Genomic DNA, 57,671 nt, shown 5'->3' with positions numbered 1-57,671 from the left:
GATCCAGCCTTGCGAGAAGGCGATTTCTTCCGGGCAGCACACTTGCAACCCTTGCCGCGCCTGAATGGTCTCGATGAAGTTGGACGCTTCGTGCAGGGATTGATGGGTTCCGGTATCCAGCCAAGCATAGCCGCGACCCAGCGCTTCCAGATGTAGTTGCCCCGCATCCAGATAGCACCGATTGAGGTCGGTGATCTCGAGCTCTCCGCGTGGCGAAGGCCTCAATTCGGCTGCGTAGTCACTGGCCTGGCCGTCGTAGAAGTACAACCCGGTGACCGCATAGTTGGAGCGCGGCTGGGCCGGCTTTTCGGCGATGTCGATGACCTTGCCGGCCTGGTCGAACTCGGCCACGCCATAGCGCTCCGGGTCGTTGACCCAATAGCCGAACACGGTGGCGCCCTGCTGCCGCGCGTCGGCGCGGCGCAGGGTCTCGGTCAAACCATGGCCATGGAAGATGTTGTCGCCCAGCACCAGGCAGCTCGGCTTGCCGCCGATGAACTCGCGACCGATCAGGTAGGCCTGCGCCAGTCCGTCCGGGCTCGGCTGCACCGCGTATTCCAGGCGCATGCCCCACTGCGAGCCGTCGCCCAGCAGCGCGCGGAACAAGGCCTGCTCGTGCGGCGTATTGATGATCAGCACTTCGCGAATGCCGGCCAGCATCAGCACGCTGAGCGGGTAATAGATCATCGGCTTGTCGTACACCGGCAGCAGCTGCTTGCTGACGCCCTTGGTGATCGGATACAGCCGCGTGCCGGAGCCGCCGGCCAGGATGATGCCCTTGCGTTGTGTCATCGGTTACTTCCTTTGGAAGTCCGCACATGGACGTGCGGGCTCTTGCGAGGGACTCGCGTTATGCCGCCGTGCCGATCCGTTCCAGCCGATAGCTGCCGTCGAGCACGCCCTGCACCCAGGCCTGGTTGGCCAGGTACCAGTCCACCGTGGTGGCGATGCCCTGCTCGAAGCTGTACTGCGGCTCCCAGCCCAGCTCGTTCTTCAGCTTGGACGCGTCGATCGCATAGCGCCGGTCGTGGCCGGGGCGGTCGGCGACATGGGTGATCTGGCTGCTGCGCGGCTTGCCGTCGGCACGCGGGCGGCGCGCATCGAGCAGCGCGCAGATCGCCTGCACCACCTCGATGTTCTGCTTCTCGGAATTGCCGCCGACGTTGTAGGTCTCGCCGACCCGGCCCTTCTCCAGCACGGTGCGGATCGCCTCGCAGTGGTCGCCGACGAACAGCCAGTCGCGCACCTGCTTGCCGTCGCCGTAGACCGGCAGCGGCTCGCCCGCCAGCGCCTTGGCGATCACCAGCGGGATCAGCTTCTCGGGAAAATGGTACGGGCCGTAGTTGTTGGAGCAGTTGGTGGTCAACACCGGCAGGCCGTAGGTGTGGTGGAACGCGCGCACCAGGTGGTCGGAGGCGGCCTTGGAGGCCGAGTACGGCGAATTGGGCGCGTACGGCGTGGTCTCGCTGAACTTGCCGGTCTCGCCGAGCGTGCCGTAGACCTCGTCGGTGGACACGTGCAGGAACCGGAACGCGGCGCGCGGCCCTTCCGGCAGCGCCTTCCAGTGATCGCGCACCGCTTCCAGCAGGCCGAGCGTGCCGACCACGTTGGTCTGGATGAACGCGCCCGGGCCGTCGATCGAACGGTCGACATGGCTCTCGGCGGCGAAGTTCAGCACCGCGTCGGGCTGGTGCTCGCGCAGCAGTTGCGCGACCAGCGCGCGGTCGCCGATATCGCCCTGCACGAAGACGTGGTCGGGATGGCCGTCCAGCGACGCCAGCGTGTTCAGGTTGCCGGCGTAGGTCAATGCGTCCAGGTTGATCACGCGGACGCCGCGCGACACCGCTTCCAGCACGAAATTGCCGCCGATGAACCCGGCGCCGCCGGTGACGAGCCATGTTGCCAATGCCTATCTCCTGAAGTGTTGCTTGGTCGGTTGGCCGAGGCGATGGCCGGCGCATGGCCGCAGAGCATAACGCCAGCAAGCGAACATTAAACTCGCGACCGGATTCCGTTCAGCGCGAAGCCCCAACATCCACCATACGCCCTCGCATGGTCCATCGCCGGCGGTTAGAATCCACCGACTGCCCCGCGCCAGCCGCCGCGGCCGGGCCTTCCCGCACTGCTGAAGGATCTCGTACAAGATGAAAATCCTCGTCGCCTACAAGCGCGTGGTGGACTACAACGTCCGCATCCAGGTCAAGCCGGACGGCTCCGGCGTCGTGACCGAGGGCGTCAAGCTTTCCCCCAATCCGTTCGACGAAATCGCCCTGGAAGAAGCGTTGCGCCTGCGCGACGCCGGCATCGCCAGCGAGGTCGTGGTGGTCACCCTGGCCCCGGCCGATGCCGCCGCGCACCTGCGCAACGGCCTGGCGATGGGCGCCAACCGCGCCATCCACGTGGTCACCGACGCCGCGATCCAACCGCTGACCGCGGCCCGCGCCCTGCTCAAGCTGGTCGAGCAGGAGCAGCCGGACCTGGTGATCCTGGGCAAGCAGGCGATCGACGACGACGCCAACCAGACCGGGCAGATGCTGGCCACGCTGTGGGGCCGCCCGCAGGCCACCTTCGCCGGCAAGCTGGTCGTCGCCGACGGCAAGGCCACGGTGACCCGCGAGGTCGACGCCGGCCTGGAGACGCTGGAAGTGGATCTGCCGGCCGTGGTCACCACCGACCTGCGCCTGAACGAGCCGCGCTTCATCAAGCTGCCCGACATCATGAAGGCCAAGAGCAAGCCGCTGCAGACCCTGGCATTCGCCGAGCTGGGCGTGGAGTCCAACGACAGCCTCGCCACCACCCACTACGCCCCGCCGCCCAAGCGCAGCCGTGGGGTGATGGTCAAGGACGCCGCCGAACTGGTGGCCGCACTCAAGCAGAAGGGGTTGCTGTAATGGCCAAGATCCTCGTCGTCGCCGAACACCTGAACGGCCAGCTCAACGCGGCCACCGCCAAGACCGTCAGCGCCGCGCAGGCGCTGTCGCCGGACGCCATCGACATCGTGGTGCTGGCCGCCGACCCGGCCGCCGTCGCCGCGCAGGCCGCGCAGATCGCCGGCGTGGGCCGCGTGCTTACCGTCGCCAATCCGGCCAACGAACACGCCATCGCACAGGTGCTGGGGCCGCAGATCGCGCAGCTGGCACAGGGCTACAGCCACCTGTTCGGCCCCTCCACCACCTTCGGCAAGGACCTGATGCCGGTGGTCGCCGCGCTGCTCGGGGTCAACCAGATCTCCGACCTGATGGCGGTCGATGGCGAATATGCCTTCAAGCGCCCGATCTACGCCGGCAACGCGATCATCAGCGTGCAGGCGCCCGCCGACCAGACCGTGGTCGCCACCGTGCGCAGCGCCTCGTGGCCGGAAGCGGCCAAGGGCGGCAGCGCGGCGATCGAGGCGGCCAGCGTCAGCGCGACGCTGCCCAGCCACACCCGCTTCGTCGGCCTGGCTGCCGGCAAGTCCGACCGCCCCGACCTACAGAGCGCCAAGCGCGTGGTCTCCGGCGGCCGCGGCGTGGGCTCGGCGGAGAACTTCCAGATCATCTACAAGCTGGCCGACAAGCTCGGCGCCGCGGTCGGCGCCTCGCGCGCGGCGGTGGATGCCGGCTACGTGCCCAACGAACTGCAGGTCGGCCAGACCGGCAAGATCATCGCCCCGGACCTGTACGTGGCGGTCGGCATCTCCGGCGCGATCCAGCACCTGACCGGGATCAAGGACGCCGGCACCATCGTCGCGATCAACAAGGACCCGGAATCGCCGATCTTCGAGATCGCCGATATCGGGCTGGTGGGTGACTTGTTCACCTTGTTGCCGGAGTTGGAAAAGACACTTGGTTGAACGATACGCACCGCAAAGTGGATGGCAGTTGGCGTCCGCTGAAGGAAAATCTTTGAACGCTGAAACGCCGGCCCATCCTCGGGCGCTCTGTGTTGACCTGGACGGCACGCTCCTGCTCAGCGACCTGCTTTACGAGTCGTTCCTGAGCATGCTGTCCTCCCGCCCTTGGTTGCTGGTGTGCATCCCGCTATGGTTGTTTCGTGGCAAAGCACATCTGAAGCGCAAGCTGGCTGCATTCGGAGCGGGGAGCGCTGCGGCGCTTCCCTACGATCCGCGTGTTTTGCAACTGCTACGCGAAACCACGGACCGTCCGCGCGTGCTGTGCACGGCGTCGGATGCGCAGCTGGTATACCCGATTGCTGAACACCTCAATCTTTTTGATGAAGTACATTGTAGCGACGGACGAATAAATCTCGCGGGAAGCCGCAAGGCGCGGCTACTGCTTGAGCGTTTTGGCGAAAAGGGCTTTGATTACGTCGCCAACGATATGGTCGATCTCCGCATCTGGAAACACGCCCATAGCGCGTGGGTGGTGAATGCAGGCCCGACCGTCTCGAAAGCTGCCGCTAAGGTTTGTTCCGTCGAGGCATATTGGCCACGCAGCGGCAGCAGCCCGTTGACTTGGCTGAAGGCCCTCCGCGTGCACCAGTGGCTGAAGAATTTGCTTGTCTTCGTTCCACTGCTGGCCAGCCACAGCTTTTCCCAGCTGAATGGCCTCTTGACTTCCGCATCGGCCTTCCTCGCATTCGGCCTTTGCGCCTCCGGCGTTTACCTGCTGAATGATTTGTTAGACCTTGAATCGGATCGTGGACATCCACGCAAGCGACGTCGCCCCTTTGCAGCAGGAACCCTGGATTTGCGCGCAGGACTTGTTGCAGCACCACTGCTAACGATTGCCGGACTGGCGACCGCGTGGCTGGCATCACCAGCGTTCTTGGCCGTACTCGCAACGTATTACTTGCTGACGCTTGCCTATTCGCTGAAACTGAAACAGATCGTCATCATAGATGTGGTGACGCTCGCTGCGCTGTATACGATCCGCATCATCGGCGGCGCAGCCGCCATCGGTGTGACGCCCTCATTCTGGCTGCTGGCGCTGTCGCTCTTCTTGTTCCTGAGTCTGGCCATGCTCAAGCGCTTTACCGAACTCCAGATGACCCTAGGAGCGGGGAAGTTCATCCCCAGCGGCCGTGGCTATCACGTGGAGGATCTCTCGCTCGTTCAATCCCTGGGAACGGCATCCGGATTGATGGCCGTGTTGGTCCTCTGCTTGTACATCAACACGCCCGACAGTCAGGCGTTATATAGCCACCCATTCTTCCTGTGGCTTCTGTGCCCGATTCTTCTCTACTGGATCAGCCGAACCTGGATGCTCGCGCACCGAGGGCTGATGCATGATGACCCCGTCGTTTTTGCAGTCAAGGATCGGGGCAGCCTGATCACAGTGTTGCTGGGGGCGGCCGCTGTCTTGGCAGCGATGTGATGTGTGGGATATCCAGCGCCATGATCGCCCAGACCTGTGTCCCCGCATGTCACCTACGGAATCTGGAGTTACTGTCCCGAGAGGACCGATTGCCTGGAGCAAAAACGACCCGAGCGCCTAAAGATCTTAGAGAGGCTTTTCCAGCACGAGGATCGTTGACTCTCCGCTCCCGGGGGGAAGCACGAGCCTTGCAAATATAAATTGGAACAACGTCGGCCATCCCAACAAAAGCACTTCAGCGCGACCAAGCCCTTTCAGGATATAGGGAAAATCCCAAAGCCCGTCAGCAGCCTCCGCGATGCAGGAGAAGCCTGCTCTTTTGAATACTTCGCGCCACTGCTGATGCGTTTTGAGATTGATATGGGTCGGATCCGTCAGGGCGATCCAATCTGCGCCTTTTCGCCTTGCTGCAACGCCTCCGGCATCCGGGGTTACCACCAGTGCCCGCCCGCCAGGTCGCAAAACGCGGAACCATTCGGCAAGTACCTCTTCAAGGGACACGTCCTCGATGTGTTCAACCACATGAATAGAAACGATCCCAGAGAGGCTCTTGTCCCCAATCTCGCGAATGGAAGCATGTATTGGAACCCCTGTACGGCGGGCAGCCTCCGCACGCGCCCAATCGCTAGCCTCGACGCCGGCCACCTCGAAGTGTCTGCGAAGATGATTCAGCAGAAACCCAGGTCCGCAGCCAAAGTCCAACACGCTTCCGGAAGAGATGTACCTACGCGCAAGCCGTGTGAAGAGCCGCAAAGCGGGCCTGTCCCCGTTCTGTCCATTGCCGTCGTAGTAAGACTGCTGAAACAGCTCCGAACTGTCATCCATAGCCCCTCCGCAAGAACTCTCTCAGGTCAAATCTATCTTGAGCCGCCAGGCTTTATCGCCACGACCATCTCAATTCGCACCGCTTCGAGCAATTTCCTGACGCGACCGCGGCTCATGCGCCGCGGCTTTAATCGTGCCGAAAGGCAGCATCGCCCGCCCGCAACTCAGCTCACATGGCATCACTAGCCCCGAATGATGCTTCGAACCAAGGCATGACAGCACAAGCAGAAGATCACAAAGCCACCATATGAGCCCCATGAAAGAATCTGAAGCAGAGGCATTTCAACGTAAAACGGCGCGTCACTATAAATTCGCTTCTTCGAAGCACGCTTTATGCATCGCCTCATCGCCAAGCACGCCTTCTCTGCCACATGGGCTTCATCGCAAAGCGACACAGCACATGCCGGCAATAACACGCGATACAGCAATCGCTACTTGCTTCAGGAAGCCCCCCCCAACTGAGCCCCGTCTTAGGATTCAAGTGCGTCGCGCCGACAGCCTCCAGCGTCATTACAAAGAGATGACTGCGCTGACTCGATACCCATAAGCTCAAGGTAATCGGGAAGCGGTGTACAAGCAAGTCAAAGCTCGCTTCCTTTGCTTACCCAATAGGGAACAGCACTCAAAGCATCGTTCATGCGCTACAACCACACCGAATATGCGTCCGCGCAGGCATTGTCCAGACCAGCCAATGGCAGATCGCTTTACCCCCTTCAACAGATGGGATCGCCAGCGACATTAATCGCTCAGCTACAGAGGGACGCTACAGCGCTCCCCACACGCAATCGCGCACCCAGCACATACAACGAAGTGATCAAGCGACGCCGGCTCTCACCCATGCATAGCGGACAACAGCATATCTTCTTGCAGCTCGAAAAACCGCCGCAATGGGTATGCACGCAACGTCTGATCGCGCACTTGAGCACGCGTACGGCTGCCGTGCTGAGCAATCATGCGCTCCATCGCGTCGGCCAGCGCTCGTGCGTCCGAACGCGGCACCACTTCTCCATTTCCCGTATTTTGCACAATTGTGCGCACACCCGGCAGATCCGACGAAATAACTTGCGCTCCACTGAGCATCGCTTCCAACTGCACCATGCCAAACGCCTCGTAGCGGTTAACACTTGGCAGCACAAGAACATCCAGTTCAGCGTAAAAGCGACGCAACTCATCCTCGCTTACGCGGCCACGCACCTCGGCAGCAGAACCCAGCGCCATGATGTTGCCATGGATGGAGTCCATGACACTCCCGCCCGCAACATTATGCGTGTCGCCCACGAGCACCAACCGCACCCTGTCACCATAGCGCCGATGCACATCAGCGAACGCTTCCAACAGTACTGGAAGTCCCTTTTCCGCGACAAATCGACCAACAAAGCCGAACCTGAAGACACCGTCCGCAGCCGCTTCTGTATCCAGCAGCGGCATATCCTTCATTGGCGCCAAGACTTCATGTTGCTTGTAGCGCACTGCCTTTAGCCAATCCGATGATGCCGCATAGTCGTGGGTGATAACTCCTACGTCTCGGGCCCGACGGGTTGCAAGCCAGCAAGAGAGCCGCGTCACCGTCACAGCCAGCTTATCCACTAGCCCGCCAACGACCGCCATATCGCACTGGTAATTCACTACAAGCTTACGTGACGGGACAAGAAGCGATAACGCACCGGATTCAAGCATCGGCATATGCAGGTTGACTACATCATGATGCCGAGAAAGCCTGATGAAATCAGCAATAAAACGCCAACTGAGCACTCCTTTATGCAGGCGAGCAAACACGGGAGAGCGAATGACACGCACCCCACCCACAATCTGCTCATTGGGCAGCGACGAATCGTGCTGCGTAGTAAGCACCGTCACGTCGTGACGTCCTGCAAGGTCTTCCGCAAGCATACGCGCATACTCTGTCACGCCACTCATGTAGGGCGTGTAGTACGTCAGCACAATCAGTATCTTCATAGGCTCAGCTCGCACTGACCAGTACTACACCCAGAACGATCAGCGCAATGCCGCTTGCGCGCAAGGGGCCAATATGCTCGCCCAAGAACAGTACTGCCATGACCGGCGTGACGACGTACGTGAGCGCAATCATTGGCTGCAACTTTGTCAAGGGCATGAACTTCAGCAGCACAACCCAAGATACAAGCGGAATCATCTGCATGATCATGCCCGCGACCAGCGAAGGATTCTTCAGAGCAGTGGCTAGGAGAATGACCATACCGTCCGAATACACCACACGCTCTGCTCCAACCTTGAGCAATATCGTGCCGCACGCACCCAAGCCAACGAGAAAGAATACGAGAAGAAAAATCATGGCTCTCTACCGACGACTGCCGAAGAATGATCGACGCCAGCGACAGTAGGCCCTGAAGAAACGCGGCACTCTACCGCCGCCCTTGTCACCTGCCAAAGGGCACCTGGTGTATTGGCAGCGTCATCGAATCGGAAGCGCTGCCAACCCCGCGAAAGGGGCAACAGTACCCCCTCAGGTTTCCATTGCATTTCACGCGTAAAGATCACTTGCGCTCCCTCAGCACTGAGCTTAAAGGTTGCCTTGGGCCATGTAGGGAGCGGGTGACCGGAAACACGTAGCGCGCAAACCTCACCCTGCCTTGCCCAAGACAGCGCTTCGATCTCGAAACCGCTTGCCACGGGACAGCCCTGAGCATTACAAGACAACCATCCCCACCCCGAGACAGCGAGCGCAGGCGAAGTCTTTTCGAGGTCGACGACTGAATACTCCGTGGACTGCATCGTGGCCTGGGGCGGATATACAAAAGGAGAAACAACACCATCAAATGACTTCAGCTGTACCAACCAGCGAGCACGTTGCAGTCTAGCGAGCGTGTTGCCCAAGACCTTACGCGCATACCCCCCCCGCATTCCCTCCTGATCAAGCTTGGGCAGATATGCATGCCCCTTTCCGGCATGAATAAGATACGCAATGTAGTGAGACTTCTGGAAGCGCTCCACACTACCAGTACCTGTGTCATCAATGACCCAATCAGCATCCGCACCACGCACTTGCAAATCGCGCTGGAAATCGGCAGACAAACCATGCAGCGTCTTCCAACTAGAAATTACCTGCAACGATGGGCGGAGCTGAAGCCAAATTGCGAAAAGCATCAGAAGTAGAATTAGACCACCAACCAGACCGCTAGCGTTAGTCCAAGGTGTACGATTAACAGTAACCGCTCGGCGCACTGACATAATCGCGACACCCGCAGCGAGCACGCACGCCAAAGTGCCGATCATTTGTACGACCTTGTGTTCTCCATACGCATACTGGCGCATTTCTACAAAAGAAATGAGCAGCACCCCCACAACCAGAACCGCCAAAAGAGCCCCACGAGTTCGCTTCGCGAACAAGCTTGCCGTTATCACCAGCGCTGCGAGCGCCAATCCATTCACCAGCATGCCTTTAGTGACATAGGGCGACCCATTCACGACCATGCCAGCGAATGGGGAAGCCAGCCATGTCCATGGACTGGCGTGCAGATACATTCCCTCCCATTGCCCGCCCACGGCGATCGCATTGACATCGCGCGCAGACCTGAGCAACTGCGCAATCACGACATTAGCGCCAATAAAGAAAGCTGACGCACATACCGCACCATCGCGAACAAAGCCCTTTAGCGATCTCTCACTCAAGGCAAAGTGAATGACGCCAATCGCAGCTACGATAACAGCAGGCCCGGCGGCCTCTCCGTATACGTGCGAGGCAAACGCAGCACCAAACCCTGTCATCAAAGGACGACGCCACCAGACTTGATCCTCGTGCAACGAAAGAGCTAGCACCATTCCCGCGGCAACGGCGCCAAACGTCGTTGCAACATTGCTATTGATAGCTGCAGCCATCAACGTCGGCGAGAAATAAACGATCGCTAAAATGACAAAGCACACCGGAGTCCATAGAATTGACCGCCCTTTCTCGGCAAAGCTGTTCTGAATGATCAACGGCAGAAATCCAGCACCCAGCAAAAGGACACCTAACGATGCAGAGACGAGCATATCGTTAGCGGAGGTACCACCTCCGTATGCCAACGCCTGAGCAAGCATCGAGAAGGTTCCTGCTCGATAGACAGGGCAATCATTACCGACATAGACCGCGCCTAAGCGGCAGCTGCCCAGACCCAACTTATCCGCTACTACTGAGGGGTCTGCGTGCACGGCATTCTGAGCAGCCCAACGTGCACCTTCATAATAGAAAAGCGTATCGTGGTTCGATGTTTCCACCAGCCAATAATGCTCTGCATCCACACGCAGCGCAGTCATCCAGCCCGCAAAGACGACCAGAACAATTAGGCAGGCAATCCAATAAAGTACGCGCCAGCCGCCCTGTGAACGAAAGTTCCACAACCTCGGTACCGCCATCGCCGCGGTGGCGATCAGCGCAAGATGAATAAGTCTTCCAGGGATCCACAAGCTTAGGTTCACGGTTAACACCAGAACCAAGATGATGCCAAGCGATAGGTGAATCGCTTGTTCCTGCACCGACACCCCTACCACCGCTTCATTGCCTAGACGAAAGCGAACCAACCACGATGCGGTCAGCAGCACAAATAGCGCGGAGATACCTAAGCTCACTAAAGTGAGCACATACATTGGCATGTATCAAACTCCCGATCGGGCGCAGTCCCTGCGACCGCTTTGACATGAGATCATTATCGCCAATCGGCGCAGCGGCTACCGGGTTCATGGCCCATGCTGTGGCAGCATAGTCCTGCCATCCGCCACGGGATTGGCAGTTAATCAACCCGCCCTGAGCATCCACTCCAGCGTACTGCGGAGTGGCGGCTGCTCGATCGAACCAATTAGAGATTGCAACAACGCGTTACTACCCTTGAGAACAATCACTTCGTTTGCACGTACGAAGGCAGGGTTGACCTGAATCTCGATATTCTGTCCGGTTAACTCGCTACACATCGTCACTATGTCGCGCAGGGAATGCGCAGTACCCGAGCAAACGTTCACCTTTTGACCGCGGGCTTCTGGGCATTGCAGCAACCGGCGATAGCACTCCACCACAGATCGAACATCACCAAAATCCCGCCACACATCGATATTTCCGAGCTCGATGACGGTCCTACCCTGTCGAAAGTGGGACACGATCTTGGGAATAAGGAAGTTCAACGCCTGGCCAACCCCCGTATAGTTGAACGGGCGGGTCACTACGAGCGGCAGCCTGCCACGCCACAGGTCAGCCACATACTCCATCGCCAGCTTGCTCACCGCATAGTCATTTGCCGGAGCAGGAGTCACGGACTCGTCGATCACGCCTTCCGTCGAGTTACCATAAACATTGGCGCTACTGGCGAGCAGCACGCATTCAGGCATATGAGGCGACTCAGATAACGCGTGCAAGAGAGCGCGTGTACCCAGCAGATTCACGTTGTAGAAGTCTTCAACGTTGCCGTGGGCAACATATGCCATAGCAGCCAGGTGAACCACCTGGTCTGCCCTAGCTTCCTCAATTACCCGTCTCACGCCTTCCGCATCGCGCAGGTCAAGCAAGCGAAACTCGTCTGCAGCCGATGCGCCAGATGCTTCCGGTGCGCGCGCACCGGTCGCAATGACATAGCACCCCTGGGCCTTCAGCTCCGCAACCATGTACGTACCGGTGAACCCGGACGCTCCGGTGACCAGAACTCGCTTGCCTGTCAGATCAGAAGGAGAAGCCACGCTCGTTCCTCTTCAGATCGGCTTCGACCATCATCTGGCACAGTTGCTCCAGCGTGGTCTGCGGCTTCCAGCCGAGCACCGCCTCGGCCTTGGCAGGATCGCCGATGAGGAGATCGACCTCTGCAGGGCGATGGAATTTGGGATTGATACGAACCACCGTCTTCCCGGTCGCGACATCCACCGCCGTCTCCTGAATGTCCTGGCCGCGGAACTCGACCTCGATGCCGGCGCCCTTGAATGCCATTCGCACGAAGTCGCGCACGGTTTCCGTCCGGTTGGTGGCCAGCACGAAGGTGTCAGGCTGCTCGGCTTGCAGCATGCGCCACATCCCCTCTACGTATTCCTTGGCGAAGCCCCAGTCACGCTTGGCGTCGAGATTGCCGAGTTCGAGCACATCCAACAGGCCCAATTTGATCTTGGCGACCGAATCGGTGATCTTGCGGGTGACGAACTCGCGTCCACGCAGCGGGCTCTCATGGTTGAAGAGAATGCCGCTGGACCCGAAGATGTCGTAGCTTTCGCGGTAATTCACCGTGATCCAGTGCGCGTACAGCTTGGCCACGCCATATGGGCTGCGCGGATAGAACGGGGTGTCTTCCTTTTGCGGAATGGCCTGCACCTTGCCGAACATCTCCGACGTGGAGGCCTGGTAGAAACGGATCTTCGGATTCAGCAGGCGGATCGCCTCAAGCAAGTGCAACGCCCCCACGCCGGTGATCTGGGCCGTGGTTGTGGGCTGCTCGAAGCTGACACCGACGAAGCTCTGCGCGGCAAGATTGTAGATCTCGTCGGGCTGAATCTTCTGCACCATCGCGATTGTGGTGCCGAGATCGGTCAGATCGTACTCGACCAGGTGCAGTTTCGGATGACCGGAGACGCCGAGTTCGTCCAGACGCCAGAAATTGACCGAACTGGTCCGGCGATAGGTTCCGAAGACCTCATAGCCCTTGGAGAGCAGGAGCTCGGTCAGGTACGCGCCGTCCTGACCGGTAATACCAGTGATGATTGCCTTCTTGTTGCTCATGTTCTCTCTCTGCTCTGCATTTTGTCTATTGCGCGTCACGCAAGCACTTACCCTAGCTCCAGCCTTGGAAGGCGGCCGCAGGGATTCGTACTTGGCGCTCAGGAAGTATAGTTCATCTGGCGCGGCGCCTCGGCGGGAGGCTCACTCGCCTCCGGCAAAGCGCCAGTGAGTACCGCCCCCAGTTGGCTGGCGCTTTGGCTCCAGGTCAGCCACGGCATCGCATCTGGCCGCGGATGCCGATCCTCGCGGTAGAGGGCGGTCCAACGCAGCAGGGCGTTGGCGATGTTCACGGCGCTGCGCCCATCGAAATAGAATGCATGCGAACCGGCCACTTCGCGAAACACCGGGATATCGCGCGCGATCATCGGCTTTCCCCGCTGCGCCGCTTCGATCAGCGGCAACCCGAAGCCTTCGCCCTCGGAAGCTGCGATCAGACAGGTGCTGTTGGCATAGAGCTGATCCAGATATTCGTCGCTGGCACCCTGCAGCCAGAACAGGTTGTGGCTGGACTGAGGATGCTGCGACAAGCGCTCGCTCAGCTCGTCCACCAGCCAGCCCTTCTTGCCGACGATGACCAGCACATGGTCATAGCCCTGCTCCCATAGCTTCTCGAAGGCGTCCAGAATCTGCGCATGGCCTTTTCGCGGCTCCAGCGTTCCTACCATCAGGAAACTGGTGTTGCGCTTGATCCGCGCCAGCACCTGCTCCGCATTCTGCGGCATGCCCCTGGACGGTTGGCTGCCATCGATATCGGCGCCAAGATGGAACCATTCGATCTGCGCGTCCGTTGCGACGTCGTTCTCGCCGATCCAGGCCGCGACATCGTCCGCCACCGCGCGCGAGATGCAGACCAACTGGTCCGACACGCGCAAGATGTCGCGCAGCCAGCGCTCGTGCATCTGTCCGCCAGGCTGCGGCCACCATTCGGGATTGCGGATCGGCAGGATGTCATAGACGACGAAGCTGATCTTGACACCGCTGTTGCGAAAGTAATCGAACCAGTCGGGCAGCAACGACACGCAGTCGCCAACCAGATCCAGGCCGAAATAGATGTCGCCGGCATGGCAGACCAGTGTCTCGTCGGCTCCCATCTCCTCGCCCAGCAGCGCACCTGCGTATTCGTTCGCACACACGTAACGTCTGCCGGCACGATCGATCCGGATCAGTTGCACCCGGTACCCTGGAGGCGCGCGCCGAGTCCACTCGGACACGATCGCGCGGGTCACGCGCTGGATGCCCGTTCGATGATCGTGCGCCGCGAGCTCGGAGACGTCGATCATGATCTTCGGCTGCACGGGGCCGATCGAGCGGTCGATCGCATCCGCCAGCGCCATCAGCTCCGCGTCGTTGGCCCGTCCCGCCTTCGCCAGCCTCCCAGGCAGTAGCCCGAGCGCGTCGTCGCGATAGGCATGGCCACCCGCACGTTGCGCATGCAGCTGTTCGCACGCGGCAATGAAGCTCGCGCCGACACGCTCCCACGCATAGTCCTTGGCGCGCGATGCGGAATACCGGCGCAGCTGCGCCATGAGGTCGGTCGAACCCAGCACCGCCGCCATGCGCTCGCGAATCGACTCCACGCTCATCGGATCGAACAGTGCGGCAGGTTCCAGCACGATCTCCTTCACGCTCGAGGCGTCGGATGCGATCACGGCGGCGCCGCAGGCCATCGCCTCGACGACCGGAAGGCCGAAACCCTCGTGCCAGGACGGAAACGCAAACAGGCTGCACTCGTTGTACAGGCCGACGAGTTCCTCGTCGGTCACATAGCCGGTGAAGCGCAATTCGCCCTCCGCCAGGCCCAATTCCGCGGCCGCGCGGTTGAGTTCTTCCACATGCGGTGCATGCATGCGACCGGCGAGTACGAGCTTGTGCTGCAGGCGCAGGTCAGGCGCCAGCCCGGCATAGGCCTGCAGCAGGCGCATGAGGTTCTTGCGGTAATCGGAGCCGCCCGTATACAGGACGAAACCACCTCTCAAGCCGAAGCTGCGACGCACCGCAAGACGGGCCGGATCGTCCCTCTCCAGTACGCGGAACACCGGATCGCACGCAGCGGAAATGTTGTACAAACGCTCCGGATCGCAGCCGACCACCTCGACCGCCTCCCGCGAGGAACTCTCGGAGATGGAGAACAATGCGTGCGCTGCTTTGAGCTCCGCGATCTTTTCCTCGTAGAACGCCCGGTAGACCGGGTCAGGATCTAGATAGACCTCAGGATTCAGATAGGGAATCAGGTCGTAGAGCGTCACGATCGTGGGCACACCGGCAAGACGCCCGACGCTGACCACCGAGTTGTCCACAAAACCTTCGAACAGGCTGGACACGAACACGAAGTCCGGCTCCAGCGCGGCAAGGGCGGCTTCGCGGATCAGGCAAGCCCGCTCCCGCCGCACGAGATTTTCCTGGTCCTTGGCGATGACCGGCATCGGTGCATGCCAGACATGAATGTTCGCCGCAGGCAGAATCCCGGCGAATGCCGCACGGATCTCCCTGACCGAGTCCGCGAAAATTCCGTTGAGCGCCAGATGGATGTCGTGCCCGCCTGCCTGCCGCGCCACGGATTGGGCCAGGGAAAGGCTGTAACGGCCAATGCCGCGGTAACGGCTCTCCGACTGTGCTCCTTGCAGGTCCATCACGATGCGCATCAATTCCCCCCCGATTGCTCGGCCTTGAGCCTGTCAAACCATTCTCGTCCATGCCCTGTCAGCCTCGACAGCGCGCTATCGCGGTCCGCATCGGAGAACGAACCCACCTGCCCCAGCGGCACCGGCGGTGGCGGAACGTCAACGACGATATGTTCCTGGACCGCGACCCGGCGGAGCCTGGAATGCAACGACGGCACGCGTCGGAGCAACGCATTCATCGAGCGCGCCAGCAGCGGCCGCTGCATGACCCGGCGGATACTGGCGGCGGCGAGACGCCGCGTCGCCGCCGCGGGCGTTCGCACCAGGCGGGCAGCGAAGCGGATCGGCTTGGTGACACGCCACGAGCGACTGGCCAGGACGATGGCGAGCTGCCGCTCCGCGTCGACCGCGCGCAGGTACCAATGATGCGCGTTGGACAGCGAGGCTTCGAGCGCCGCCTTGGCCTGCTCCGCCTCGTGGCGATAGTCGGCATTGCGTGCGTGCAGCAGTTCCATGCGGTGCCGGATGGCAGAAATGCGTTCCCCTTCCGATTCGTGCTGCCAGCTCCACTCCGAGATGGTTTTCTGCTTTTCCTCGAGCAATTCGGCGATCGCGGACTCGTGCCGCTGGAGCAGTTCTTCCACGGCACGCTGCCCCTGGGCAACCGCTTCGGCCACTGCCTGGTCCTTTTCCTGGACCAGGCGCGCGATCAGGTGCTCCTTTTCCTCGCCGAGCAGAGTGACCGCCCGCGTCCGCTCTTCCTCCAACCCGGCAAGCGCCTGTTCGCGCTCGTTGGCGCGCAGGAACCAGTGGTGCGCATTCGCGAGCGACTCTTCGAGTTCCTTCGCCAGTCTTTCGCGCTCCCGTCCAAGCGTCGCGTAAGCGCGCTCAAAGATCAGCAGCCCGCGCTCGTAGGCGGACGCCAACGCCGTCCACGATGGAAGTGGCTCGGCGCCAGCCTGCGCAATGAACTCCTGCAGCAACCGGTAGCGCCATTGCGGACGTGGCAACGCGAACAGCTTCAGGAACGCAGTCTGATAGCGGAGCGGCAGCATCGACACGTCGAGCAACGGCCGACGCAACGGATCGGGCTTCTTGACGTGGCCTTGGATCACCTCCCGAAAGGTGATCAACAAGGACAGGAACAGGTCGTCCGGCCATGCGCAATCGGTCGCGTCCGCGGAGATCGCGCCATAGTCGATCAGTGTAACGCTGCTCTCCGGCGACACGAGAATGTTCCAGCAACGCACGTCGTTGTGATAGAGGCCGGCATCCTCCAGAACAACCAGCTGAGCCAGCAAGTCGTCGAATAGGCGTTCGTAGGCATAGGGCTCGTGGGCCGACATGACCTCCGAGAGCAGTCTGCCAGGAAGCATTTCGCGAACGATCCAGGCGCAACGTTCGTCACGAAGGGCGCGTACCAGGCGCGGCGCGACAAATCCAGGCGGAACATTGGACAGGAACGCCACCTCGCGCTCGTACTCGAGCAGGTTGAGCGCGCCCCGCGCCTCGTCGTCCAGCGCCAGTTGCTTGAGGATCGTGCCCTCGCCGAAGAAGTAGCGGCGCGTTCCACGATGGCTGCCCATGGCATCGGAATGCGACTCGAAGCGCATGGCGATGATCTTCGAGAGTTCATCACCGAGAAACCAATAGCGGGCGCTGGCGAAATAGATCGGCCGCTCGATCCCGGACAGATGGGTGGGCTGGAAGCCAAGCACCCGCCGGAATGCATAAGGCTGCAACAGATCCTCGGGCCGCTCGGGTTGGGACGGCCCCCAATAGAGCGGCTCTTCGCGCAGCGCCAATTCGTAGATTGCCGCCATGGTGCTGTCCGCCAGCTTCCCGAACAGCTCACGCACCTTGTCCGCGCCGTGCGCATGGACCAGATGATGGAACACGCTGAGCCCAAACACCAGGTCGTACTGGCCCGGCTGCAGCCCGGCCAGGAAATCCTCGATGCTCGCGCATTCGAATGTCGCACCGGTGAGCCCGCTATCGCTCGCCAGCGCCTGGCACACGGCCACGTTGCGATCCAGGAAATCCACGCCGTGCACGCTGTGGCCGTCCGCGGCCATGTTCAACGAGAAATAACCTTGCGCGCAGCCAAGATCGAGCACGCGAAGCCGGCGTCCCAGTGCAGCTTCGAGACGCTTGGCGCAATCGCGGATCAGGACGAGGCGATCCTCGCAGCCACGCGACGCGTCGCTGGACAGCTCGGGATGCCCATAGATCGGCTGGTACTTTTCCGGCAGCGCCGCCACCAGGTCGGCCAGGGGGAGATTGTCGATCATCGACCGAGCTCCCGCGAAGAAAGCGTGGTTGCCCGCGTAATCATGCCGACGCCTCGACGACGCCGAACCCGGCCTTCATATCCACGATCCCCCAGAACTGCATGGTGCGGCCGATGTCCAGCAACAGCGCGTCGTAGCGGCGGTCCAATGGCACCAGTTCGGCCAGCGGATCGCCGCTGGAGACGCCGAGCGAAACCATGTAATGCCCCTGGTTGAGATCGAGGGGAAGGGTGAACTTGCACACCACCACCTCGCCGGCCTTGGCCGAGATCCGATCGCGACCTTCGCTGGAAAGGAAGGAGTTGGTACCGTAGAGGAACAGGCCCTCGAGCGTCTTCAGCAGAAACCCGGGGACCACGTTCTCGATGTCGGTATCGAAGGCGATCTTCATGTAGAACTCGGTCCTGGCGCCGCTGTCCAGGCGCGCGGGGAACTGCTGTCCGCCACTGACCACCATGTAGTCGACGATCCTTGCACCGCCCTGGCCCCAGCGGTGCTCGCTGCGATTGTAGTAGGGGCGCGTGTGGAACACGTCCTCGCTGCCGACTCCCATGTCCGCTGCCGCCGCGACGGTTTCGACCGGATGGGCGGCGACGGCCGACTTCCTGCCGAACAGCTCGTCCAGGTACAGGTTGGAGACCTCGCGGGCAGGCCCGTCGGCGTGCACGCCACCGTCCTTGATGAAGATCACCCGGTCGCAATGCTTGACGATGTCGCCCACCGCATGGCTGACCAGGATCAACGTGGTCCCCTGGTCCTTGAACTCCTGGATCCGGCGGAAGCACTTGGCCTGGAAATAGGCATCGCCGACGGACAGTGCCTCGTCGACGATCAGGATGTCGGGGCGGAAAGCGGTCGCGACGGCGAACGCGACGCGCACCTGCATGCCGCTGGAGTAGGTCCGTACAGGCTCGTCGAAGTACTCGCCTATCTCCGCAAATTCCTGGATTGCCGGAATCACTTCGTCGATCTGCTGCAAGGTGTAGCCCATCAAGCCCGCCGAATGCCTGGCGTTCTCGCGGCCGCTCAAATCGGGATTGAAGCCCATGCCCAGTTCCAGGATCGCGGCGATGCGCCCCCCGCGGACGATGCGGCCCTCGGTCGGCTGCACCGTGCCGGTGATCAGCTTGAGCAGCGTGCTCTTGCCCGCGCCATTGCGTCCCACCACGCCCACGGATTCACCAGGGCTGATCGAGAACGAGACGTTTCGCAGCACCCAGTGCTCTTGTTGCGGCTGCACCGGCAATCCGAACCAGTTGGCGGCACGCAGCCACTCGCTGCCCCACACCCGATAGGATTTGCCGACACCCTCGACATGCATCACGCCACTCATAGCGCATCCACCATTTCCTGGCTCGCCCGACGGAACACCACCAGCGAAGCGAAGGCGAGCACGATGGTGCTCACCGCCATCGGCCACAGGTCGCGCCAGACGGGCGCCTGGTCGTACAGCAGTACACGCTGGTAGCTGGTCACCAGCGGATACAGCGGATTGAGCCTGAACACTTCCTGCACGCTCTGGGGAAGGATATTGATGCTGTAGACAATAGGCGTCAGCCAGAACAGAGCCTGCAGGACCACCGGGACAACCTGCCCGATGTCGCGGACGAATACATTGAAGACACCCAGCAGCAAGCCGATCGCCATCGCGAATCCGAGCGTAAGTAGCATCAGGACAGGCAACCACAGGGTCTGCACGCCGGGGAAATGGCCGAGCAACGCAAATACAGCGAAGATCGCCACCAATAGCAAAAGGTTGTTCACCAGCATCGCCCCACCCGCAATCATCGGCAGGCAAATACGGGGAAACGCCAGCTTCTTCATCAGGTTGCCGTTTTCAACGAACAAACCCACACCGCGACTGATGGTCTCAGCGAACATGCTCCAGCACAGCGTGCCGGACATCAGATACAGGGCATAGGCGTACTTGTTGTTCACGCCCGGCAGCTTGGCAGCCAGCACCTCGGACAGGATCGTGGCGAAGATCAGCACCTGCATCAGCGGGTGGATGATCATCCACAGCGCACCCAGCTTGCTCCTGACAAAACGCATCCTGAGGTCGTTCCTGATCGACGACAGGATGAAATAGCGATAGGCCCATATGGACCGCATCATGTCCAAAATCTATACCTCTCTCTGTCTTTGCTGCCGAGGCGAACGATCACGTCCTCCCCATAAAGTTTCGGTGCACTGCAAAACGCGATAGTGCATGCCATATTCAATTCGTGGCCCTGGCGTCCAATTCCGCCAATCTCTGGAGCAGGCGTTGCGCTGCCCGTTCCGGAGAAAGATGGCTGCACACATGCGCTTTCGCGGCCGCGCCAAGGGCGCGAGCACGCACCGGGTCATCCGCGAGACGACGCATGGCCGCGGCCGCATCCGCGACATCGGCCTCGGCCCAGCGTGCACCGCTGGACTCCGGATAGTCTCCTGCGACGACCGGCACCAGTTCGTAATCGACCAGGCAGGCGGTCTCCGGACCCATGAACTCCATGTTGCCCGACCAACCGGTGGCGACCACCGGCTTGCCCAACGCCATGCACTCGGCCAACCCCAGACCGAATCCCTCGGCGCGGTGCAACGACACATAGGCATCGCAGCAACGCTGCAATGCCTGGACATGGGCCCGATCGATGACTTCGTCGCGTACCAAGATGCGCGGATCGCCGGCGATCAGATTCAATAGGTCGCGCATGCTGTCGGGATGCTGCTGGCCGTTGCTCGATTTCACCAGCAGGCGCACGTCGTCACGGCCGGGCGGGAATGCTGCGCGAAACGCACGCACCGCAGCCTGCGGGTTCTTGCGCGCGATGAACGAGTGGAAGTCGAAGGAACACAGAAAGACGAACTTATCGGGCTCGAGCCCGAAATCGCCGCGCTGCAGGCCGCTGTCGTACACCTCGGACAAGGGCATCGGCACCCGCACGATGGGTTTGTCCGTAATCCTGCGGAACGCGTCTTCGATGAACGCCGAAGCGACCATGATCTCGTCGACGAGATGGATCGCGCCCTGCCAGCTGTCCGGGATCTTTTCCAGCTCCCAGAACCAGCAGGCGATCACATACCGGCCCTTCATTCGTGCCTGGCCTACGTACTCGAGTGCAGGCTCCAGGTAGTCCGGGTTGACGAACACGATGCTGACCGCATGCGGCAACGACTCATCGATGTAGTCGTCCATGCTGTGATCGCCCCACCCGTGTGGCATGCCCAGATCGATGTCGTACAAGGCCACGGGCACGCCCGCGTCGATCAGGGCACGCGCGTACATCCGCGCGCTCTCGGCCAGGCCGAATTCGCCGCGGATGTAGCCAAGAATGTTGACTCCTGGCGCTTGCGGAGCGGGACGCCGGTCCGGCCGCGCGTGCCAGCGCGCCGCCCTGCTTTGCGTAGCATCCCAGGCTTGGGTCCGCTGGAAACGGGTTTGCGCGATCGACCGCGCAGCGAGTGCCGCCGCCAGCCGGCTGCGCATCGCCTGAGGGAACAGGCGGTAGGCGCGCTGCAGATACGGCTGGCGGCGGATCCACGCCTGAACATTCAATCCGAGCAGTCCGGTGCGCAAGCTGGACCAGACACCCGGACGCGGCTGCGCCTCCTTCATGCCTACGGCTGCGCCTCCAGCGCCCGCTGCAGATCCACCCGCAAATCGCCCACATCCTCCACCCCCACACTCAACCGCACCAGCGCATCGCTGATGCCGAGCTGCTCGCGCCGTGCGACCGGCACCGAGGCGTGGGTCATCACCGCCGGATGGTTGACCAGGCTCTCCACGCCGCCCAGCGATTCGGCCAGGGTGAACAGTTCGGTGCGTTCGCAGAAGCGCTTGGCGGCGTCGAAGCCGCCCTTGAGCACGATGGAGACGATGCCGCCGTAGCCGGACATCTGCCGCTGCGCCAGGGCATGCTGCGGATGCGAGGCCAGGCCGGGGTAGATCACCTTGTCCACGGCCGGGTGGCTTTCCAGCCATTGCGCCAGCGCCAGGGCGTTGTCGCAGTGCGCGCGCATCCGCAGCGGCAGGGTCTTGAGCCCGCGCAGCGCCAGGAAGCTGTCGAACGGGCCCTGCACGCCGCCCACCGAGTTCTGCAGGAACGCCAGTTGCTCGGCCAGTTCGGCGTTGGCGCCGACCACGGCGATGCCGCCGACCATGTCGGAGTGGCCGTTGAGGTACTTGGTCGCCGAGTGCACCACGATGTCCGCGCCCAGCTGCAGCGGACGCTGCAGCATCGGCGAGGCGAAGGTGTTGTCGACCACCACCAGCAGGCCGTGCTGGCGCGCGATCGCGGCGATCGCGGCGATGTCGACGATCTTCAGCATCGGGTTGGTGGGGGTTTCGATCCACACCATCTTGGTCTTGGGCCTGATCGCCGCGGCGAACGCGGCCGGATCGGTCAGGTCGACGAAGCTGAACTCCAGTGCGGCGGTGCGCCGGCGCACGCGCTCGAACAGGCGGTAGCTGCCGCCGTACAGGTCGTCCATCGCCACCACGTGGCTGCCGCTGTCCAGCAGTTCCATCACCGTGGAGGTGGCGGCCATGCCCGAGGCGAAGGCGAAGCCGCGGGTGCCGCCTTCCAGCGCGGCGACGCAGCGCTCGTAGGCGAAACGGGTCGGATTGTGGGTACGCGAGTACTCGAAGCCCTGGTGTTCGCCGGGGCTGGACTGGGCGTAGGTGGAGGTCGCATAGATCGGCGGCATCACCGCGCCCGTGGACGGGTCCGGATGCTGGCCGCCATGGATCGCCAGGGTCGCCAGCGACAGCGCATGGCCGTCGCCATTGGGGTTGGACGTGTGGTCCGTCATGTGGGGTTCCCGGAGAAGGGGCGTGATTCTAGCAGCGAGGTCTGAACGGCCCCATGCAGCGGGGCCGTTCATTCAAGGCGTTACTGAACGCGGCGGCGCAGGTAGTTGAGCAGGTCGATGCGGGTGATCAGGCCGAGGAAGGCGCCGTCGTTCATGACGATGGCGACCTGGCCGCGGTCGAACACCGGCAGCAGCGCTTCGATCGGCGATTTGACGTCGAGCCGGTCCAGCTTGCTGACCATGGCCGTGGAGACCGGGTCGCGGAACCGCGCCTCGTCGCCATAAACGTGCAACAAGACGTCGCTTTCGTCGACGATGCCGACCAGTTGGTCGCCTTCCATCACCGGCAGCTGCGACACGTCGTACAGCTTCATGCGCTGGTAGGCGGTGGTCAGCAGGTCGTTGGGGCCGACCACCACGGTGTCGCGCTGGCTGTACGGGCGCAGGATCAGATCGCGCAGGTCGCCGTGCTGCGGGCGCTCCAGGAAGCCGTTGTCCAGCATCCAGTAGTCGTTGTACATCTTCGACAGGTACTTGTTGCCGGTGTCGCAGACGAACACCAGCACGCGCTTGGGCTCGGTCTGCGCGCGGCAGTACTTGAGCGCGGCGGCCAGCAGGGTGCCGGTCGAGGAGCCGCCGAGGATGCCCTCCTTGGCCAGCAGTTCGCGCGCGGTATGGAAGCTCTCGGCGTCGCTGATCGAATAGGCTTTCTTGACCCGCGAGAAATCGGAGATGTCGGGCAGGAAGTCTTCGCCGATGCCCTCGACCAGCCAGCTGCCGGACTTCTCGCTGACCGTGCCCTGCTCGATGTACTCGGTCAGGATCGAGCCGACCGGGTCGGCCAGCACCAGTTCGGTGTGCGGCGAGGCGGCGGCGAACGCGCGCGACAGGCCGGTCATGGTGCCGGAACTGCCGCAGCCGAACACGATCGCGTCCAGCTTGCCGTCCATCTGCCGCAGGATCTCCGGACCGGTGCCGAACTCGTGCGCGGCCGGGTTGTCGGGGTTGCCGAACTGGTTGACGAAATAGGCCCCCGGCGTCTCGGCGGCGAGGCGCGCGGCCAGGTCCTGGTAGTACTCGGGATGGCCCTTGGCCACGTCCGAGCGGGTCAGCACCACTTCGGCGCCCATCGCCTTGAGGTTGAAGATCTTCTCCCGGCTCATCTTGTCCGGCACCACCAGGATCAGCTTGTAGCCCTTCTGCTGGGCGACCAGGGCCAGGCCGATACCGGTGTTGCCGGCAGTGCCCTCGACCAGTACCGCGCCGGGCTTCAGCTCGCCGCGGCGCTCGGCCGCCTCGATCATCGACAGGCCGATGCGGTCCTTGATCGAGCCGCCGGGATTGGCGCTTTCCAGCTTCAGGTACAGCTCGCACACGCCAGTGTCGAGCTTGCTGGCCTTGACGATGGGGGTGTCGCCGATCAGGTCGAGTACGGAAGAGTGAATGGCCATCGCGTCCGGATGCATCGCGCCGTCATAGCGGCTGGACCGGTGATTATCCGCGGTATGCGCCGGAATGTCAGACAAAGCGCCGAACCGGCACGAAAAAAGCCGCGATCGCGGCTTCGGAGGAGATGACGCGGACGGTGGCAAGCCGACGAGGAGGCCGGCCACCGCCCGCGACAATTGAACGCTTGTCGTGGGAGGGAGGAATCAGTGAGGCTTTTGCTGCTCGTCGTAGAGCCGCAACAGCTTTTCCTTGGCCGCGAGCTTTTCCCGCTTCATCTGCGACAGGGTGAGATCGTCGATCGGCAGCACGCCGAGCTCGGCGTCCATGCACTTCTTGTCCAGGGTCTTGTGGCGTTGGTAGAGCTGCTTGAACTCCGGATCGGACTTGATCAACGCGTCGATTTCGGTCTGCGGTTGCCCTTCGAACATAGGAATAGCCTCCTTCAGCTGGAAACAAGAACGCCCCGGCCGGAACGGCACGGGGCGTTGCCTGGGAGCGGAGTCGCGCGGGTCGCCAGCCACTCCACCGCAACGCCCGGGCCTGTTGCCCTTGGAACGTCTCGCTGCGGTGCGTGCCACTGCTTCATCGGCCCGGAGTCTCCGTGGAACCAGGCGACGGTGTGTCGCCTGGGAGTTCGACCCTACGCCTCCCCACCAGTTCCGGCAAGGGCAGCAGCGCGCGCTTTCCGCATTCAGTTGCTCGCCGCTCAGGCCCAGAGAAAAACCGCGTTAAACGGGCTCCAGGGTCTGCACCGGCCAACCCCGCTCAGGGCGCGATCACCACCTCGGCGGCACGCGCCTTGGTCGCCGGCGCCTTCTTGCCGACCGCCTGCAACCGGCTCGCCGTCACGCCGCCGGCGACCAGCGCCTCGCGCAACGCGTCGGCGCGCTTCTGCGCCACGCCGGCATCGGCGTCGTAGGCCTCGATCCGCACCCGGCCCTTGGCGCCGATCTGCAGATACTGCGCCAGCGCCTTGGCCTGGCCGGCGGCATCGGCCGACAGCGCCGCCTTGCCTGCCGCGAAGGCGCCACCAGTGACGGTGAAGACCTCCCCGCGCGGCTCGAAACGCGACGCCGGCAGCTTGGCCCCGGCGACCAGCTCGGCCTCCTCGCGCGCCAGCTTGGCCGACTTCTGCTGCGCGGCGCTGAGCTTGGCGGTCTGCTGCCCGGCCACGTTGGTCAGCGCCTGCTCGGCATCCTGCCGCGCCAGTTGCTCGGCCTCGGCGGCCTGGCGCAGGCTTTCGGCCTCTTCGGCCTGGATCTGCGCCTGCACCCGCAGCCGCTCGGCTTCCTGGCGCGCGCGCGCGGCTTCGCGCCGGCTGGCCTCGACCAGCAAGTCGCTGCGGGTCTTCTCCAACTGGTCGACCTGGCGCCGCGCCAGGGCGGCGCGCGCGGCGGTCTCGGCGATCTCGACGCGGCGCTCGGCGAGATAGCGCGCGTCGTCCTGCTCCTTGCGCTTGGCCGCGGCGAACGCGGCGACCGCCTGCTGCGCCTGTAGCCGCTCGTAGGCGGCCACGTCGGCACTCAGCGGATCGGCCTGCAGCGCGACCAGGCGCTGGTTCAGGACCGCCAGCTCCGGATCGTCGGCGGCGAACGCGGCCAGCGGCGCGACCAGCAACAGCAGCGCGGCCAGGCGGCCGGCCATTCCCAGGCGGCGGCTCATGGACGCGCCTCCCCGGTGTTCAAGCTGCGCTGCAGGTCGGCCACCTCGGCCTTGCGCTGCTTGAGTTGCGCATTCGCCACCGCCTCCTCGCTGCGCACCCGCGCCAGGTCGGCATCGGCCGCCACGCGCAGCGCCAGCTGCGGTGCGATCTTGCGTTGGCGGCGGTCCAGCGCCGCCTGTTGCGCCTGCTCCAGGCCCTGGCGGGCAGTGGCGATCAGGTCCGGGGCGTATTGGTCGGCGTCGGCCTGGATCGCGCGCTGCACCGCCTGCTGCGCGGCCTGCAGTTCCGGCGAGGCGACCTGGGCAAAGGCGGCGGGCGTGGCAAACAGCGCCAATGCGCACGCCATCACGTACTGCGGGCAACGGATTTGTGCGAAGCTAGTTTTCATCAAGGGGGGCCGTAGGCGGAGACGTCGAGCACGGCCATTGTCGGAAGCCTGTGGCGCGCTTGCAACGGGCGGCCGCGGATTGTTGGGGAACCATTGCGCATGGATATCGGCTACTTCCTGAAGCTGATGACCGAAAAGAACGCCTCGGACATGTTCCTGACCACGGGAGCACCGGTCTATATCAAGATCGAAGGCAAGCTGTACCCGCTCGGCGCCACCGGCCTGCCGCCGGGCATGGTCAAGAAGATCGCCTATTCGCTGATGGACGAGGGCCAGGTGCCGCAGTTCGAGCGCGAGCTGGAGCTGAACATGGCCATCGCGCTGCAGGACGCCGGCCGCTTCCGGGTCAACGTGTTCAAGCAGCGCGGCGAGGTCGGCATGGTGATCCGCGCGATCCGCAGCAAGATCCCCAGCATCGAGGAACTGCACCTGCCGCAGGTGCTGAAGGACGTGATCATGACCCCGCGCGGGCTGGTGCTGGTGGTCGGCTCCACCGGCTCCGGCAAGTCCACCTCGCTGGCGTCGATGATCGACCACCGCAACAGCACCACCACCGGGCACATCCTCACCATCGAGGATCCGATCGAATACCTGCACAAGCACAAGATGTCGATCGTCAACCAGCGCGAGGTCGGCCTGGACACCCACGCCTTCCACAACGCGCTGAAGAACGCGATGCGCGAGGCGCCGGACGTGATCCTGATCGGCGAGATCCTGGACGCGACGACGATGGAGGCGGCGATCGCCTTCGCCGAGACCGGGCATCTGTGCCTGGCCACGCTGCATTCCAACAACGCCGACCAGACCATCGAGCGCATCCTCAACTTCTTCCCGGAAAGCGCGCACAAGAACGTGCTGATGAACCTGGCGCTGAACCTGCGCGCGGTGGTCTCGCAGCGCCTGGTCAAGGACAAGAACGAGCGCCGCCGCCCGGCCACCGAGGTGCTGCTGAACACGCCGATGATCCGCGACCTGCTGCGCCGCGGCCAGGTCCACGAGATCAAGGCGGCGATGGAGGAATCGCTGGAGGAAGGCATGGAAACCTTCGACCAGTGCCTGTTCCGGATGGTCAAGCAGGGCCAGATCGAGCAGGAGGAAGCGCTGCGCGCGGCCGACTCGCGCGACGGCCTTGCGCTGAAATTCCGCCTGTCCGAGGGCTCCAGCGGGGAACACGATCCCTACGCCGACTACGACGCCGGCAACAGCGGCGGTGTCAGCTCGCCGCGGATCACCCACGGCTTCGGTTGAGGGCGCACGCTGCGTCGCTTCTGTAGGAGCGGCTTCAGCCGCGACACGCCTCTCCGGTAACGCCCCTGTCGCGGCTGAAGCCGCTCCTACAAGAGCAAGACGCCAGCCTCAGCCCTGCGCGTCCGGCTGCCGCTCCGGGCGCGCCGCCTGGAACGCCGGGAGCGCCAGACAGGCCTGCTCGATCCGCGCGATGGTCGGATACGCCTGCATGTCCACGCCGAAGCGGCGCGCGTTGAACACCTGCGGCACCAGGCAGCAATCGGCCATGCCGGGCTGCTCGCCGTGGCAGTAGCTACCGGTGTCGGGCGACTCGGCAAGCAACTGTTCCAGCGCATCGAAGCCCAGCACGATCCAGTGCAGCATCCACTCTTCGCGTTCGGACTGCGGCACGTTCCAGACGTTCTCGAAGAACTGGGTCACGCGCAGGTTGTTGAGCGGATGCACGTCGCTGGCGATCAGTTGCGCCAGCCCGCGCACCCGCGCGCGGTCGATCGCCGCGTCGGGCAGCAGCGGCGGCTCCGGCCAGCGCTCGTCCAGGTATTCCAGGATCGCCAACGACTGGCGGATCGCCTGGCCGTCGTGGCACAGCGTGGGCACCAGTTCCTGCGGATTGAGCCGCGCGTACTCCGGCGAATGCTGCTGGCCGCCGTCGCGCAACAGGTGCACCGGCAACGCCTGGTAGGCCAGCCCCTTCAGATTGAGGCCGATGCGAACGCGATAGGCGGCGCTGGAACGCCAGTAGGTGTACAGCTGCAACGCCTCTTCCACGCTCTGCCCTCCCGTCCGGACGATCACGATACCGGTGGACACAGTAGCAGCGGCACCGCCGGTCGTCTCGGTGCCGCCACTGGCCGGCTCAGGGCCGGGAGGCGGGCTCGATGCGCTGTTCGATCGCGCCGAAGATGCTCACTCCGTCACGGTCCAGCATCTCGATCCGCACCACGTCGCCGAACTTCATGAACGGCGTGCTCGGCTGGCCGTCGCGCAGCGTTTCCACCACGCGCAGCTCGGCGAAGCACGAGGCGCCGCGCGTGGTGTCCTGGTTGGCGATGGTGCCCGAGCCGATCACCGCACCGGCCGCCAGCGGCCGTGTCTTGGCCGCGTGCGCGACCAGCTGGGCGAAGTCGAACTGCATGTCCTCGCCGGCTTCCGGCGCGCCGAACCAGGCGCCGTTGATATGGGTCAGCAGCGGCAGATGCAGTTTGTTGTCGCGCCAGGCCTCGCCCAGCTCGTCGGGGGTGACGAACACCGGCGACAGCGCCGAGCGCGGCTTGGACTGCACGAAGCCGAAGCCCTTGGCCAGTTCGGCCGGGATCAGGTTGCGCAGCGACACGTCGTTGACCAGCCCCACCAGCTGGATATGCGCGGCCGCCTGCTGCGCATCGACCGCCATCGGCACGTCGTCGGTGACCACCACGATCTCCGCCTCCAGGTCGATGCCGTAGTCCTCGCTGACCACCTTGACCGCATCGCGCGGGCCGTAGAAACCGGCGCTGACCGCCTGGTACATCAGCGGATCGGTGTAGAAGCTCTCCGGCACTTCGGCGCCGCGCGCGCGGCGTACCCGCTCGACGTGCGGCAGGTAGGCGCTGCCGTCGAGGAATTCGTAGGCGCGCGGCAACGGCGCGGCCAGCGCGGCGAGGTCCAGGTCGAACTGGCCGTCGGCGCTGCCGTCGTTGAGCGACTCGGACAGCGCGTTCAGGCGCGGCGCAAGATTGCTCCAGTCCTCCAGCGCGCGCTGTAGGGTCGTGGCGATGCCGGTGGCGCGCACGGCGCGGGTCAGATCGCGGGAAACGACGATCAGGGTGCCGTCGCGGCCGCCTTCCTTCAGGGAACCTAGCTTCATGTCCGTCCAGTGCTGGGGAGCTGATCGGGCGATTGTACGGCCAGACCGCATATTGGTTGCAACTGAAACGGAATTGCCGACTGTCGGATGATTCGCTGCGACTTTTGTGCAACGCGCCAATTCAGCGTAGACTGGCCAGGTCTGCATGCGGCCGTCCGTTTCCCTTAGGGATCGCCGGCGAGGCCAGGATCGTTTCGATCCGCTCGCCCGCCCCGCCCGACGCCTTTCGTGGTGCCGACAAACCCGAGCGCTGTCTGCTCCGGGTTGATCCACCCTCTCGCAGCGCGGTTCACGGGAACGCTCCGAGCCTCACCCAACTTGCGTCTTCCCGCCGGGCATGTCCCGGCGACGGCGCGTTATCCGGAGCTTTCCTCGATGTCGTTCGAATCCCTGGGCCTGGCGCCCTTCCTGCTGCGTGCGTTGGCCGAGCAGGGCTATGAAACCCCCACCCCGATCCAGTTGCAGGCGATTCCGCTGGCGCTGGCCGGCCACGACCTGATGGCCGGCGCGCAGACCGGCACCGGCAAGACCGCCGCGTTCGGCCTGCCGCTGCTGCAGCACCTGGGCACCTCGCCGCAGCCGGTCGGCAATGGCGCACGCAAGCCGCGCGCGCTGATCCTGACCCCGACCCGCGAGCTGGCCACCCAGGTGCACGACAGCCTGCGCGGCTACAGCAAGTACCTGCGCATCCCCAGCACCACCATCTACGGCGGCGTCGGCATGGGCAACCAGCTCGACGCGCTGCGTCGCGGCGTGGACCTGCTGATCGCCTGCCCGGGCCGCCTGCTCGATCACCTCGAGCGCCGCAGCGTGGACCTGTCGGGCATCGAGATCCTGGTGCTGGACGAAGCCGACCGCATGCTCGACATGGGCTTCCTGCCCTCGATCAAGCGCATCCTGGCCAAGCTGCCCAAGCAGAACCGGCAGACCCTGCTGTTCTCGGCGACCTTCGAGGAAGGCATCAAGCAGCTGGCCCGCGAGTTCATGCACAACCCGCAGGAAATCCAGGCCACGCCGAGCAACACCGTCGCCGACACCATCACCCACCGCGTGCACCCGGTCGACGGCACGCGCAAGCGCGAGCTGCTGCTGCACCTGCTGGCCGCCGATTCGCGCATGCAGACGCTGGTGTTCGCGCGCACCAAGCACGGCGCCGACAAGCTGACCATGTTCCTGGACAAGTCCGGGCTGAAGACCGCCGCGATCCACGGCAACAAGAGCCAGGGCCAGCGCCTGCGCGCGCTGAGCGACTTCAAGGCCGGCCGCATCACCGTGCTGGTGGCGACCGACATCGCCGCGCGCGGCATCGACATCGACCAGCTGCCGAAGGTCATCAACTACGACCTGCCGATGGTCGCCGAGGACTACGTGCACCGGATCGGCCGCACCGGCCGCAACGGCTCGCAGGGCGAGGCGGTGTCGCTGGTGGCGCAGGACGAGGCCAAGCTACTGCGTGCGATCTCGCGCATGCTCAAGCGCGAGATGGACATCCGCGACGTACCGGGCTTCGAGCCGTCCATGCCGATCCGTTGGGGCAACAACAATCCGGCCGACGAGCGTCCGGGTGGCCAGCGTCCGCCGCGCAAGAGCACGCACGCACGGCGTCCGCACGGCGACGCGCCGCGCCCGCACGCGCATGCCGGCGCCAAGCCGGCCGGCGGCGCCCAGCCGGGCGGCGCACGTCGCCAGGGCGAGCGCCGTCGCAGCGGCGGCCAGCCCAGCGCCGCGCGCTAAGCGCAGCCGACCGCAGCACCACCAACGCCGCCTCCGGGCGGCGTTCGTGTTTTCGCGACGCGCCGCTGTCGCGGGACCGCAGCAGGACCGGCGATGCGCCGGCCAATTCCCACGCCACCTACAATGACGCCATGGACATCTTCAAGAGTTTTACCCTGGAGGCAGCGCACCGCCTGCCCAACGTCCCGCCCGGCCACAAGTGCGCACGGCTGCACGGGCATTCGTTCCGGATCGAGCTGCACGTCAGCGGCGAACCTGGCGCCGACACCGGCTGGGTCATGGACTTCGGCGACATCAAGGCCGCGTTCCGTCCGATCTACGACCGCCTCGACCACCACTACCTCAACGACATCGAGGGACTGGAGAACCCGACCAGCGAACGCCTGGCGATCTGGATCTGGGAACGGCTCAAGCCGGCATTGCCGCTGCTGAGCGAGGTGGTGGTCCACGAGACCTGCACCTCTGGTTGCCGGTATCGCGGTCCTGCTTGAGGCGGGGAGTCGGGATTGGGGATTGGGGATTCGCAAGGGCGGCGTGACGGCGACTGACCAGGTGCGGATGGACGGTCCCGTTCCTGGGCCCGCGGCGGCGCAACCGGCGCCTGCGCGGTGCGTCCGCAGGCCCGGTCGGCGACAGGCAGAGCGGCTTCAACCTATTGATCCCAAAGCAAGTTTAAACGAAAACTGAGCGGCTTCAGAAAATAATGTTGCATTGCAGCAGAATGCGCGTATGTTGCACTGCAACAGCAATCGGCATTCCCTTGGAGTCGCATGATGTCCGCTCAGTTCAACGATCAATTCAGCAGCTACACCCAGCAGTTCGCCGCCGCCGCTTCGCGCGCCAACCGCCTGGCGTTGGAAAGCGCTGAGAGCGTGTTCGGCGTGCAGTTGAAGACCTTCGAGAAGAACGTCGCCGCGACCACCGGCTTCCTCGGCGAGCTCACCGAAGCGCGCGACCTGGGCAGCGTGCAGTCGCTGTGGCCGAAGGGCCTGCAGATCGCCCGCGACAATTTCGAGCGGCTGGCCACGGCCAACCAGGAAGTGTTCGGCCTCGGCCTGAAGACCTCCGAAGCCATCGGCCAGCTCGCCAAGAGCCAGTTCGAGGCGGCCAGCGACCAGGCCGCACCGAAGGCCAAGACCAAATAAGTCCACTGCGGCGCAGCCGCACGACTGACCAGTGGTACGCGCGGGTCCCTCCCCCCGCGCAGCCAAGACCCGGTAGATCCCTCCCTCTACCGGGTCTTTTTTATGGCCGGGATTTGGGATTTGGGATTCGGGATGGACAGCCTGCGGCTGTCGAAGAGCGGGCGGGATCGGGGGGCGCTGCGGGCATTCCCGCGCGTCTTGCCAAACTCCCGACCACGGAAGCCCGCTTTTACGATTCCCGATTCCCCATTCCTGACTCCCAGCTATTTGGGCCTCGGCCCGAAGTTTCAGTCCGGCGTCAGGGCTTGAAGCCTCTCCTGCACGACAGGCCTTTCCTCGCAAAGCGGTTCCTGCGCTGCGCGCGCTTCCGCCCAGACGCCGATTCAGTCCTGCGCTGTCTGCGCGTCCTGCCATGGGCGCAGCGACGCCGCCAGCGCCGCCGGGTCCGGATGCGGCCGATACGGCAAGCGTCCCCAGCACGGTATCGGCAGCCGCTCCTGCAGCATGCGCATGTTGGCGTCGATGCGCTCCATCGCCGGATCGATCTCGTTGCCGATCCAGCCGATGCAGCGCAGGCCGTCGGCGGCGATCGCCGCGGCCGTGAGCCGGGCGTGGTTGAGGCAGCCCAGGCGCAGACCGACCACCAGCACCACCGGCAGCGCCAGCGCGCGCGCCAGATCGGCCTGCTCCAGGGTCGCCGACAGCGGCGCCGCCCAGCCGCCGACGCCTTCCACCACCACCACGTCGGCTTGCGCACGCAACCGCGCGAAGGCATCGGCGATCGGTCCCACTTCCACGCACACCCCGGCGTCGGCGGCGGCCAGTTCCGGCGCCAGCGGCAGCGGCAAGGCGTAGGGATTGAGGTCGGCATAGTCCGGGCGCGGCATGCTCGCCGCCTGCAGCGCCAGCGCATCCTCGTTGCGCCAGCCGTCCGCACTGCGCTCGCAGCCGCTGGCGACCGGCTTCATGCCCACCGCCGTCTGCCCGCGCGCGCGCAACGCGTGCAGCAGTGCGGTGCTGGCGACGGTCTTGCCGATGCCGGTATCGGTGCCGGTGACGTAGAAGGCGGGGAAGCGCATCGTGGCAGGATCCTCGAGGTCGGCGCATGCGGCGCGGGCGCGCAGGATAGCCGGCGCGCCGCGCCGCGTCAGCGCTGCCCGGCCTTTCGCCGGTGCGCTCGGGACTGGCGCCTCGGGCTGCGGTCCTGCCTCGCGCCTCGACAGGCGCCGGCGCACAGGCCGCCATCGGCCGCTGCTAGACTCGCGCGATGTTCGCTTCCTCATCGCTCACCGGCAGCAAGCCGGAACAGTACGCCCAACTGCTCGCCCAGGCCCGTTCCCTGGTCAGCGGCGAGCCCGACCGCATCGCCAATGCCGCCAACCTGGCGGCGCTGGTGTACCACGCGCTGCCGCGGCTGAACTGGGTCGGTTTCTACCTGTACGACGGCAAGGAACTGGTGGTCGGGCCGTTCCAGGGCCTGCCCGCCTGCGTGCGCATCCCGCTGCACAAGGGCGTGTGCGGCGCCGCCGCCAGCACCGGCCAGACCCAGCGCATCGACGACGTCGAGGCCTTTCCCGGGCATATCGCCTGCGATGCGGCATCGCGCTCGGAGCTGGTGGTGCCGCTGCTGCGCGCTGGCGAGCTGATCGGCGTGTTCGACCTGGACAGCCCGGACCTGGCGCGCTTCGATGCCGACGACCAGCACGGCCTGGAAGCGATCGCGCAGGTCTTCGTCGACGCACTGCGATGAGCCGGCGATGAGCACCGAAAAACTGCGCAACATCGGCCCCAAGAGCGCGGCCTGGCTGCGCCAGGTCGGCCTGCGCACGCAGCAGGACCTGGCCGCGGCCGGCGCGGTCGGCGCGTTCCTGAAGGTCAAGCGCGCCGGCTTCAAGCCCAGCCTCAATCTGCTGTATTCGCTGGAAGGGGCGCTGACCGGCTGCCATTGGCAGGAACTGCCCGAGGCGCGGCGCGCGCAGCTGCTCGGCGAGCTGGACGCCGCGGCGGCGCAGTTGCCGGCGCAGCGCGGCCTGCCGGTGGCCGGACCGGTGGCGACCACCCATTTCGACCGCGACGGCGACCGCAGCGACACGCCCTATGCGCAGGACGCGTACGACGCATCCGACGACCACGAACGCGACGACGGCCACGCCAGCGAGCGCGACGACGGCTGATCCGCGCGCAACAGCGGCGATCGCGTACAATCGCGCCGCTTCAAGGTGACCTGCCGGCTCCGGCCTGCAGGTTGAAACGGGAAGCCGGTGCGTCTTGCGACAAGGCCGGCGCTGCCCCCGCAACGGTAAGCGATCCGCGCTGACGACCTGCGCCACTGTGCCTCGGGCATGGGAAGGCGTCGCAGCCGGGAGTCCGACTCCCAGATCGCCAGCCCGGAGACCGGCCTTGCAGTTCACTGGTTGCGATGCGGAGGGCGTCGCGGCGTGACGCGCCGCGTCTGGCGCCGTCCGCTTGCACCTTCCGTTCGCGACTCCTTCGCCGTCACAGCGCGTCCGCGCGCCGGAGTTGCCCCATGTCGTTCCGCCTGCTTTCGGTCGCGATCGCGTCCGCCCTGTCCCTGCCCTCGCTGGCGCTCGCCGCCGATGCCGCCACCGACCTGGACCAGGTCCTGGTCACCGCCACCCGCACCCAGATCTCGGTCGAGGACAGCGTGGTCCCGGCGCAGGTGATCGACCGCGCCGAGATCGAGCGCAGCCAGGCCACGTCGCTGGCGCAGCTGCTGCAGGGCCGCGCCGGCATCGGCGTGTCCAACCAGGGCGGGCTGGGCAAGCTGACCACGCTGAGCCTGCGCGGCAGCGAGTCGGACCACGTGCTGGTGCTGGTGGACGGCGTGCGCATCGGCTCGGCCAGCGCCGGCCTGGCCGCGTTCCAGGACCTGCCGCTGAGCCAGATCGACCGCATCGAGATCGTGCGCGGCCCGCGTTCGAGCCTGTACGGCTCCGATGCGATCGGCGGCGTGATCCAGATCTTCACCCGCCGCGGCGGCCAGGGCCTGCAGCAGAACCTGAGCCTGGGCGCCGGCAGCAACGGCCTGCGCGAGGCCAGCGCCGGCTTCAGCAACCGCGGCGAGCGCGGCTGGCTGTCGGTGCAGGGCGGCTACCAGAAGACCGACGGCATCAATGCCTGCAACGGCTCGGCCACCCTGTTCGCCGGCTGCTACGTCGACGAGCCGGACCGCGACGGCTACCGCAACACCTCGCTCAGCGCGCGCGGCGGCTATGCGCTGAGCGACACGCTGCGCATCGAAGGCCAGGCGCTGAACATCGACAGCCGCAACGAGTACGACGGCGATCCGCTGTTCGCCGGCAACGAGGCCGACAACACCCAGCAGGTGTTCGGCGGCAAGCTCGACTGGACCCCGTCCGAGCGCGTGCACCTGGCCGCGCAACTCGGCCGCAACACCGACCAGGCCGACAGCTACTACCACGCCGCCGGCAGCGACACGCGCAGCTTCGTCAGCACCTTCGACAGCCGCCGCGACACCGCCTCGCTGCAGGGCGATTTCGGCCTGGCCGAGGATCAGCTGCTCAGCGCCGGCGCCGACTGGCAGCGCGAGGAAGTCACCGGCACCACCGCCTACGACGTGGACCAGCGCGACAACACCGGCGTGTTCGCCGAGTACCAGGGCCGCTTCGGCGCGCAGCAGGTGCAGGCCAGCGTGCGCAGCGACGACAACGAGCAGTTCGGCCAGCACACCACCGGCAGCCTCGGCTGGGGCCTGGCGCTGGACGGCGGCTTCAAGCTCACCGCCAGCCTCGGCACCGGCTTCAAGGCGCCGACCTTCAACGACCTGTACTACCCGTTCTCCGGCAATCCGGAACTGAAGCCGGAGAAGTCCAAGAGCGGCAATCTGGGCGTGGCGCAGTACGCCGACAGCTGGAACTGGACGTTCAACGTCTACGAGACCCGGGTCGACGACCTGATCTCCTACGATGCCGCCACCTTCCTGCCGGTCAACGTGGACAAGGCGCGGATCCGCGGCGCCGAGCTGACCGGCTACGCGACGCTGGCCGGCTGGGAACTGTCGGCGCAGCTCAGCCACACCGATCCGCGCAACCGCAGCGACGGCGCCAACCGCGACAACTGGCTGGCGCGGCGCGCGCAGGACACCGCGCGGCTGGACGTGGACCGCGGCTTCGGCCCGGTCAAGCTCGGCGTCACCGCATTCGGCAGCGGCCACCGCTACGACGACGCGGCCAACAGCGTGCGCCTGGCCGGCTACGGCACGCTGGACCTGCGCGTGGAATACGCGTTCGCAGCGGACTGGACGCTGCAGGCCAAGGCCAGCAACGTGTTCGACCGCGACTACCAGACCATCAGCTGGTACAACCAGCCGGGCCGCGAGTACGCGCTGACCCTGCGCTACGCGCCGGCGGCGCGCTGAGTCTCCGCAGCGGGCTGCGCCGGACGGCGTGGCCCGCTGCACATGCATGCATCGCAGGCATGCGCGCGCGACGCGACGTGTCTCGCCCAGCGCGGGTTCGGCGATCGGGCGCCACCGGCGCCGCTGGCAACATCCGTCGCGCCTGACGCCGCGCCATAGGCTTCGCCGTGCGTCGCGCGGCATGGCCCAGGCATCACCTTCAGGGCATGGTGGACGACGTCCGCGCTTCCTCGATGAGCCAGTCCGCCAGCATCTGGATTGGCGCATCGTTCAACCGGATCGGTTCCGGCAGCACAAGACAGAAGGTCTTGGAGATCGACGTGCCATCGGGCCATGGCGCAACGAGCCGCCCGGTGGCCAGCTCGTCCGCGACATAGAGGCGTGGTACCAGCGCGACACCGAGACCGGCCAGCGCCGCCTCGATCGACATCGCGTGGAGATCGTAGCGGGCGCCGATCGCCGGATGCGTCAGCCCCATTCCGGTTTCCTGCGCATAGCGCTGCCAGGCGTCCGGATTCTGGCGGCGATGCAGGCGTGGCAACGCATCGAGCGCCGTCGCGGCGTCTTTCCCAGCGAGCAGCGCCGGATGGCAGACCGGCACCAGCACCTCCTGCCACAACCGATGCGTGCGCATCCCCGTCCAGGCCGGGTGCTCGAAATGGATGGCCGCATCGAAGCCGCTGCCGGCCAGGACGAAAGGCTGCATGCGCTCGGCCAGATGCACGGTGATGTTCGGGTGCCGGGTCTGGAAGTGTTTCAGGCGGGGAATGAGCCAGCGTGTGGCGAAGGTCGGGAGCACGGCGATGTCGAGACTGGCCCCGTCGCTGCGCTGGCCCATCAGGTACTGGCTGTCGCGTTCCAGCCGGTCGAGCGTCTCGCGCACCTGTGCCGCATAGCGCTCGCCGTTCGGCAAGAGCCTGACCCGGTTGCCGATCCGGGCGAACAAGGTGACGCCCAGAAAATCTTCCAGCCGGCCGATCTGGCGGCTGATCGCCCCTTCGGTCAAGGCAAGTTCCTCGGCCGCACGCGCGAAGCTGGCATGCTGGGCAGCCGCCTCGAATGCCATGAGCGCGGAGTGGCTGGGAATCTTGCGGCGCATGTACGGCTCCAACGCGGTGGTACGGCATTCGACCCGTGCACCATGACATCGAATCACTGAAGGGTGATCGAATATCGATATTCGCGCTGAAAACGCCGACCTACCATGAGCGGACATCAACGAAAGGCAAGGCCGACGCAATGATCTACACGGTGGAATGCAGCTTCGCCGATCCCGCCAGCGAAGCGGAATGGAACGACTTCTACAGCCTGGACAAGCTGCCGGCGCTCATCTCGGTGGAGGGCTTCCACAGTTCGCAACGCTTCGAGGCCTTGCGCCGCGGCTACCCCACCTATCTGGCAGTGCACGCGATCGATGGCCTGCACATCCTGACCGGCGAGGACTATCGCCGGAAGGGCGGCGGCAACTTCGCACGCTGGCAACAGCACATCGTCGACTGGCACCGCAACCTCTACGCCGGCCTCGATCGGGCCCCCGCCGTGGGCAGCCACGAAGTGCTGCTGTCGAGTGCCACCGGCGCCGAGCCGCTGATCGGGCTGGGACTGACTCCATGCGCCATGCATGCGGTGGAACTGGAGAAATGTCCGGAACGCCGCTGGCTGGCGACGCTCGACCGCAGCAGGCTGCCCGCGATGGATCGGCTGCCGGAGGACGTGCACGTCTACGCGCCGATGACCGCGCAATTGACCAGCCGCCACGGCAGCGCCTCCGACGTGGCGCGCTAGGACGACCGATGCCGAACGTCACCCTCTTCCTGCCGGCGCACACGATGCCGCCGGACACGGCGCTCTCGGGCCTGACCGAGCAATGCACCGACCTCTGCACGGGCCTGCTTCTCGCCGCTGTGGAGAACGTGCATGTCATCTACGTCCCCGTCCTGCATGGTCGCGGCCACCCCATCTTCGCGGACGTCCGCTACCGGCTCGCCGCGACGCGCACGCCAACGGTCATGGCGCAGTTCATGGAAGGGCTCGATGACGCCATCCGGCGAGCGACCGGCTGCCAGGCCCGCATCCGCTGTTTCGGCTACGCGGCGCACTGCATCCATGCACGCAACTAATCGGCGATCCGGAGAAATGCGATGACGAAGGACGTTTTTCCGAGCCAGCGGATCGGCGATTTCACCATCACCGCCATCAGCGACGGCTATCTCAGCGTCGGCCTGGACGCGCTCTTGCACGTGGGCCCGGCCGACGCCCTGCAACTGCAGAACGATGGGCGGGTGGAGGACGCTTGCGCAGTCCATATCAACTGTTACGTGGTGCGTGGTCGCGGCCGCACGATCCTGATCGATGCCGGCGCCGGCGGCTTCAAGCAATGGGGCGGCCGGCTGCTGGACAACCTGTCGCTGGCAGGCCTGCGCCCCGCACAGATCGATGCGATCCTGCTGACCCACGCCCATCCCGACCATGTCGGGGGACTGATCGACGCCTCGGGAGACGTCGCCTTCCCGAACGCCGAACTCGTCGTGCAACAGCGGGAGGTCGCGTTCTGGCAGGACGACGGCAACCTGAGCCGCGCTGCCGCGCGCGCCCGCGGCAATTTCCTGCTTGCGCGCCAGGTGTTCGACGGCTATCGCGACCGGCTGCGCATCTTCGATGCAGGCGAGGTGTTGCCTGGCATCGCTGCCCTGCCGCTGCCAGGGCATACAGCAGGGCACACGGGCTATCGGCTCGACGCCGGCGATCGCAGTCTGCTGGTCTGGGGAGACATCGTGCATTTCCCGCAGATCCAGGTGCCGCATCCGGAGGTATCGATCGTCTTCGACCATGATCCGGTGCTTGCAGGCGCGACGCGGTCGCGGCTGTTGGATCTGGTCAGCACGGAGCGGCTCCTGATCGCCGGCATGCACTTCGGCGAACTCGGCTTCGCACGCATCGAGCGAACCAACGCGGCCTATGCTGTGACCTACGCGGCATGAGAGCGGCGTCTTCTCCGTCTGCGGATCGGGAGGTCGCGGCAAATCCGTGATGACTGAGGCGACGACCGCCGGGTCGGCGCCGGCCAATGCGGCCACACCGCTGCGGTTACGTTGCAGGCGGCGAAACGGTCCCTGAGCGCGATTGGCGGCCCGCATCACCCCAGCGCCAGCAGCTCGCGCATGTCGCCCATCAGCAGCACCACGTCGGCCGTGGCCAGGTCCAGGTCGCGCGGATAGCCGTAGCGCACCAGTGCGGCCGGCATGCCGGCGGCGTGCGCGGCCTGCAGGTCGGTGCCGGAATCGCCGACCATCAGGCAGTGCGCCGGCGGCTGCGCGAACTGCTGCGCCAGGTGCAGCAGCGGCAGCGGGCTGGGCTTGCGCTCGGGCAGGCTGTCGCCGCCGAGCGCCGCGGCGAACGCATCGGCCACGCCGAGATGGCGCAGCAGCGGCTGCACGAACGCCGAGGGCTTGTTGGTGCACAGCGCCAGCGTGACGCCGCGCGCGCGCAACTGCGCCAGCGCCTCGGCCACGCCCGGATACAGGCGCGGGCTGCGCAACAGGCATTCTTCGTAGTGGCGCATGAAAGCCGGCATTACCGCATCGATCGGGGTGGCGTCGTGCGCATGCCGCCATGCGGTCTCGACCAGTTTGCGCACGCCCTCGCCGATCCAGCCGAGCACGGTGGCTTCGGGCACGCGCGCCAGGCCGAAGTCGGCCAGGGTGCGATTGAGGGCTTCGGCGATATCGGCGCCGCTGTCCACCAGGGTGCCGTCCAGATCGAACACCACCAGCGCGTACGGAAATGTCATTTCAGTCCTCTGTGCGAAACGCGGCCTGCATTGTAGGCGCCGTGCTCAGTCGCGATCCCAGTACGGCACCTCGCCGAAACGCGCGACCAGGAAATCCAGGAACGCGCGGACGATCGCCGGCTGCTGCCGGCGCGAGGCGTACACGCCGAAGATGTCCATCGTGTCCAGTTCGTGGTCGGGCAGCACGCGCTGCAATTCGCCGCTGCGCAGCAGCGCCGCGGCCTGGTAGGTCGGCAGCATGGCAATGCCGGCGCCGGCGCGCACCGCCTCCAGCAGCACGGTGGCTTCGTTGGCGGTGAAGTTGCCGCTGACCGCCACCGACACCGGTTCGCCGCGATAGCGCAGCGGCCATTCGTGCCTGCCCACGTAGTGATGGCCCAGGCAGTTGTGCGCGGCCAGGTCGGCGGCGCTGTGCGGCGCGCCATGCCGCTGCAGATAGGCCGGCGCCGCGCACAGCACCGAGCGGCACACGCTCAGGCGCCGCGCGATCAGCCCAGGGTCGACGCGGTGGGAAATGCGTACCGCCAGGTCGATGCGCTCCTCGACCAGGTTGACCGTGCGATCGGCCAGCAGCATGTCCACCCGCGCCTGCGGGTAGCGGGCCACGAACTCGGCCGCCGCCGCGGCCAGATGCGCCTGCCCGAACGAGGCCGAAGCGGTGACGCGCAGCTGTCCGTGCGGCTCCGGGTCGTCGCTGGCCAGTTCGTCGCGCAGCGAGGCGCCGATCGCCAGCATCGGCCGGAACCGCGCCAACGCGGTCTCGCCGGCGCCGGTCAGGGTCACCCGCCGCGTGGTCCGGTGCAGCAGGCGCACGCCGAGCCAGCGCTCCAGTTCGGCCAGATGGCGCGAGACCATCGCCCGCGACAGGTCCAGCGCCTCGGCGGCCGCGGTGAGACTGCCGCGCTCGGCGACTTCGACGAACACCGCGATCGCGGTCAGACGGTCCATTTGATCGTTCCATGCAACAAATTGGCGACTTATACGCTGTTTATCGCGCTAATTGCCAGGACTAGGCTGTGCGCATCCCGTCCACCCTCCCCGGAGAACCTCGATGCACATCGCCCTGTTCGGCGCCACCGGCAACATCGGCCGCCATATCGCCCAGGAAGCCCTGCGCCGCGGCCACGCGGTCACCGCGCTGGTCCGCCGCACGCAACCGCTGCCGTCGGAACTGGACGGCGCCAGCATCGTGCTCGCGTCGCTGGACGACCGCGCCGCCCTCGCCGCCGCGGTGCGCGGCCACGACGTGCTGGCCAGCGCCTACGGCCCCAGCGCCGCGGCCGCCGATACCATTCCGGCCGTCGCCCAGGCGCTGATCGAGGTCGCCCGCAACGCCGGCGTACAGCGCCTGCTGGTGGTCGGCGGCGCCGGCAGCCTGGAAGTGGCGCCGGGCGTGCAGTTGGTGGACACGCCGAACTTCCCCGACGCCTACAAGCCCTACGCGCTGGCGCACCGCGCCTCCCTGCAGCATCTGCAGGCCGCTACCGATCTGGAGTGGACCTTCTTCGCGCCAGCCGCCGAGATCGGCCCCGGCGACCAGCGCGGCGGCGTGCGCACCCAGGCCACCGCGCTGCTCAGCGATGCGCAGGGCCATAGCGCGATCAGCTATGCCGACTACGCCAGCGCCTTCGTCGACGAGATCGAACGCCCGCAGTACCTGCGCCAGATCGCCACCGCCGCGTACTGAGCGCAACGCCGGGCAGGCGGCTGCGCGCATGCCGATGGCGCCGCGCAGTCGCCCCCCGCCGCGGCCGCAGCACGGTCGCGGCCCGCTTCCCGCACGCCATGCCGACGCATGGCGTCGCCTTCTCCGATGGAGTTCCGCATGCCGTCCCTTTCGTTGTCGCGCCTGAGCGCTACGCTGATCCTTGCCCTCGGCCTCGCCGGCGCCGCCGCCGCGCACGCCGCCACCGGCACCGCCGCCCACGCCGCGACTGCCGCCGCCAGCGCCGCACAGCCGGTCGCCGCGCCGCTGCAGGTGCAGGTCTACCACCCGGACGCGAACGCGATCTTCGGTGTCGCCTCGGTGCTGGTCAGCGGCGCCAGGGACGCGGTGCTGGTCGATGCGCAGTTCTCCGCGGCCGATGCGCGCGCCCTGGTCGCGCAGATCCGCGCCTCCGGCAAGCGCCTGACCACGATCTACGTCAGCCACGGCGATCCGGACTACTACTTCGGCCTGGACTTGCTGACCCAGGCGTTCCCGCAGGCCAAGCTGCTGGCCAGCCCGGCAACCGTCGCGCATATCCGCCAGACCCAGGCGCAGAAGCTGCAGGTGTGGGCGCCGAAGCTGGGTGCCGACGCGCCGCAGCGCATCGTGCTGCCGCAGCCGCTGCACGGCGACCGCCTGCTGCTGGAAGGCCGCGAACTGCAGATCGTCGGCCTGGACGGCGCGACCCCGGACCGGACCTTCGTGTGGATTCCGTCGATCAAGACCGTGCTCGGCGGGATCCCGGTGGTGGCCGGCGAACACGTGTGGATGGCCGATACGCAGACTCCGGCATCGCATGCGCAGTGGCTGGCCACGCTGCAACGGATCCAGGCGCTGCAGCCGCAGCGGGTGATTCCCGGACATTTCGTGCCGGGCGCGGCGCAGGACCTGGCCGCGGTGCGCTTCACCGCCGACTACATCCGCGCCTTCGACCAGGAAACCGCCAAGGCCAAGGATGCGGCCGCGCTGGTCGCGGCGATGCGGCAGCGCTATCCGCAGCTGGGCGGCGTGGACACGCTGCAGCTCAGCGCGAAGGTGGCCAAGGGCGAACTGCGCTGGCCATGAACGAACTGCCGGCGCGCGGCGACGCACACGACCGCCGGCGCCGGCGCGCGGCTCAACGGAACAGCCGCCCCTGCGCCTGCCCCGGCTCGCGCTCGTGGAAGCCGGCCAGGCCCACGCCAACCAGGCGGTAGCGCGTGGACGCGGGCAAGTCGACGCGCTGGCGCAAGGCCAGTGCGATATCGGTCAACGCCTGCAGCGATTCCGGCGGTTGCTCCGGGGTGAAGCTGCGGGTCAGGATGCGGAACTGCGCGGTCTTCAGCTTCAGCACCACGGTGCGCGCGACGCGCTCGGTGCGGCGGGTCGCGTTCCAGGTCTTTTCCGCCAGTTGCCGGATCGCCGGCTCCAGCGCATCCAGCGCCAGGTCTTCGGCGAAGGTGTCTTCCGAGGAAATCGACTGCACCTGCTGGTCCGATTCCACCGGACGCTCGTCGATGCCGCGCGCACGCTGATACAGGCGCAGCCCGAAGCTGCCGAAGTGCGCTTCCAGCTCCGCTTCGCCGTGCGTGCGCAGATCGCCGACGGTGACGATGCCCAGCGCCGCCAGCTTGGCCTGCATCACCTTGCCCACGCCGTGCACCTTGCCGACCGGCAGTGGCGTCAGGAACGCCTCCACCTGGTGCGGGCGGATCACGAACTGGCCATCGGGCTTGCGCCAGTCCGAGGCGATCTTGGCCAGGAACTTGTTCGGCGCGATGCCGGCCGAGGCGGTCAGTCGGGTTTCCTCGCGGATCTGCGCGCGGATGGTCTGCGCGATCTCGGTCGCGGTGGTCAGCTCGCCCTTCGGCGCGGTGACGTCGAGATAGGCCTCGTCCAGCGACAGCGGCTCGATCATGTCGGTGTGGCGCTGGAAGATCTCGCGCACCTGCCGCGACACGGCCTTGTAACGCGCGAAATCCGGCGGCACGAAGATCGCGTCCGGGCACAAGCGCTCGGCGCGCAACGCCGGCATCGCCGAGCGGATGCCGAACACGCGCGCCTCGTACGATGCGGCGCACACCACCGAACGCATGCCGCGCCAGGCCACCACCACCGGCTTGCCGCGCAATGCGGGATCGTCACGCTGCTCCACGGACGCGTAGAACGCATCCATGTCGACGTGAATGATCTTGCGCATCGGCCCTGCACCCTACGCCAGCGAACGGTAGCCGCATGATAAGCCAGGCCTGCGCATGCGCTGCGAACGCATGCCTTGATTTCGCTCAGCGCGCCGCATTGCAGCACTGCCTACGCTACGCGTGCGTACGGATAAAACGTTTGATTGAAAGCGCGAGCGTCGTGCACGCTTGCGCGCCTCGACTGTCTGCCCTGGGAAATTCGCTCATGAGCCGCCTCACTTCGTATTCACGCGAACACCTTCTCGCCAGCGCGCGCGGCGAACTGTTCGGCGCCGAGGCCGCACGCCTGCCCAACGATCCGATGCTGATGTTCGACCGCATCACCCACATCGACGACAACGGCGGCGCGCACGGCAAGGGCGTGGTCCGCGCCGAACTCGACGTGCGCCCGGACCTGTGGTTCTTCGGCTGCCATTTCATCGACGATCCGGTGATGCCCGGCTGCCTGGGCCTGGATGCGCTGTGGCAACTGACCGGGTTCTTCCTGACCTGGATCGGCGCGCCCGGCCGCGGCCGTGCGCTGGGCGTGGGCGAAGTGAAGTTCAGCGGACAGGTGCTGCCGACCGCCAGGCAGGTGGTCTACGAACTGGACATCAGCCGCGTCATCAACCGCAAGCTGGTGATGGCGGTGGCCGACGGCCGCATGTCGGTGGACGGCCGCGAGATCTACACCGCCAAGGATCTGCGCGTGGGCCTGTTCACCTCGACGGAGGCGTTCTGATGCGCCGCGTCGCGATCACCGGCATGGGCATCACCTCATGCCTGGGCAACGACCTGGACACGGTGTCGCGCGCGCTGCGCGACAGCCGCGCCGGCATCCGCGCCAACCCCGAGGCGGCCGAACACGGCCTGCGCAGCCAGGTCGCCGGCGACGTGCAGCTGGACCTGGAGGCCTTGATCGATCGCAAGCTCAAGCGCTTCATGGGCGATGCGTCCGCGTACGCGTATCTGGCGCTGCGCGATGCGATCGCCGATGCCGGCCTGGACGAGGCCGTGGTCAGCGACGTGCGCACCGGCCTGATCGCCGGGTCCGGCGGCGGCTCCAGCCACTGGCAGGTGGAAGCGGCGGACCTGCTGCGCAACCGCGGCGTGCGCAAGGTCGGCCCGTACATGGTGCCGCGCACGATGTGTTCGGCGGTCTCGGCCAGCCTGGCCACAGCGTTCAAGATCAAGGGCGTGAGCTACTCGCTGTCGGCGGCGTGCGCGACGTCGGCGCACTGCATCGGCGCGGCCGCGGACCTGATCCGCCACGGCCAGCAGGACGTGATGTTCGCCGGCGGCGGCGAGGAACTGGACTGGACCATGAGCCTGATGTTCGACGCGATGGGCGCGCTGTCCAGCGGCTTCAACGACCGCCCGGCGGTGGCCTCGCGTCCGTACGACGCTGAGCGCGACGGTTTCGTCATCGCCGGCGGCGGCGGCATGCTGGTGCTGGAGGACTACGAACGCGCGGTGGCGCGCGGCGCGCGCATCCATGCCGAACTGCTCGGCTACGGCGTGACCTCCGACGGCGCCGACATGGTCGCCCCGTCCGGCGAAGGCGCGGTGCGCTGCATGCAGATGGCGATGCAGGGCGTGGACGCGCCGATCGACTACCTCAACACGCACGGCACCTCGACGCCGCTGGGCGACGTGACCGAGCTGGGCGCGGTACGCGAAGTGTTCGGCGATGCGGTGCCGCCGCTGTCCTCGACCAAGGCGTTGTCCGGGCATTCGCTGGGCGCGGCCAGCGTGCACGAGGCGATCTACTGCCTGCTGATGATGCGCGACGGCTTCATCGCCGGCTCGGCCAACATCGACGCGCTGGACCCGCGCGCCGAGGGCTTCCCGATCGTGCGCGAGAGCCGCGAGGCGACCTTGCGCACGGTGATGTCCAACAGCTTCGGCTTCGGCGGCACCAACGCCGCGCTGGTGTTCGGCAAGCGCTGAGCGAGCCTGCGCTGGGCAGCGGCAGGGGCGTCCTGCCGCTGACCACCGGCGACGTCAGCGTTCGAGTTGCTTGTCGTCGCGGCGCTTTTTCTCGTCCTCTTGCTTGGTCCGTTCTTTTCTGGGCGGCGGCGTGGATGGCGGCGGCGCTGGTGGTGGCGAAGCAGGCTTCGGTGGCGGTGGCGGTGGCGGTGTGTGCTGCGCTGCCTGCACCACCGTCTCCGGCGTTGGCGGCCACCATGGCGAGGCGGACGATGAGGATTGCGACGGCTCGGGTGTCTGGTGCATGGACGCGCGCCAGCGGCGATCCTCTTCGTCGCGCCGCTGCTGCTCGGCCAGTTCCTTGTTGCGCTTGGGATTGAGCGCATCCGGCGGCGGCGCCTGGTACATGCGCTCGCCCGGCGGCACCCATTGCGACTGCACCGGCGCTTCCACGGCGGGCGGCGCCGGCGGGTAGCCGCGCGTGTCGGCGATGCGTTGCGGGATCAGCTGGCGCTTGAGCGCCTCGGGCATCGGCGCCGGCGCAGATGGCGAGGCCTGCGCTTGCTGCCGCCAGCGTGCGCGGTCGCGGGCCCAGGGCCGGCCACGGTAATGCGCGTCCCAATAGGGATCGATGGCGAACCCGATGGCCGGCGCGAAGACACCGTCGCGCGCGTCGAACTCGATCACGCCGGCCGGCAACCATCCGCGCGCCTCGCGCCAGCGCACGTCGCACCACGAAAAATCGTTGACGCACCCGTAGACGGTGATGCTGTCGCCGCCCACCACCGTGGCGACGCGCGGATAGTCGTTGGCCGGGCCTGCGCGCAGATTGGCGCCGCTGCGGGCGAACCCGCCATTGCTCTGCGCCAGTACCGGCGCGGCGGCGGCCAGCAGCAACGGCGCGATCCAGATGCAGCGTTTCATGCCCAACCTCCTGTGCCTGACCGGCCCTGTGGCCGGCGCTTCTTCCATGGGCTCGTGCGAGCCGTGTTCGGCAATGTTCTAGCACGCCAATGCGCTAAGGACCTGTTAACCCGATCGGGCGCGCCATGCCTGGCCGCATGTGAGGCCGGAAGAGATGCAATGAACCGACGACATGCGCGAAGGTGCGCTCACGCCGCCGTGAACGCGCCCAAGCGCATCGTCGGATTGCAAGCCGCAACAAGCGGATGTGTGCGCTATCGCCTCCTGCTTGCGCCTCGCCTCGCCTCGCCGCGCCGCATGCACTGCGGCGCGGCGCACGTGGATCAGCCGGCCATGCCGCTGTGCCGCAGCAAGGCGTCCAGTTCCGGCGCGCGGCCACGGAAGGCGGTGAAGTTCTCCAGCGCCGGGCGGCTGCCGCCGCGCGCCAGGATTTCCCGCAGGAAGCGCGCGCCGGTGGCGGCCAGTTGGTCTGGCGCTTCCTCGAACGCGGCGTAGGCGTCGGCGCTGAGCACTTCGGCCCACTTGTAGCTGTAGTAACCGGCGCCGTAGCCGCCGGCGAAGATGTGGCTGAACTGGTGCGGGAAGCGGTTCCATGCCGGCGGCCGGTTCACCGCGACTTCGTCGCGCACGCGTTCGAGCAGCTGCAGCATGCTGTCGCCGGCGGCGTCGAAGCTGTGATGCAGCTGCATGTCGAACAGTGCGAACTCCAGCTGGCGCACGGTGAACATGCCGCTCTGGTAGTTCTTCGCCGCGAGCATCTTGTCGAACAGCGCGCGCGGCAGCGGCTGCCCGCTGTCCACGTGCGCGGTCATCGCCTGCAGCCGCGGCCATTCCCAGCAGAAGTTCTCCATGAACTGGCTGGGCAGCTCCACCGCGTCCCATTCCACGCCGTTGATGCCGGCCACGCCGAGTTCGCCGACCTGGGTCAGCAACTGGTGCAGGCCGTGGCCCATCTCGTGGAACAGGGTGGTGACTTCGTTGTGGGTGAAGGTGGCAGGCTTGCCGTCGCCGCCGCGGCCGAAGTTGCACACCAGGTATACCAGCGGCGTCTGCACGCCGTCGGCGCGGTCGCGGCGGTTGCGGCAGTCGTCCATCCAGGCGCCGCCGCGCTTGCCCTCGCGCGCGTACAGGTCGAGGTAGAACTGCCCGACCAGGCGGCCGCGCGCATCGCTGACGCGGAAGAAGCGCACGTCCGGATGCCACACCGGGGCGCTGTCGGCCTGCACCTGCAGCCCGTACAGGTCGTTGATGACGCCAAACAGGCCGTCCAGCACCTTCGGCTCGGTGAAATACTGCTTCACTTCCTGCTCGGAAAAGCTGTAGCGCGCCTGCTTGAGCTTTTCGCTGGCGTAGGCGATATCCCAGGCCTGCAGTTCGTCCAGGCCCAGATGTTCGCGGGCGTACGCTTCCAGTTCGGCGCGGTCGCGCTGCGCGTACGGCTTGGCGCGCGCGGCCAGGTCGCGCAGGAAACCCAGCACCTCGTCGGGGTTCTGCGCCATCTTGGTCGCCAGCGAATACTCGGCGTAGCTGGCGAAACCGAGCAGGCCGGCCAGTTCGCCGCGCAGCGCCAGGATGCGCTCGATCGCCGCGCTGTTGTCCAGCGCCGCGTCGCCGAATTCCGAGGCGCGGATCGCGTTGGCGCGGTACAGGGTCTCGCGCAGCGCGCGGTCGTCGGCGTACATCTGCACCGGCAGGTAGCACGGCATCTGCAGGGTCAGCTTCCAGCCGGCCTGGTCGTCCTTTTCCGCCGCCGCGCGCGCCGCGGCGATCACGTCGTCGGGCAGGCCTGCCAGACGCGCCTGGTCGTCGATCGGCAGCGACCACGCATCGGTGGCATCGAGCACGTTCTGCGAGAACTTCGCCGACAGCGCCGACAGTTCTTCCTGGATCGCGGCGAAACGCTGCTTGTCGGCATCGCCCAGTTCGGCGCCGCCCAGGCGGAAATCGCGCAGCGCGTTGTCCAGCACCTTGCGCCGCGCCGCATCGTAGCCGGCGGCCTCGGGCGTGGCGGCCAGCGCGCGGTACTGCGCAAACATCGCCAGGTTCTGCCCCAGCGCGCTGGAGAAGCGCGTCACCTTGGGCAGGTTGGCGTTGTAGGCCTCGCGCAGCGCCGGGGTGTTGACCACGCCCTGCAGGTGGTTGACCTGGCCCCAGGCGCGCCACAGGCGCTCGGTGGCGTCGTCCAGCGGCACCACGAAACTGTCCCAGCTCACCGGCGCGACCTGCTCGGCGTGCGCGACCGCGGCTTCGGCGGCGGCCAGCAGCGCATCGATCGCCGGGCCGATGTGCTCGGGATGGATCGCATCGAAGCGCGGCAGGCCGGAAAAATCGAGCAGGGGATTGGTCATCGCGGGAATCTCGGTAGCGGGGGAAGGGCCGGCGGCGCCGGCCATGGTCGGGATATGGCGGTCAGGACAACGCGGCACAAGCCAGCGGCGGCAGCCCGGCGCCCGCCACCGCCGCGGCCAGCTGCGCGTCGGCCTGCTCCACGTCGATGCCGTGCTCGCGGTACCAGTCCGGCCGGTAGTAGCTGTGCCCGTAGCGCTCGCCGCTGTCGCACAGGATGGTGACGATGGAACCGCTGCGGCCGTGCTCGCGCATCCGCGTCGCCGCCTGCAGCACGCCGACGAAGTTGGTGCCGGTGGAACCGCCGACGCGCCGGCCCAGGCGCGCGCTCACGTAGCGCATCGCCGCCAGGCTCAGCGCATCGGGCACCTTGACCATCGCATCGACGCAGCTGGGGATGAAGCTCGATTCCACCCGCGGCCGGCCGATGCCCTCGATGCGCGAACCGCCGGTGCTGGCCAGGCCGGCGTAGTCGCGCCCGGCCAGCGCTTCGCAGTAGCCTTCGAAGAACACCGACACTTCCGGATCCGCGCACAGGATGCGGGTGGCGTGGCGGCGGTAGCGCACGTAGCGGCCAAGCGTGGCGGCGGTGCCGCCGGTGCCGGGGCTGCACACGATCCATTCCGGCACCGGGTGCGGTTCTTCCTGCATCTGCCGGAAGATCGACTCGGCGATGTTGTTGTTGGCGCGCCAGTCGGTGGCACGTTCGGCGTACAGGAACTGGTCCATGAAGTGGCCGCCGCTCTCGCGCGCCAGCTGCACCGAATCGGCGTGCAGGTCGCAGGCGCGCTCGACCAGGTGGCAGCGCCCGCCCTGGAACTCGATCGCGGCGATCTTCTCCGGCGACGTCGCGGCCGGCATCACCGCGATGAACGGCAATCCCAGCAGGCGCGCGAAATAGGCTTCGGACACCGCGGTGGAGCCGCTCGAAGCCTCGATCACCGGGCGCCCCTCGCGCAGCCAGCCGTTGGCCAGCGCGTACAGGAACAGCGAGCGCGCCAGGCGGTGCTTGAGGCTGCCGGTGGGATGGCTGGACTCGTCCTTGAAATACAGGTCGATGCCGGGGAAACCGGGCAGGTCCAGCGGAATCAGGTGGGTGTCGGCCGAACGGTTGAAATCGGCTTCGATCTTCTGGATGGCGTTGGCCACCCAATCGCGAGGGGTCATGGCGGTGCGCAGGACGGAAAAATCGCGTCCACGATACACGCCCGCCCCGCACCCCGGGGCTGCGCCGGACGGCGAGGCGTGGCGACGTTCACCTGGCGGCTGCGGCTTTGCCCCCGGGTGGCGCGGCGCCGCTCAGCGGGCCGCGACGCCGAAGCCGGCATCGACGATGGCGCGCTCGATCGCCGCGGCGTCGGTGCGGGCCTCGTCGTACTCCAGGTCCACGCGCCCGCCGTCGAGCACGACCTGCGCCGCGGCGATCCCGGCGCTGGCTTGCAACACCCGCTGCAACCGCGCGGAGCAGCCGCCGCAGGTCATGCCCTGGACCGTGAGTTGGAGATGGCGCATTGCGGGTGTCCTCGTTGGAGTGGGTTTGTCCGGCACCGCGCTCAGCGCGGCCGCCAGCGGTTCAGCAGCAGGGAATTGGCCAGCACCGAGACCGAACTCAGCGCCATCGCCGCACCGGCGAGCACCGGATTGAGCAGGCCGAACGCGGCCAGCGGGATGCCGAGCACGTTGTAGAAAAAGGCGAAGAACAGGTTCTGGCGGATCTTGCGCAAGGTCGCCGCGGACAGGTCGATGGCGGTGGCCACGCCGTCCAGGTCGCCATGCACCAGCACCACGTCGGCCGCCTCCACGGCGATGTCCGAGCCGGCGCCGATGGCGAAGCTGACGTCGGCCGCGGCCAGCGCCGGCGCGTCGTTGATGCCGTCGCCGACCATGCCGACGTGCGCGCCGGGTTCGGCCCGCAGGCGCTGCACCTCCTCGGCCTTGTGCTGCGGCAACACCTCGGCCAGCACCCGCGCGATGCCGACCTGCGCGGCCACGGCCTGTGCGACATGGCGGTTGTCGCCGCTGAGCATGACCACGTCGATGCCGCGCGCCTTGAGCCGCGCCACCGCCTCGAGCGCACCGTCGCGCAGCGGATCGGCGATGGCGATGTAGCCGGCGAGGCGGCCGTCCAGCGCGACCGCGACCACGCTCTGGCCCTTCGCCTGCGCCGCCTCGGCCCGCTGCAGCAGCGCCGCGTCGGGCGCCTGCACGGACAGCTCGCGCAGCCACGCCAGCGACCCCAGCGCCACCTCGCGGGTAGCGACGCGGCCGCGCACGCCCTTGCCGGGCAGCGTCTCGACCGCGGCCACCGGCAACGGCGGCGTGCCGCGCACGCCGTCGTCGGCGGCGCGCCGCACGATCGCATCGGCCAGCGGATGCGCCGACCCGACCTCCAGCGCAGCGGCCAGGCGCAGCAGCGCCGTCGCATCGCCACCGTCCGCCACGCCGATCGCGGTCACCTGCGGCCGGCCCTCGGTCAGGGTGCCGGTCTTGTCCAGCACCAGCGTGGTCAACGCACGCGCACGCTCCAGCACCTCGGCGTTGCGGATCAGGATGCCGGACCGGGCGCCCACGCCGGTGCCGACCATGATCGCGGTCGGCGTGGCCAGGCCCAGCGCACACGGACAGGCGATCACCAGCACCGCCACCGCATGCACCAGCGCGGTGGCGAAACTGCCGCTGAGCCACCAGGTCGCGGCCAGGGTGAGCGCGGCGATGGCGATCACCACCGGCACGAACACGCCGGCGATGCGATCGACCAGATGCTGGATCGGCGCCTTGGAGCCCTGCGCCGCATCGACCATGCGGATGATCTGCGCCAGCAGCGTGTCGGCGCCGACCCCGGTGGCGCGCGCGCGCAACATGCCGAACTGATTCACGGTGGCGGCGAACAGGCGGCTGCCCGGCTCCTTGGCCACCGGCATCGCCTCGCCGGACAGCATCGCCTCGTCCACGCTGGAACGGCCGTCGAGCACCTCGCCGTCCACCGGCACGCGCTCGCCGGCGGCGACCACGAACACGTCGCCGACGATCAGCTCGGCGGCATCGACTTCCACGATCGCGCCGTCGCGCTCCACCTTGGCAATCTTGGGCTTGAGGTCGAGCAGCGCGCGGATCGCCGAGGAGGTCCTGCGCCTGGCGCGCGCTTCCAGCAAGCGCCCGAGCAGGATCAGGGTGATGATCGAGGCGCTTGCCTCGAAATACACGTGCTGGCCGGCCAGGCCGAACACGGTGACCGCGGCGCTGTACAGGTAGGCCATGCTGGTGCCGAGCGCGACCAGCACGTCCATGTTGGCGCGGCCGTTGCGCAAGGCCGCGAACCCGGCCCGGTAGAAGCGCGCGCCGAGCCAGAACTGCACCGGCGTGGCCAGCAGCAGTTGCAGCCAGCGCGGCAGCGGCTCGGCGTGCTGGCCGCCGAGCGCATGCGCGATGGCGGAGATATCCAGCATGCCGAACATCTGCACGAACAACGGCAGGGTCAGCAGCACCGCGGCAGCGAAGCGGCCCAGCTCGCGATGCCAGGCGCGGCGCTCGGCCTGTTCGCGCGCTTGCAACTGGGCCTGATCCATCTCGTGCACGACGCTGGCGCCGAAGCCGGCGCTGCCGATCCGCTCGACGATCCCGGCCGGCGCCACCAGTTCCGCCACGTACTCCACGCGCGCCCTGGCCGAGGCCAGGTTGACGCTGCCGGCGATCACCCCGGGCGTGTTCGCCAGCACCGTTTCGATCGCGGCCGCGCAGGACGCGCAGCTCATGCCGCTGAGGTCCAGCGTCAGCATCTGCGTCGGTACCGTGTAGCCGGCCTGGCCGATGCGTTGCAGCAGCGCCTGCGCATCCACCTGCTGCGGGTCGTAGTCCAGGCGCACGCGCGCGGCGGCGTAATTGGCCTGGGCATCGACCCCGGGCAGCTGCTTGAGCGCCTGCTCCAGGCCGACGGCGCAGGACGCGCAGCTCATGCCCTGCACCGGCAGGCTCACTGTGGCGGTGTTGGCGGCCGGCATGTTCACGGCTGCGGCTTGCCCGGCGCGACGTCGCCGCGGATGTCGCCGAGGATCGGGCAGCCGGCGGGTTCGCCGCTGCCCGGGCATTCGGCGACCAGTACGGCCAGCGCATCGCGCATCTCGGTCAGCTGCGCGATGCGCCGATCCAGTTCGTGCAGGCGCTTGCTGGCCCGCTGCTTGATGCCTTCGACGCCATGCAGGCGGTCGTCCTGCAGCGCGAGCAGGTCGCCGATCTCCTCCAGCGAGAAGCCCAGGTCCTTGGCGCGGCGGATGAAACGCACCCGCTCCACCGCGGCCGCATCGTAGTCGCGGTAGCCGGACGCGCGCCGCGGCGGCGCCGGCAGCAGGCCCTGGCGCTCGTAGTAGCGGACCGTGTCGATGGCGACGTCGGCCTGGCGCGCGAGCGCGCCGATGGTGAAGCGGGACGGAGGGGCGACCGGATTCATGCGTGCAAGCTACTCCCTGGACGCCGGTCCAGGGTCAAGCCATTGTCGCCGTTGCGCGCGAATTGTTCATTGGCGGCTCACGTTGACTCGAAACGCTTGCCCCGCGGGCCTTCGCCGGGCCTGGATGCGCGCCCTGGACCCGGCTCCAGGGTGCGCCGATGGCGAGCCGCCGCGCCGTCCCGGCGCTTGCCCGCGGCCATCACTGCAGTATTCTCCGCGTATCCCCTCGCGTGCCTTGCGTGTTCCGTGCCGATCTTCGCCTTGCTGACCCGCCTGCTGTTGTGCCTGAGCCTGCTGCTCAATGGCGCCGGCACGGCTGTGGCGATGCCGGGCATGCACGGCATGGCCGACGCAGCGCCAGGCACGGACCATGCCATGGCCGAAGGCTATGCTGGCAATCACCTGCATGCCGCGCAGGTCGCCAGCGCGGCGATGCCCTGTCATGAGGCCACGCCGGCGCAGGTGCACGAACACGAGCACGACGGCGACGGTCACAGCAAGGGCGGCAAGCACGGCTGCTGCGGCACCGCGGCCGGTTGCCAGTGCCCGCATGCGCAGCCGCTGCCGGCGCTGATCGCGCTGCCGCTGGCGTTGCCGGCCGCGGCGCAACAGCTGTTTCCGCGCGGCCGCCAGGATGGCCGCGGCGCGCCCGGCCTGCCGCGGCTGGAGCGACCTCCCAGCGCCTGATCGCGACGCCGCCGCCCGCTCGGGCGGCGCCACGGCGACCGCGCCTCCGCGCGCCGTCGCTTCTGCGCACGCACCGCCCACGCGGTCGCGCATCGCATCGCATCGAGGCTCGCTCATGAAACCACCTTCCTCCGGCCTGCCGGCCCTGCCGTCGCGGCGCCGCTTCGTCACCGGACTGGCGCTGGGCGCCGCCGCCGGCATCGGCGGCCTGTCGCTGCGGCACGCCCAGGCCGCAACGCTGGCGCGCAATGGCGCCGTGCCGTATCAGCTGCACGGCACCGACTTCGACCTCGGCATCGGCAGCGCGCGGGTCAACTTCACCGGGCGCGAGCGCCCGGCCATCACCGTCAACGGCAGCGTGCCGGCGCCGATCCTGCGCTGGCGCGAAGGCGACACCGTCGAGGTGCGAGTCGCCAACCGCCTGCCGGGGCACACGCAAACCTCCGTGCACTGGCACGGCATCCTGCTGCCGGCGAACATGGACGGCGTGCCCGGCATGAGCTTCGACGGCATCTACCCGGGCGAGACTTACCGCTACCGCTTCGCCCTGCGCCAGTCGGGCACCTACTGGTACCACAGCCACTCGCTGCACCAGGAACAGGCCGGCCTGTACGGCGCGATCGTGATCGATCCGCTGCAGCCGCCGCCCTACCACTACGACCGCGAACACGTGCTGCTGCTTTCCGACTGGACCGATCTGGACCCGGCGGCGCTGTTCCGGCGGCTGAAGAAGATGCCGTCCTACGACAACACCTACCAGCGCACCGTCGGCGACTTCCTGCGCGACGCGCGCGAAGACGGCCTGCGCGCCACCCTCGCCGACCGCGGCATGTGGGGACGCATGCGGATGACGCCCAGCGACCTGTCCGACGTCAACGCCAACACCTACACCTACCTGCTCAACGGCGTCGCCCCCGGCGGCAACTGGACCGGCGAGTTCCGTCCCGGCGAGAAGCTGCTGCTGCGCCTGATCAACGCCTCCAGCATGACCTACTTCGACCTGCGCATCCCCGGGCTGAAGATGACCGTGGTCGCCGCCGACGGGCAATACGTGCACCCGGTGAGCGTGGACGAACTGCGCATCGCCGCGGCCGAGACCTACGACGTGCTGGTCGAACCCGGCGGCCAGGACGCCTACACCGTGTTCGCCCAGGACATGGGCCGCACCGGCTACGCGCGCGGCACCCTGGCCGTGCGCCAGGGACTGCAGGCGCCGGTACCGGCGAACGATCCGCGCCCGCTGCTGCGCATGCAGGACATGGGTCACGACATGGCGGGGCATTCCGGCATGGACCATGGCAGTGGCGCGCCGATGAAAGGCATGGAAGGCGGCTGCGGCGCCGGCATGGCCGGCATGGACCATGCCGCGATGGACCACAGCGCGCATGCGGCTGGCGACGCCGGCGCGGCGCCCACGCATCCGTCCAGCGAGCGCGGCAATCCGCTGGTGGACATGCAATCCTCCGCCACCGCGCCGAAGCTGGACGATCCGGGCATCGGCCTGCGCGGCAACGGCCGCCGGGTGCTGACCTACGCCGACCTGCACAGCCTGTTCGACGATCCCGACGGCCGCGAACCCGGGCGCGAGATCGAGTTGCATCTGACCGGCAACATGGAGAAATTCGCCTGGTCCTTCGACGGTATCCCGTTCGCCAGCGCCGAGCCGCTGCGGCTCAACTACGGCGAGCGCCTGCGCATCGTGCTGGTCAACGACACGATGATGCAGCACCCGATCCACCTGCACGGCATGTGGAGCGACGTGGAGAACGCCGCCGGCCAGTTCCAGGTGCGCAAGCACACCGTGGACATGCCGCCGGGCACGCGCCGCAGCTACCGCGTGCGCGCCGACGCGCTGGGCCGCTGGGCCTACCACTGCCACCTGCTGTACCACATGGACGGCGGCATGATGCGCGAAGTGCGGGTGGACGCATGAACGCCACGCCGCTCGCCACGCTGGCGCAGGCCATCGGCCTGGCGCTGCTGTTCGCGCACGGGGCCGCAGGAGCGCAGCATGTGCATGCGCCTGGAGTCGCCGATGCCGATATCGCAGCATCGGCCAGCGGACCTGCGTCCACATCCGCAGCTGCGGCATGCGCGTGTCCGCCGCCCGACGATGGAACGCATATGCACACCCCGTCATCGCCGCCCGCCGTCGCCAACGACGATGAGGCAGCGATGGCGCATGCCGGCATGGATCACGCTGCGATGGGTCACGCCGCACAGGCCGCCAATGCTCCGGCCGCGCCCACGGAGGGCAGCGGGAGCATGGACATGGACATGGATCGCGAAGCCCATGCCGACCATGCCATGCCGGACCATGCGGACATGCAGCACATGGACATGCACCCGGCCACGATGGAGCACGGCGCGCCGACCGCAGCGCAGGCCGACAACGCCATGCACGACCACGCCGGGATGCAGCCGGGGACTGCGGAGCCGGGACCAGGCACCGGGGAGCGGACACCCGCAAAAGCCGACGCGCGCCATGCTCACTCCAGTACGGCGGCGACGTGCGCCTGCGCCGGTGCGCCCGCGTCGGCGCTACCGCGCGAGCCGATCCCCGCGCTCACCGACGCCGACCGCGCCGCCGCGTTCCCGGTCCTGCGTACGCACACGATGCTGCATGCGCCGTCGCGCACCGGCTACTTGCTGTTCGACCGGCTGGAGGGCTGGGACAACGACCGCGGCAGCGGCCAGGCCTGGGAAGCCAGCGCCTGGTACGGCGGCGACATCGACCGGCTGTGGCTGCGCAGCGAAGGCGAGCGCGGCGGCGGCCGCACCGAAGCGGCGGACCTGGAAGCGCTGTACGGCCACGCGGTGTCGCCGTGGTGGGATCTGCTGGTCGGCGTGAAACAGGATGTCGCCCCGGGCGATGCGCGCACCTCGGCCGCGTTCGGCGTACAGGGCATGGCGCCGTACAAGTTCGAGGTCGCGGCCACGCTGTACGTCGGCGAAGGCGGCAACGCCAGTGCGCGCCTGGAAGGCGAGTACGACGTGCTGCTGACCAACCGCTGGATCCTGCAGCCGCGGCTGGAAGCGGAGGCGGCGTTCGCCGACGATCGCGCGCACGGCATCGGCAGCGGCCTGTCCACGGTCGAGGCCGGGCTGCGTTTGCGTTATGAGATCAGCCGCCGCTTCGCGCCGTATCTGGGCGTGGTCCACGAGCGCGCGTTCGGCACGACCGCCGACTATCGCCGCGACGCGGGAGAAGCCGCACGCGAGACGCGCGTCGTGGCCGGCGTACGCGTCTGGTTCTGAGCGGC

51 protein-coding genes and 1 riboswitch (1 of these 52 running past the window's edge) are annotated in these 57,671 nt (G+C 66.6%); of the genes, 20 read left to right on the top strand and 31 right to left on the bottom strand.

Translation table 11 applies throughout. The features are described 5' to 3' along the window. Positions 1-792: the 5' portion of a glucose-1-phosphate thymidylyltransferase RfbA gene (gene rfbA / locus JR064_RS14215; RefSeq protein WP_206230152.1), read on the bottom strand. Its footprint begins 96 nt before the window's first position; the window shows 792 of its 888 coding nt (coding positions 1-792); it begins with the start codon at positions 790-792; the stop codon falls past the left edge of the window. Positions 793-850: 58 nt separating this feature from the next. After that, the gene (rfbB, locus tag JR064_RS14210; RefSeq protein WP_206230151.1) at positions 851-1,906 is read right to left on the bottom strand and encodes a dTDP-glucose 4,6-dehydratase; all 1,056 of its coding nucleotides are present in this window, start codon (positions 1,904-1,906) and stop codon (positions 851-853) included. A gap of 238 nt (positions 1,907-2,144) precedes the next feature. Here rfbB and JR064_RS14205 point away from each other — a divergent pair, with 238 nt between their 5' ends. The 3 genes from JR064_RS14205 to JR064_RS14195 are packed head-to-tail and all read left to right on the top strand — an operon-like array spanning position 2,145 to position 5,315. Then, on the top strand, positions 2,145-2,891 hold the full coding sequence (locus JR064_RS14205; protein ID WP_145705275.1) for an electron transfer flavoprotein subunit beta/FixA family protein: 747 nt from the start codon (positions 2,145-2,147) through the stop codon (positions 2,889-2,891). Continuing rightward, positions 2,891-3,832, top strand: a complete 942-nt coding sequence (locus JR064_RS14200) for an electron transfer flavoprotein subunit alpha/FixB family protein (RefSeq protein WP_206230150.1) — start codon at positions 2,891-2,893, stop codon at positions 3,830-3,832. Before JR064_RS14205 ends, JR064_RS14200 begins: the two co-directional genes overlap by 1 nt. Positions 3,833-3,884: 52 nt before the next feature. Next, positions 3,885-5,315: a UbiA family prenyltransferase gene (locus tag JR064_RS14195; RefSeq protein ID WP_206230149.1), complete on the top strand. Its 1,431-nt coding sequence runs from the start codon at positions 3,885-3,887 to the stop codon at positions 5,313-5,315. Between the two features lie 126 nt (positions 5,316-5,441). Here JR064_RS14195 and JR064_RS14190 read toward each other — a convergent pair whose 3' ends face one another. From JR064_RS14190 to JR064_RS14115, 16 genes are all read right to left on the bottom strand, one after another. Further along, positions 5,442-6,140 (bottom strand): class I SAM-dependent methyltransferase, encoded by a 699-nt coding sequence (locus JR064_RS14190; RefSeq protein ID WP_206230148.1) that lies wholly within the window; start codon positions 6,138-6,140, stop codon positions 5,442-5,444. 831 nt (positions 6,141-6,971) lie between these two features. Further along, complete coding sequence (locus tag JR064_RS14185; RefSeq protein ID WP_206230147.1) at positions 6,972-8,096, bottom strand: glycosyltransferase family 4 protein; 1,125 nt, start codon at positions 8,094-8,096, stop codon at positions 6,972-6,974. A 4-nt stretch (positions 8,097-8,100) separates the two neighbouring features. Beyond that, positions 8,101-8,451: an EamA family transporter gene (locus tag JR064_RS14180; protein ID WP_206230146.1), complete on the bottom strand. Its 351-nt coding sequence runs from the start codon at positions 8,449-8,451 to the stop codon at positions 8,101-8,103. Further along, positions 8,448-10,748 carry a hypothetical protein gene (locus JR064_RS14175; protein WP_206230145.1) on the bottom strand — a complete coding sequence of 767 codons (2,301 nt, stop codon included), beginning with the start codon at positions 10,746-10,748 and terminating at the stop codon, positions 8,448-8,450. The genes JR064_RS14180 and JR064_RS14175 overlap by 4 nt, the downstream gene beginning before the upstream one ends. Before the next feature lie 141 nt (positions 10,749-10,889). Beyond that, positions 10,890-11,819: an NAD-dependent epimerase/dehydratase family protein gene (locus tag JR064_RS14170; protein ID WP_206230144.1), complete on the bottom strand. Its 930-nt coding sequence runs from the start codon at positions 11,817-11,819 to the stop codon at positions 10,890-10,892. Next, on the bottom strand, positions 11,803-12,843 hold the full coding sequence (gmd, locus tag JR064_RS14165) for a GDP-mannose 4,6-dehydratase (protein ID WP_206230143.1): 1,041 nt from the start codon (positions 12,841-12,843) through the stop codon (positions 11,803-11,805). Before gmd ends, JR064_RS14170 begins: the two co-directional genes overlap by 17 nt. A gap of 98 nt (positions 12,844-12,941) precedes the next feature. Next, positions 12,942-15,485 (bottom strand): glycosyltransferase family 4 protein, encoded by a 2,544-nt coding sequence (locus tag JR064_RS14160; protein ID WP_206230142.1) that lies wholly within the window; start codon positions 15,483-15,485, stop codon positions 12,942-12,944. Next, a complete protein-coding gene (locus JR064_RS14155; protein ID WP_206230141.1) occupies positions 15,485-17,755 on the bottom strand; it encodes a methyltransferase domain-containing protein in 2,271 nt (756 codons plus the stop codon). The genes JR064_RS14160 and JR064_RS14155 overlap by 1 nt, the downstream gene beginning before the upstream one ends. Before the next feature lie 40 nt (positions 17,756-17,795). Then, positions 17,796-19,088: an ABC transporter ATP-binding protein gene (locus JR064_RS14150; RefSeq protein WP_206230140.1), complete on the bottom strand. Its 1,293-nt coding sequence runs from the start codon at positions 19,086-19,088 to the stop codon at positions 17,796-17,798. After that, positions 19,085-19,870, bottom strand: a complete 786-nt coding sequence (locus JR064_RS14145) for an ABC transporter permease (protein ID WP_206230139.1) — start codon at positions 19,868-19,870, stop codon at positions 19,085-19,087. The genes JR064_RS14150 and JR064_RS14145 overlap by 4 nt, the downstream gene beginning before the upstream one ends. Before the next feature lie 103 nt (positions 19,871-19,973). Then, positions 19,974-21,353: a glycosyltransferase gene (locus tag JR064_RS14140; RefSeq protein WP_206230138.1), complete on the bottom strand. Its 1,380-nt coding sequence runs from the start codon at positions 21,351-21,353 to the stop codon at positions 19,974-19,976. A gap of 2 nt (positions 21,354-21,355) precedes the next feature. Further along, positions 21,356-22,549, bottom strand: a complete 1,194-nt coding sequence (locus JR064_RS14135) for a cystathionine gamma-synthase (protein WP_206230137.1) — start codon at positions 22,547-22,549, stop codon at positions 21,356-21,358. An 80-nt stretch (positions 22,550-22,629) separates the two neighbouring features. Beyond that, on the bottom strand, positions 22,630-24,000 hold the full coding sequence (locus JR064_RS14130; RefSeq protein WP_206230136.1) for a pyridoxal-phosphate dependent enzyme: 1,371 nt from the start codon (positions 23,998-24,000) through the stop codon (positions 22,630-22,632). A gap of 201 nt (positions 24,001-24,201) precedes the next feature. Beyond that, a complete protein-coding gene (locus JR064_RS14125) occupies positions 24,202-24,426 on the bottom strand; it encodes an HP1242/YdcH family protein (protein ID WP_009575526.1) in 225 nt (74 codons plus the stop codon). Between the two features lie 337 nt (positions 24,427-24,763). Then, positions 24,764-25,660 carry an OmpA family protein gene (locus tag JR064_RS14120; RefSeq protein ID WP_179568629.1) on the bottom strand — a complete coding sequence of 299 codons (897 nt, stop codon included), beginning with the start codon at positions 25,658-25,660 and terminating at the stop codon, positions 24,764-24,766. Further along, positions 25,657-26,049 (bottom strand): DUF4398 domain-containing protein, encoded by a 393-nt coding sequence (locus JR064_RS14115; RefSeq protein WP_206230135.1) that lies wholly within the window; start codon positions 26,047-26,049, stop codon positions 25,657-25,659. The genes JR064_RS14120 and JR064_RS14115 overlap by 4 nt, the downstream gene beginning before the upstream one ends. A gap of 99 nt (positions 26,050-26,148) precedes the next feature. On the opposite strand from JR064_RS14115, the gene JR064_RS14110 reads away from it, so the two are divergent. Then, the gene (locus tag JR064_RS14110; RefSeq protein WP_179568633.1) at positions 26,149-27,297 is read left to right on the top strand and encodes a PilT/PilU family type 4a pilus ATPase; all 1,149 of its coding nucleotides are present in this window, start codon (positions 26,149-26,151) and stop codon (positions 27,295-27,297) included. Positions 27,298-27,405: 108 nt separating this feature from the next. On the opposite strand, the gene maiA is transcribed toward JR064_RS14110, so the two are convergent. Together maiA and JR064_RS14100 are read right to left on the bottom strand one after the other, a co-directional pair. Continuing rightward, positions 27,406-28,065, bottom strand: coding sequence for a maleylacetoacetate isomerase (gene maiA, locus JR064_RS14105; RefSeq protein WP_206230134.1), 660 nt, complete (start codon positions 28,063-28,065; stop codon positions 27,406-27,408). Positions 28,066-28,153: 88 nt separating this feature from the next. Continuing rightward, entirely contained in the window at positions 28,154-29,143 is a 990-nt protein-coding gene (locus JR064_RS14100; protein WP_206230133.1) for a fumarylacetoacetate hydrolase family protein, read from the bottom strand. Positions 29,144-29,518: 375 nt separating this feature from the next. On the opposite strand from JR064_RS14100, the gene JR064_RS14095 reads away from it, so the two are divergent. The 3 genes from JR064_RS14095 to JR064_RS14085 all read left to right on the top strand — a co-directional run bounded on the left by JR064_RS14095 (position 29,519) and on the right by JR064_RS14085 (position 32,022). Further along, positions 29,519-30,877: a DEAD/DEAH box helicase gene (locus tag JR064_RS14095; protein ID WP_206230132.1), complete on the top strand. Its 1,359-nt coding sequence runs from the start codon at positions 29,519-29,521 to the stop codon at positions 30,875-30,877. A 131-nt stretch (positions 30,878-31,008) separates the two neighbouring features. After that, positions 31,009-31,368 (top strand): 6-carboxytetrahydropterin synthase QueD, encoded by a 360-nt coding sequence (queD, locus tag JR064_RS14090; RefSeq protein WP_179568646.1) that lies wholly within the window; start codon positions 31,009-31,011, stop codon positions 31,366-31,368. Positions 31,369-31,650: 282 nt separating this feature from the next. Then, a complete protein-coding gene (locus JR064_RS14085) occupies positions 31,651-32,022 on the top strand; it encodes a phasin family protein (protein ID WP_191825413.1) in 372 nt (123 codons plus the stop codon). A gap of 383 nt (positions 32,023-32,405) precedes the next feature. Here JR064_RS14085 and bioD read toward each other — a convergent pair whose 3' ends face one another. Then, positions 32,406-33,101 carry a dethiobiotin synthase gene (gene bioD, locus JR064_RS14080; RefSeq protein ID WP_206230131.1) on the bottom strand — a complete coding sequence of 232 codons (696 nt, stop codon included), beginning with the start codon at positions 33,099-33,101 and terminating at the stop codon, positions 32,406-32,408. Positions 33,102-33,289: 188 nt separating this feature from the next. Between bioD and JR064_RS14075 the strand changes: the two genes are divergently transcribed. From JR064_RS14075 to btuB, 3 genes are all read left to right on the top strand, one after another. Continuing rightward, positions 33,290-33,772, top strand: a complete 483-nt coding sequence (locus tag JR064_RS14075; protein ID WP_179568652.1) for a GAF domain-containing protein — start codon at positions 33,290-33,292, stop codon at positions 33,770-33,772. Between the two features lie 7 nt (positions 33,773-33,779). Continuing rightward, entirely contained in the window at positions 33,780-34,196 is a 417-nt protein-coding gene (locus tag JR064_RS14070; RefSeq protein ID WP_179568654.1) for a TfoX/Sxy family protein, read from the top strand. A gap of 26 nt (positions 34,197-34,222) precedes the next feature. Further along, positions 34,223-34,439: riboswitch (cobalamin riboswitch) on the top strand. Positions 34,440-34,549: 110 nt separating this feature from the next. Continuing rightward, complete coding sequence (gene btuB / locus JR064_RS14065) at positions 34,550-36,421, top strand: TonB-dependent vitamin B12 receptor (RefSeq protein ID WP_206230130.1); 1,872 nt, start codon at positions 34,550-34,552, stop codon at positions 36,419-36,421. Positions 36,422-36,620: 199 nt separating this feature from the next. Here btuB and JR064_RS14060 read toward each other — a convergent pair whose 3' ends face one another. Next, positions 36,621-37,520: a LysR substrate-binding domain-containing protein gene (locus JR064_RS14060; RefSeq protein WP_206230129.1), complete on the bottom strand. Its 900-nt coding sequence runs from the start codon at positions 37,518-37,520 to the stop codon at positions 36,621-36,623. Between the two features lie 35 nt (positions 37,521-37,555). Between JR064_RS14060 and JR064_RS14055 the strand changes: the two genes are divergently transcribed. Genes JR064_RS14055 through JR064_RS14045 form a run of 3 tightly spaced genes read left to right on the top strand, consistent with a single transcriptional unit; the run spans position 37,556 to position 39,402 of the window. Beyond that, positions 37,556-38,206 (top strand): hypothetical protein, encoded by a 651-nt coding sequence (locus tag JR064_RS14055; protein WP_206230128.1) that lies wholly within the window; start codon positions 37,556-37,558, stop codon positions 38,204-38,206. 8 nt (positions 38,207-38,214) lie between these two features. Continuing rightward, a complete protein-coding gene (locus JR064_RS14050) occupies positions 38,215-38,541 on the top strand; it encodes a hypothetical protein (RefSeq protein WP_206230127.1) in 327 nt (108 codons plus the stop codon). 21 nt (positions 38,542-38,562) lie between these two features. Next, positions 38,563-39,402: an MBL fold metallo-hydrolase gene (locus tag JR064_RS14045; RefSeq protein ID WP_206230126.1), complete on the top strand. Its 840-nt coding sequence runs from the start codon at positions 38,563-38,565 to the stop codon at positions 39,400-39,402. 155 nt (positions 39,403-39,557) lie between these two features. Here the strand turns inward: JR064_RS14045 and gph are convergent, their stop codons facing one another. Further along, positions 39,558-40,211, bottom strand: coding sequence for a phosphoglycolate phosphatase (gph, locus tag JR064_RS14040; RefSeq protein WP_206230125.1), 654 nt, complete (start codon positions 40,209-40,211; stop codon positions 39,558-39,560). 45 nt (positions 40,212-40,256) lie between these two features. Next, positions 40,257-41,159, bottom strand: coding sequence for a LysR family transcriptional regulator (locus tag JR064_RS14035; RefSeq protein WP_206230124.1), 903 nt, complete (start codon positions 41,157-41,159; stop codon positions 40,257-40,259). A 103-nt stretch (positions 41,160-41,262) separates the two neighbouring features. On the opposite strand from JR064_RS14035, the gene JR064_RS14030 reads away from it, so the two are divergent. Continuing rightward, complete coding sequence (locus tag JR064_RS14030) at positions 41,263-41,898, top strand: NAD(P)-dependent oxidoreductase (protein WP_206230123.1); 636 nt, start codon at positions 41,263-41,265, stop codon at positions 41,896-41,898. 138 nt (positions 41,899-42,036) lie between these two features. Next, positions 42,037-42,984: an MBL fold metallo-hydrolase gene (locus JR064_RS14025; RefSeq protein WP_206230122.1), complete on the top strand. Its 948-nt coding sequence runs from the start codon at positions 42,037-42,039 to the stop codon at positions 42,982-42,984. 52 nt (positions 42,985-43,036) lie between these two features. Here the strand turns inward: JR064_RS14025 and dinB are convergent, their stop codons facing one another. After that, the gene (gene dinB, locus JR064_RS14020) at positions 43,037-44,098 is read right to left on the bottom strand and encodes a DNA polymerase IV (protein ID WP_206230121.1); all 1,062 of its coding nucleotides are present in this window, start codon (positions 44,096-44,098) and stop codon (positions 43,037-43,039) included. A gap of 206 nt (positions 44,099-44,304) precedes the next feature. Here dinB and fabA point away from each other — a divergent pair, with 206 nt between their 5' ends. Next, positions 44,305-44,820, top strand: coding sequence for a 3-hydroxyacyl-[acyl-carrier-protein] dehydratase FabA (gene fabA, locus JR064_RS14015; protein WP_206230120.1), 516 nt, complete (start codon positions 44,305-44,307; stop codon positions 44,818-44,820). After that, the gene (gene fabB / locus JR064_RS14010) at positions 44,820-46,028 is read left to right on the top strand and encodes a beta-ketoacyl-ACP synthase I (RefSeq protein ID WP_179568700.1); all 1,209 of its coding nucleotides are present in this window, start codon (positions 44,820-44,822) and stop codon (positions 46,026-46,028) included. Before fabA ends, fabB begins: the two co-directional genes overlap by 1 nt. A gap of 54 nt (positions 46,029-46,082) precedes the next feature. Here the strand turns inward: fabB and JR064_RS14005 are convergent, their stop codons facing one another. The 6 genes from JR064_RS14005 to JR064_RS13980 all read right to left on the bottom strand — a co-directional run bounded on the left by JR064_RS14005 (position 46,083) and on the right by JR064_RS13980 (position 53,721). Further along, positions 46,083-46,931 carry an SH3 domain-containing protein gene (locus tag JR064_RS14005; RefSeq protein WP_241093072.1) on the bottom strand — a complete coding sequence of 283 codons (849 nt, stop codon included), beginning with the start codon at positions 46,929-46,931 and terminating at the stop codon, positions 46,083-46,085. Between the two features lie 323 nt (positions 46,932-47,254). After that, positions 47,255-49,279, bottom strand: a complete 2,025-nt coding sequence (locus tag JR064_RS14000) for a M3 family metallopeptidase (protein WP_206230119.1) — start codon at positions 49,277-49,279, stop codon at positions 47,255-47,257. Positions 49,280-49,340: 61 nt separating this feature from the next. After that, a complete protein-coding gene (locus JR064_RS13995) occupies positions 49,341-50,444 on the bottom strand; it encodes a PLP-dependent cysteine synthase family protein (RefSeq protein WP_179568704.1) in 1,104 nt (367 codons plus the stop codon). Between the two features lie 132 nt (positions 50,445-50,576). Beyond that, the gene (locus JR064_RS13990; protein WP_206230118.1) at positions 50,577-50,789 is read right to left on the bottom strand and encodes a heavy-metal-associated domain-containing protein; all 213 of its coding nucleotides are present in this window, start codon (positions 50,787-50,789) and stop codon (positions 50,577-50,579) included. A gap of 41 nt (positions 50,790-50,830) precedes the next feature. Beyond that, a complete protein-coding gene (locus JR064_RS13985; RefSeq protein ID WP_206230117.1) occupies positions 50,831-53,275 on the bottom strand; it encodes a heavy metal translocating P-type ATPase in 2,445 nt (814 codons plus the stop codon). Between the two features lie 2 nt (positions 53,276-53,277). Further along, positions 53,278-53,721 (bottom strand): heavy metal-responsive transcriptional regulator, encoded by a 444-nt coding sequence (locus JR064_RS13980; RefSeq protein ID WP_206230116.1) that lies wholly within the window; start codon positions 53,719-53,721, stop codon positions 53,278-53,280. Between the two features lie 246 nt (positions 53,722-53,967). Between JR064_RS13980 and JR064_RS13975 the strand changes: the two genes are divergently transcribed. From JR064_RS13975 to JR064_RS13965, 3 genes are all read left to right on the top strand, one after another. Continuing rightward, complete coding sequence (locus JR064_RS13975; RefSeq protein ID WP_206230115.1) at positions 53,968-54,408, top strand: CopL family metal-binding regulatory protein; 441 nt, start codon at positions 53,968-53,970, stop codon at positions 54,406-54,408. 115 nt (positions 54,409-54,523) lie between these two features. After that, positions 54,524-56,341: a copper resistance system multicopper oxidase gene (locus JR064_RS13970; protein WP_206230114.1), complete on the top strand. Its 1,818-nt coding sequence runs from the start codon at positions 54,524-54,526 to the stop codon at positions 56,339-56,341. A gap of 374 nt (positions 56,342-56,715) precedes the next feature. Continuing rightward, positions 56,716-57,666: a copper resistance protein B gene (locus JR064_RS13965; RefSeq protein ID WP_241093073.1), complete on the top strand. Its 951-nt coding sequence runs from the start codon at positions 56,716-56,718 to the stop codon at positions 57,664-57,666. Positions 57,667-57,671 lie beyond the last annotated feature (5 nt).

The sequence above is a fragment of the Xanthomonas bonasiae genome, assembly GCF_017163705.1.
Lineage (GTDB): Bacteria > Pseudomonadota > Gammaproteobacteria > Xanthomonadales > Xanthomonadaceae > Xanthomonas_A > Xanthomonas_A bonasiae.
Note: the sequence above shows the minus strand (reverse complement) of the source record. Positions and strands in the feature narration are given on the sequence as shown.

Coding starts and splice junctions, on each gene's coding strand:
- JR064_RS14205 (WP_145705275.1), top strand. CDS start 2,145: ATGAAAATCCTCGTCGCCTACAAGCGCGTGGTGGACTACAACGTCCGC.
- JR064_RS14200 (WP_206230150.1), top strand. CDS start 2,891: ATGGCCAAGATCCTCGTCGTCGCCGAACACCTGAACGGCCAGCTCAAC.
- JR064_RS14190 (WP_206230148.1), bottom strand. CDS start 6,140: ATGGATGACAGTTCGGAGCTGTTTCAGCAGTCTTACTACGACGGCAAT.
- JR064_RS14185 (WP_206230147.1), bottom strand. CDS start 8,096: ATGAAGATACTGATTGTGCTGACGTACTACACGCCCTACATGAGTGGC.
- JR064_RS14180 (WP_206230146.1), bottom strand. CDS start 8,451: ATGATTTTTCTTCTCGTATTCTTTCTCGTTGGCTTGGGTGCGTGCGGC.
- JR064_RS14175 (WP_206230145.1), bottom strand. CDS start 10,748: ATGCCAATGTATGTGCTCACTTTAGTGAGCTTAGGTATCTCCGCGCTA.
- gmd (WP_206230143.1), bottom strand. CDS start 12,843: ATGAGCAACAAGAAGGCAATCATCACTGGTATTACCGGTCAGGACGGC.
- JR064_RS14160 (WP_206230142.1), bottom strand. CDS start 15,485: ATGCGCATCGTGATGGACCTGCAAGGAGCACAGTCGGAGAGCCGTTAC.
- JR064_RS14155 (WP_206230141.1), bottom strand. CDS start 17,755: ATGATCGACAATCTCCCCCTGGCCGACCTGGTGGCGGCGCTGCCGGAA.
- JR064_RS14150 (WP_206230140.1), bottom strand. CDS start 19,088: ATGAGTGGCGTGATGCATGTCGAGGGTGTCGGCAAATCCTATCGGGTG.
- JR064_RS14145 (WP_206230139.1), bottom strand. CDS start 19,870: ATGATGCGGTCCATATGGGCCTATCGCTATTTCATCCTGTCGTCGATC.
- JR064_RS14140 (WP_206230138.1), bottom strand. CDS start 21,353: ATGAAGGAGGCGCAGCCGCGTCCGGGTGTCTGGTCCAGCTTGCGCACC.
- JR064_RS14135 (WP_206230137.1), bottom strand. CDS start 22,549: ATGACGGACCACACGTCCAACCCCAATGGCGACGGCCATGCGCTGTCG.
- JR064_RS14130 (WP_206230136.1), bottom strand. CDS start 24,000: ATGGCCATTCACTCTTCCGTACTCGACCTGATCGGCGACACCCCCATC.
- JR064_RS14125 (WP_009575526.1), bottom strand. CDS start 24,426: ATGTTCGAAGGGCAACCGCAGACCGAAATCGACGCGTTGATCAAGTCC.
- JR064_RS14120 (WP_179568629.1), bottom strand. CDS start 25,660: ATGAGCCGCCGCCTGGGAATGGCCGGCCGCCTGGCCGCGCTGCTGTTG.
- JR064_RS14115 (WP_206230135.1), bottom strand. CDS start 26,049: ATGAAAACTAGCTTCGCACAAATCCGTTGCCCGCAGTACGTGATGGCG.
- JR064_RS14110 (WP_179568633.1), top strand. CDS start 26,149: ATGGATATCGGCTACTTCCTGAAGCTGATGACCGAAAAGAACGCCTCG.
- JR064_RS14100 (WP_206230133.1), bottom strand. CDS start 29,143: ATGAAGCTAGGTTCCCTGAAGGAAGGCGGCCGCGACGGCACCCTGATC.
- JR064_RS14095 (WP_206230132.1), top strand. CDS start 29,519: ATGTCGTTCGAATCCCTGGGCCTGGCGCCCTTCCTGCTGCGTGCGTTG.
- queD (WP_179568646.1), top strand. CDS start 31,009: ATGGACATCTTCAAGAGTTTTACCCTGGAGGCAGCGCACCGCCTGCCC.
- JR064_RS14085 (WP_191825413.1), top strand. CDS start 31,651: ATGTCCGCTCAGTTCAACGATCAATTCAGCAGCTACACCCAGCAGTTC.
- bioD (WP_206230131.1), bottom strand. CDS start 33,101: ATGCGCTTCCCCGCCTTCTACGTCACCGGCACCGATACCGGCATCGGC.
- JR064_RS14075 (WP_179568652.1), top strand. CDS start 33,290: ATGTTCGCTTCCTCATCGCTCACCGGCAGCAAGCCGGAACAGTACGCC.
- JR064_RS14070 (WP_179568654.1), top strand. CDS start 33,780: ATGAGCACCGAAAAACTGCGCAACATCGGCCCCAAGAGCGCGGCCTGG.
- btuB (WP_206230130.1), top strand. CDS start 34,550: ATGTCGTTCCGCCTGCTTTCGGTCGCGATCGCGTCCGCCCTGTCCCTG.
- JR064_RS14060 (WP_206230129.1), bottom strand. CDS start 37,520: ATGCGCCGCAAGATTCCCAGCCACTCCGCGCTCATGGCATTCGAGGCG.
- JR064_RS14050 (WP_206230127.1), top strand. CDS start 38,215: ATGCCGAACGTCACCCTCTTCCTGCCGGCGCACACGATGCCGCCGGAC.
- JR064_RS14045 (WP_206230126.1), top strand. CDS start 38,563: ATGACGAAGGACGTTTTTCCGAGCCAGCGGATCGGCGATTTCACCATC.
- gph (WP_206230125.1), bottom strand. CDS start 40,211: ATGACATTTCCGTACGCGCTGGTGGTGTTCGATCTGGACGGCACCCTG.
- JR064_RS14035 (WP_206230124.1), bottom strand. CDS start 41,159: ATGGACCGTCTGACCGCGATCGCGGTGTTCGTCGAAGTCGCCGAGCGC.
- JR064_RS14030 (WP_206230123.1), top strand. CDS start 41,263: ATGCACATCGCCCTGTTCGGCGCCACCGGCAACATCGGCCGCCATATC.
- JR064_RS14025 (WP_206230122.1), top strand. CDS start 42,037: ATGCCGTCCCTTTCGTTGTCGCGCCTGAGCGCTACGCTGATCCTTGCC.
- dinB (WP_206230121.1), bottom strand. CDS start 44,098: ATGCGCAAGATCATTCACGTCGACATGGATGCGTTCTACGCGTCCGTG.
- fabA (WP_206230120.1), top strand. CDS start 44,305: ATGAGCCGCCTCACTTCGTATTCACGCGAACACCTTCTCGCCAGCGCG.
- fabB (WP_179568700.1), top strand. CDS start 44,820: ATGCGCCGCGTCGCGATCACCGGCATGGGCATCACCTCATGCCTGGGC.
- JR064_RS14005 (WP_241093072.1), bottom strand. CDS start 46,931: ATGAAACGCTGCATCTGGATCGCGCCGTTGCTGCTGGCCGCCGCCGCG.
- JR064_RS14000 (WP_206230119.1), bottom strand. CDS start 49,279: ATGACCAATCCCCTGCTCGATTTTTCCGGCCTGCCGCGCTTCGATGCG.
- JR064_RS13995 (WP_179568704.1), bottom strand. CDS start 50,444: ATGACCCCTCGCGATTGGGTGGCCAACGCCATCCAGAAGATCGAAGCC.
- JR064_RS13990 (WP_206230118.1), bottom strand. CDS start 50,789: ATGCGCCATCTCCAACTCACGGTCCAGGGCATGACCTGCGGCGGCTGC.
- JR064_RS13985 (WP_206230117.1), bottom strand. CDS start 53,275: ATGCCGGCCGCCAACACCGCCACAGTGAGCCTGCCGGTGCAGGGCATG.
- JR064_RS13980 (WP_206230116.1), bottom strand. CDS start 53,721: ATGAATCCGGTCGCCCCTCCGTCCCGCTTCACCATCGGCGCGCTCGCG.
- JR064_RS13970 (WP_206230114.1), top strand. CDS start 54,524: ATGAAACCACCTTCCTCCGGCCTGCCGGCCCTGCCGTCGCGGCGCCGC.
- JR064_RS13965 (WP_241093073.1), top strand. CDS start 56,716: ATGCCGGACCATGCGGACATGCAGCACATGGACATGCACCCGGCCACG.